We start from the raw sequence: 55954 nt of genomic DNA on the forward strand, positions 1-55954 counted from the left end.
CTTTCGCTTTGCAGCTTTTGTCTTCGCTTTATAGAGGAAATGCACTAGCTTTACCTATTATATTAAAATACCTTGCTCATAGAAATTTATCCAAAGATTTTGATGAGATCAGTACAAAATTACAGGCCAAAATGGATCAAGATATACAAGAAGCGGAGCTACAAAACAATTCTAAAATTTCTAAAAAAATTGAGGTATGCAAACAAGACATTTTAAATGTTCTTAGTGACGGTAAATCAGTATTGAGTGATCAATTGAAGCAAAAATACTATTCTATACTAGAAAATGAGGTTGCAAAATTAAAGGCTGAGATTTCAAAAGAACTAGAAGACTATACTAACAACACTAACATTCACGAAATATATCAAAGCCTTAACAGTAAAATAAAGAAAATAAAGCATTATAATAAAATAGTAGAGCATGCACTTTGTACTTCTGCTGTTTTCGCAACGTCTTTATTGAGTGCTCCATTGATAGCATTGTTTGTAATTGAAGGTGGAGTTGGTAGTTATTTAGAGGCTCTTATGTATACAAGCTCCATTTTTGGTTGTTGCAACGTTAGCACTTATAATAGCAGGTGTAGCTTACTTAATAGAGAGGCACTATGAGCAAAGTTTTGCAAAAGAAATGCAAGACTTTATAGAAGGACCAAAATATGTAGATAAAGCAACTAATACTGAAGATGTGAAGAAATTAGAACAAGAAGAAACAGAAGTAGGCGGTTTAATAAATCTTTCTGGCAATTGTGAGATGAATTATAAGGGAGAACCTTCGGCACCACCATGGCAAGAACCTAAGCAGCCAGGATTGTATCTAGATCTTTCAGAAGAACTTTTAGCATTACCAAGCAGTAATTTTAATTCTGCTCTACCTCCATCTAATACAGCAAGGGGTGTAATTCAGAGCTAGAGGTTATGATTGTAACAAAGACATAAAAAAAACGGACAAGTCAAGCAAAGTTACAAACGTAATTTTGCTTGACTATCCATTTATCACCACCTAAAGCAGCTAACAAAGCCATCTCATATGACATTTTGTCTATACCTAATTAAGCATATCAATAAGTAAGTAAATTTTAATATAATCTTATTATACTTATAAATATGCTGTATATAGCTAACCTAAGTAAGGTTTTCCCGAGTGCTAAAATCAATAGCCGAATTGATATCGGGCCAAAAGCTTGGCAGCGCTTTTTTTTTATGGCATGCTTGATGGCAAACCAGAACTTCTCAATTGGATTTAAATCAGGCGAGTATGGCGGCAAAAATAAAACTTTACATCCAACACTTTCTATTAATTTTCTCGTTCTTTCAGACTGACCTTACCCAGAAAAAGTGGAGAGAAAGTTAAGACGTTTTTGTCATGAGAATGATGCATCAAATTGTGCAGGAATGCAATAATTAATAGTAGAATGCCTACGTTGTTTGTTATAAAAGATTTCTATGTATTCAAATATGGCAGTTCTGGTTTGTTGAGCGAGAAGTATCAATAAGCAGCTCCCTTTTGAGTGAACTTTTCTGCAACAGAGTTATCGTAACAACATCCCTTATGGCTCATGCTGGAAATGATGTTTTTTGTATTCAATAGAAATTGGTAATTTTGAGAGGTATACTGTGAACCTTGATCGCTATGTAACAGCAGATTTTTATCGGGTTTGCGCTTATTAACGGCCATCAATAAAGAGTCAATAACCAATTGTTTATTTATTGAGCTACTCATTGACCAGCCAACTACCATACGTGAATATAGGTCAATTATTGCTGCCAACAACCTTCCTTAGTTTTTATATAAGTAATATCGTTTACCCAAACTTTATTTGGCTGATCAGTGGTGAATTTTTGATCCAATGTGTTCGGAGCCACAACTCGGTTGCTTATTTGCTGTTTTTTATTTTTGAACCTTCGTCTAAGTTTGGCTTTAATGCCATTTTCTTGCATAACACTTTGTACTGTTTTGATGTTATAATTTTTGCCTAAAGCTTTTAATTCAGCGTGAATTTTAGGGATCTGCATTTGGATGCTTTTTTTGAACATCTGCTTTTATTTGCTGATTCTCTACTGCTTATTTTCCTTGTAGTCCACTTATAGTGGCAACTAGCAGATACATTCAAAACCCTACATAGTTCCTGTATTTTATAGCAATTTCTATATAAAAGAATACTTTACTCTTTTTGTTTGGTCAGGGCTTTTTTTTTAATGTCTCTTTCTCTTGTTACTCTTGCTAGTTCTTTTTTTAGATCAAATCTTTCTTTGTCATAAGGAGCCTTTGTCTGGAAATGCGTATGCTTCTGACATTTTTCCATCATATTTTCTTACCCATTTACTTAACATACTGCCATCTATGCCTAGATCTTTTGCTATTTTTGTACTTCTGTTTCTTTAACCAGCTTAACAGCTTCTAATTTGAATCCTGCTGTATATTCCCTTCTATTTGCCATATTTTGAAAAAACGTTTTATTTTACTCCAAAAACATCTTAACTTTCTCTCTACTTTTTCTGGGTAAGGTCACTAGACACTTATGCAGCTGTGCATAGAATTACAGAAGAGACTTGCGTTAGATATTGTTTATTTACTTTCGATCTTTTCTATCAATTTTTTAACTAAGCCTCTTAGCTTTTTACTGGATTCATCAAGCTCTTGAATCTGCGAGCTATGCTCTTTCATTAGTTCCTTATAGTTACCTCTTATGTAGTCAATCATTTCCTTCATCTGAGCAATCATCTTGTTAACATCCATACTACCCAAATCAGGTACCATGCCAGGCATAGCCCCTTCTAACATACCGCCAGCCATAAGCTGCTGGGACATTTGCATAAATGGTTTTAAAGTCTGATTAAGCAATTCAGGATCCTTGGCTAATTTTTCTATTTGTTCTTTGCAAGTATCCATATACTGCTTCATAAATTCATCTTCTTGTCCTTTGTCTATCATAATATGTCTACCTAAAAACACGTATTCTTTATTATATATCGTTTTTAAATTAAAAACAATACAAAATACCTATCACAATTGCATTAATACTTTTTAAACAATAAAAAATGCTCCTTTGCTTACAAATGGTCACATACCTTCTTTAACCATTCCTTATCTTTTACGCTATTTTCTAAGTTTTCATAGACAAATTGATGATAGCTATTTATCCATTCAATTTCATCTTTAGTAAGCATTTGCACATCTATTAGCCTTCTATCATATGAAATTAAGGTCAGTTGTTTGAAATGTAAAAAGCTATTTTCTTGTCTGTCGACATACATCAGATTTTCAATTCTTATTCCATACTCTCCCAGAATGTAATAACCAGGTTCGTTGGAAAGTATCATTCCTGGCGTGAGTTTCACTTTATTGCCCTTTGATATTGCTTGTGGTCCTTCATGTACTGATAGGTAACTTCCTACTCCATGCCCTGTACCATGCATATACTCCATTCCAAATTTCCATAAATGCGTACGTGCCAATATATCCAATTCTCCACCAGTAGTGCCAGAAGGAAAGATGACACTTGCTACAGCAATGTGAGCTTTCAATACTATTGTATAGTGGGTTATTTGCTCACTAGTCGGATTACCAACCACTACAGTTCTTGTCACATCAGTTGTGCCATTAAGGTATTGGCCACCAGAGTCAATCAAATATAGTCCACTTTTCTGAATTACCTTATTCGTCTTACTGCTTGCACGATAGTGAATTATTGCACCATTTTCATTAAATGCGGAAATTGTTGGAAAACTTGGTTGCTTAAACAAATTCTGTTCTTTTCTGTATTCTAAAATCTTTTCTTCAGCTTCAAGTTCTGTACCAACATTACTTTCAAGCCAATGTAGAAAGTTTGTAACTGCCACTCCATCTCTGATATGTGCATTTATAGCCCCAGCTATTTCAGTTTGGTTTTTTACTGCTTTATAAATTAGACAAGGATCTTCTCTTTCAGCTACATGTTTATCTTTTATTACAGCCATGATACTCATTGGAGTTGTGTTTGGATCTATAACTATTGAATTTAGCTTGTGCAGCGAATTTTCTAGCTCACTAATATCAAAAATATTTATATGATTGCCTAAATTTGCTTCTATAGTTGAATGTTCTTTATCTTGAATAAACAAATCAACATTACCGCTTTTATACAATATAGCACGGCCCAATATACATGGAGTATATTTGGCATTTTCATTTCTTAAATTTAATAGCCATGAAATTGAATTTGGATCAGTTAAAAGCACTGCTTCAGCTTCTTTATCTATGCTTTTAGCGACTTTTTCACATTTATTCTTGCTACTTTCACCAGCATATTTAATAGAATGTAAAACCACTGCTTGTTTTCGATAGTCACTTTTTTTTCCAGCTAAACAGGGTATTAATTTACAGATATTCTCATACTTTCTTATATCTTCTATGGTAAAATATTGCAAATAGTAACCTAGTGAGGTGGTCAATGTTAAGTTTGCTTTTACCCATTCGCGTGGATCCTCTTCTTGTATATTATATACTTGAAAATTGCCCCGATCGAGCTGATTGCGAGCTTGTGTGATATAGCGTCCATCCGTAAAAAATGGGCACTTGTTGTCTTTTGTAACGATAAGTAGCCCATTTGTTCCTGTAAAGCCACACAGCTTTGTTAGCTCCTCTGAATACTCATTTAAATATTCATCTTTAGTATGCAACATAAATGCGTCAACATTTGTTTCACACATAAAAGAACGAAATTCTTCGATTTTTGACATATACCTCACGCAAAACTAGCAGCTACTTTCGTTTTCTTATTCCTAAGGTACACTAATATGCTCACTATCGCTGCGGGAGTGATGCCTTGTATTTGCTTTGCAATGCCAATCGTCGCTGGTTTTATCGTCTCCAACTTTTCTATTACTTCACTTGACAGGCCTTTAACTTGTGAATAGTTAAAATCAATTGGAATTTGAGTGTTAATTTCCTCTCGTAAAAACTTCATATCTGCTTCTTGTCTTATTAGATAAGGTTTGTATTTTGCTTCAATTTCAACTGCTTCGCATATTTCATTCTTAGTTATGCTACCCATTGCAGCGTCATTCCAGCGCGTAACGCTGCTTTTTTCCTGGATCCTAGTGTCAGCTACTCGGATAATATGAGAGTGTCCTGAGATGACGGAAGAGGATCCAGTATCCGTTGTGCAGCGCGTGATGCTGCTTAACTCCGGCCATATTTCTTGTAATTTATTCCAGTCGATGTTTGGATAGCTGAGTAAATCTAGTGCCGTTTTTCTTATCCCATCATAAGATATTTTAATACCATAAGACCTAAGCTGCTTAGGAGTAATCGTCAGACTCCCTAACTTCTCTTCAAGCTGCTTAATGGATTTAAGTTTATTCTGTAAAACAGAGTATCTCTCATGCGAAACAAGGGAAATATCATAACCTTTTTGTGTTAATCTTCTATCCGCATTGTCTGACCTGATAGCTAGCCTATATTCTGCACGTGAGGTAAATAATCTATAAGGCTCGATCACCCCTTTGGTGACCAAATCATCTATCATTACACCGATATATGAATCTGTGCGGTGAAGAACAAAGCTTTCTTTTTTTTCAGATGCAGAGAGTGCTGCATTAATTCCGGCGATAATTCCTTGCCCTGCTGCTTCTTCATATCCAGTGGTGCCATTAATTTGGCCAGCAAAATATAGACCTTTAATTTTTTTAGTTTCAAGAGTATGGCTTAGTTCTCGTGGATCAATATAGTCATACTCAACTGCATATCCAGACCTCAATATTTCTGCGTTTTCAAGTCCTTTGATACTCTTTATCATTTCATTTTGCACTTCAACAGGCAATGAATTTGAAATTCCGTTTGGGTATACAGTATCATCATCCAGCCCTTCTGGTTCTAAAAATATTTGGTGACTACTTTTTTCTGCAAATTTATTAACTTTAACTTCAATGGATGGGCAGTATCTTGGTGCAACAATGTCATCCAAATACGAAGAAGCTGACCTATGAAGATTTTCTCTAATTATTTTATGCGTATTTTCATTAGTATGGGTAATAAAGCATGATACCTGAGGTTGGTTAATTTTTTCTGTGAGATAAGAAAACGGCACAGGTGGGTTATCACCCACTTGTTCTTGCAATATTGACCAGTTTATAGTATTACGATCAAGTCTTGGTGGAGTTCCGGTACGCAGTCTACCTAATCTAAAATCATACTTCTTCAACGTATTTGCAAGTTCTACTGCAGACTTATCTCCCATTCTTCCTGAAGGAGTTGTTTGCTCTCCTATATGAATCACACCCCGCAGAAAAGTCCCTGTAGTTAGAACGACTTTACTTGTTGGTATACGTTCACCTGAGCTTATCATTACAGCTTTAATGCACGGTTCTCCATTGCCATTACTTTCTATAAGAAAATTGTCAACTGACTCTTCTTTTACCGTCAAATTGTTATAATTTAGAATAATTTCCTGTATTGCCTGCTTATATAATTTTCGGTCTGCCTGTGCACGTGGTCCCCATACTGCTGCACCTCTGCTGCTATTTAAAATGACTGAGTGTATGCTTGCTTGATCGATTGCTCTTCCCATTATTCCATCAAGAGCGTCAACTTCCCTGACTACAACACCCTTTGCAACTCCTCCAATTGCTGGATTGCAGGACATTTCTCCTATAGTTGAAATTTTATGAGTTATAAGCAGCGTGTTTGCACCAAGGCGAGCTGCCGCAGCAGCAGCTTCGCACCCTGCATGACCACCACCTACTACTACTACGTCATATTTATGCATGCTTCTTTGAGTAATTCTACTCTCTAATATTCCGATTATCAACGGTTAATGTCAAATCTTGTTATTCCAATGTTACACACTGGAATAACAGAAACCTTACTTGATTAGCTTAAACTTTCTTCCTTCCCTTTTGAAGAAAAGTGCTCAACTATAGGAGAGATAATATAATCGTTCACTTTGTCAGCTACAAAGTACCCTGCAATTGGCGCTATTACTGCTATTGCTCCTATTGTTGCACCTGCTAAAACTGCAGATCCGGCTCCAAGCATTATACCAGGAGAAATAGCAGTTGCAGCTGCAGCAAGACCAACTCCAATTGCAGCGCTTATGGGTGCTGCAATACTGAAAACTGTACAACCTTTTTTAGAATCTATTCCATCAGATTTGCACAGCAAACATCCTGCAAAAAAAAATATAGCCGCTGCTGGAATTATAGAACCAACAATTCCACCTATGGCTAAAGGTGAAAAAGCTGTGACACTTAATCCCAAACCTGTAAGTGCCCCTATTGCAGTGCCTATTAATGATACTCCAATCACCAATATTAAAGTCTTTTTGTCCATCAAAAGGGAGCTGCTTATTGATACTTCTCGCTCAACAAACCAGAACTGCCATATTTGAATACATAGAAATCTTTTATAACAAACAACGTAGGCATTCTACTATTAATTATTGCATTCCTGCACAATTTGATGCATCATTCTCATGACAAAAACGTCTTAACTTTCTCTCTACTTTTTCTGGGTAAGGTCATTTACATCCGCTCCCTTTTCTATCAAGTGCCTTACTACCTCAGGCTCACGTTCTATAACAGCGCAAAATAAGGAAGTACAACCATGACTATCTTTTGAATCAACATCATATCCCATTTCTTCTATATAATATTTAACTATATTTAGTAAACCTTCTCTAGCGGCAATATGTAAACCTATCTTTTTTCCGTTAGCTTCATTCATAGTCATACCTAAAAACTATTACATACAGAAATTATAGAAGATATTCTATAAACACAAAATGTATTTCTATACAGCCCTACTTCCTTTCTTTATTGAAAAGTTTAGAAAAATGTTGTATAATTATTACAGTAGTAGATTTTGGTAAAACATATGGCAAACGCTAACATAGCTCTCAGTAAAGAAATTTTGCAGAATCTTACTAAGTTATCTGAACTTACTAAGCAGCCTGCTCAAGAATTAGCAGAGGAACTACTCGGAGAAGCAATTGAACTTGAAATGGACGACTTTTTATTATCTGTGGTTGCTGATCAATATGATATTGAAAGTGCAGAAACGGTTGATTACGAAGACGTTAAGTGGAGATGTTGATCATAAAGACGCCAAGTGGAAATAAAGCATTACAAAATTAAATTTTTAAAGAATGTTACTGAAAAAGATCTTCCAGCTTTACCGGTAACAATAGAGTCAAGAGTAAATAAAGCAATACAGGAACGGCTTACGGTCGATCCAGTGAATCTTGGTGAGCCTTTACACTATAGCTTTAAAGGGTTTAGAAGACTAAGAGTTCCGTATTATATATCATGTAAACACTGTGAAATATGAAGTAACTATCGTTGCAATAGGACATAGAGACACCATTTACGAGAAGGCTTTGAAGATAATCAATAAATATATTTTTCAATAAATTTTACCCTCCTTTTTTATCAAGTTACATAAGTAAATTATACAGAAAATCATAAAGATTATATATATTATACAGCCCTCCTTCCTGATCCATTCTCTACCTTAGGTGGCTTTGCTCAGCTCAAAAAAAGCTCATTTTTTTGGTTACCCCCCTATAAATTATATATTATATGTATAATATAATATATAATTAGGGGAGAGGCGACGAAAACAAGATTTAGAGTTTGAGGAGCCTCCGGTTTAAGGTAGAGAATGGATCAGGAAGGAGGGCTCAGGGTCGATGGACATTATCGCCAGAGAGATCAACTATGTTTTTGTAGGAAGTTCAGCAAGCCTTGTGCGAAACCCTGTTTTCAAACCATAGTGTTCGTGCAAGTGTTGCCATCTTTAACCTTTTCTTGCATATTGAAACTATAAAATTCAATTTATGTACTTACGCTCTATAACCCCAGTTTTAGAAGGATTTTCTAACTGCTTTGGGCATTACAAAGTCTGGTAAAACAACTATTGCAAAAACGTGTACGTATCTTTAGAAAATATTGACACTCGTTTTCAAGCGCAACTAGGCTCTGTGGACAAAAAATATGAAAAGAGAGAAAAAGATGGTAGTTTAGCCTAATAGGTAAAAAATGGAGAAACTACCATATGCAATATTACATCAAAGAGGAAAATTGGAAACAAATTTTAGAGTTCATAAAAAGCGTAAAAGGAATGCACAGCAAAGATGAAAAACGTTTAAGAATATTCATAGAGGCAGTGTGGTACATAGTGCGAAGTGGTTGCCAATGGAGACTTTTACCAAAAACTTATGGTAATTACAGGAGTATACATAAGCGATTTAAAAGATGGTGTGAAAGAGATGTCTGGAAAAAATTGCTTGAATATACTAAACAAGAGCCTGATTTAGAAGTTGCTATAATCGACGATACGATCATCCGAGCCCATCCATGTTCATCTGGATATACAAAAAACTCCAAGGATCAAGAAGCTTTAGGGAGGAGCAAAGGTGGCTTTACAACTAAAATACATGCGCTTGTCGATGCACTTGGAAATCCACTTAAATTTACTCTGACTCCTGGTCAAAGAAATGAAATTACGCAGGCACAAGTGTTAACCGAAAGTATCTATAACTCTACTGTAGTAGCTGACAAGGGCTACGATAGCAATGCCTTTGTTATAAGTCTTGAAGACAAGGGATGTACAGTAGTTATTCCGCCAAAACGGAATCGAAAAGTGCAAAGGTATTACGATGAGCATATCTACAAAGAACGTCATTTGATTGAGTATTTTTTTGGTAAAATTAAAAATTTTAGGCGCATTTTTTCCAGATTTGATAAAACTGCTGAGGTTTTTATGGGTTTTCTCAATTTTGTTGGAGCTCTTGTATGGCTTCTCTAAAATTTTGTCCACAGAGCCTAGAAGCTGAGGAAATAGAGAAGAAGTTAAAAGCAATGAGAAACCAGAAGGAAGAGGTGGTTGATGAAAAGGAACTACAGAGGGAAATAGATTTTATCATAAGTAGTATAAAAGGTTTTGCCTCTGTGGTTGAATCAGAACTTGGTCAAGCAGATTGGGAGGCTAAGCTTAATATAATTAGAGCATTAATCAAACGCGTTGAAATTGATCACGATAATATACATATAGTGTTTCGATTTCAAGAACTTGCCCTGGCGGAAATGCAGAAAAAAAATGTTCAACATTATATCAGGAGTCCAGTATTACGTAATTGGCGTCTTATTTTTAATTTTTTGTACTATGCGCACCTTATGTCTTCACAACATTTCTAGCTATATAAGCTGAAACGCGCTTATATAGCGTTTAAGACAGTATAGAACGCCAATTTGCAGGATTAGAGAGTGACAACTAGCTAACACGGGATTTCTTTTGCCTTTTTTTCTGCTTAGTAAATTTCTTAAACATTTAAACTAAGGTGAGTTGCATTTAAAAGCAGCTGAGTCGCGGTTATTAGACGTTTAAAACATAAAAAAACGCCAATGTTTTTAAATAGATATTAACCGGGGTTTCTTTTGCCTTTCTTTTCATTTGGTAAATTTCTTAAATATTTATGGTTAAAAGAGCCCAAGAGAGGTGTCATCCAAGTAGCTGACACTGGAATCTAGTCTTTATTATGCAGCCACTTATTTAAAGTTAAGTTTTCTGGATCCAAGTAGTCAGGGCACTGGGATGACATCCTGCTTAGCAAAGATTTCTCTTAAATCACACCTTTTGCATATATGAACTTACGTGTTCAACTTTATTTTTTTCCATTTCTCTATAGCTTGGTAATGTAGAATTTTTTATATGCAATCCGGTACATACTGCAACCAAAGCAGCTACAATACCGCAAATTGCTGCACCAGCCGCAAATGGAACCATTACAGCAGCAGCAATGAATAATCCTGTAATAACAACTCCAACAGCATCTTTCGTTAATGAGGTGTAAAAATTTTTCTTATATTTAGTTTCTTTTTCATTTGGCACAGAAAATTGAGCATCTACGAAGCCGTTAGCTTTATTATCATTATTTGGTGTGGCAGTTTGGTCAGTCCTTGTTGATACAGGTGTTTTATTTTCGTTATTATGATTTAGCTGGCCATTTGGTGTATTTACAGGTCTACTACCAATGTTCCCATTACTGCTGCAAGGTTTTGCTCTGTTTTTTTCTACATTAGGTGTTTCTGGTACAATAAAGTTTAAAAGCACCTGAGAAATTTCTTCTTGTCTATTATTTATAGCCAACTCTAAAGCTGCTTGTCTGCTTTCATCATTTACATAACCTAAAAATACCCCAACTTCTTGGACATTACCTTGAACAATAGCAGAACACAAAGCGTTAAATTTTTTCGTTTCATCAAACTTATCACTACCCAAAAGTACCTTAACAACGTCAGCTTGTTTTGTTATTGCAGCTATGCCCAATATAGTTCTGGAAGCAGTATCTTTAAAATCGATTCCAATGTTTAAATTTGTGAACAACTCAACAACCTTTAGAAATATACTGCGATCGTCGGTAATACTAGGCCCTTCTGAACGAACAGCATAATAAAGCAAAGTCCAACCATTTTGATCTATTATTTCTTTATCTATTTTCTCCTTTTTGAGTTCCTTATCAAACTCCCCAGCAGTTATATCGGGGTTTTGAGTTATAATTTCCTTTATCTTTTTATATGACGTAGCAAGTTGAGCATCTCTGGAGTTACTAGAATCTACTTCATTGCTGTCTGCTTTATTTTCTCCTATATCAGGTGTGTTTTGCCCCTCTTCTTCCTTGTTTATTGCTGCGGTTATTTGCTCTTGTTGAAGGGGTTTACACCCATTTTGGAGGAGAAAATCCTTAACGCGTGTGTTGTTATTTTCGGTTGCATGTTTTAGAAGTAAGTCTCCTAATGAATTGTCTCCTTCACATTTATCTTGGAAATTAACTTCTTTCCACTTTGGTTCCTTTTGCAAATCTTTAAGACTAGCAATTCCCTTATCATCATATTTTACAATTGTAGCTACCTTTCGATACAACTCTCTAATATCATCATTACTATATACCATAACTAAACCTACTACTATATGTTAGTTTATTATAGCAACTTTCCCACAACCAGTCAAGACATATTGCAGTTTCAAGCAGCATGATATATATTGAATGCTTTATTTATAGTTCTTAAAGCAAATGATGGAAGATTTAGCCTATGAATTAGTTAAAGTGACCGAAGCTGCAGCACTTGCTGCATGTAAACTAGCAGGCTTCGGTGACGAAAAAAAGGCTGATCAGGTTGCAGTTGATGCAATGCGTACAGTATTAAATTCAATGGAAATAAATGGTACTATCGTAATTGGTGAAGGTGAGAGAGATTCAGCACCAATGCTATATATTGGCGAGAAGGTTGGCACTGGAAATGGTCCTGAAATCGACATTGCCGTTGACCCACTTGAGGGTACCACAATTTGCGCTCACTACAAACAGGGGGCAATGTCCGTTCTTGCTGCAACGAAAAAAGGTGATTTTTTACACGCACCTGATGTTTATATGGAAAAGATAGCAGTAGGAAAAAATCTCCCAGAGGGTGTAGTCTCACTAAAAAATAGCATTGAAAAGAATCTAGACAATTTAGCCAAGGCAAAAGGATGTAAAGTAAATGATCTTACAGTAACTATACTTAATCGTGAAAGGCATGATAAATTAATAGTGAAAATCAGGAAGTTAGGAGCAAGAGTTAAACTAATAGATGATGGTGATGTTGCGGCCGTAGTTTCACTAGTAAATGGCAATCACGATATGTATATCGGAATAGGAGGGGCACCAGAAGGGGTGCTTGCGGCTACAGCGCTGAGTTCAATCGATGGACAGATGGAGGGAAGATTAATATTTGACACAGATCAGTTAAGAGAAAGAGCAAAAAATTTAAATATTGATGACCCAGAAAAAATCTACACCATAAAAGATATGGCAAGAGGTGAATCAGTGTTTATTGCAACTGGAGTAACAAGCGGAGAACTTGTGGATGGAGTTGAATTTAGTCATAACGTCTGTTCAACTAGTTCTTTAATAATTCTACCTAACAAGCTGATAAAGCTGCAAGTTATAAGTTAGATTAATTATTTTTCAATATATTATGTAAGAGTTAAAAGGAGTGTTAAAATGTTAGATTCATTTTCTCAAGAAAAACTAATTGTACAAGAAGTTCCTCAAGACCAACATAAAAAGAAGGCTGAACCCTTTTTAAAACCTTCTATCTATTGTTTCTTAAACCACTCTGCTGAACGGAGACAGTTTAGGCTGTTATGCCTGGCGGCTTTGTTGGAATAAGTTTTTCAACATTGCTAACAATAAAATTGATTGTATCGTCAGCTACCTTATCGAATTTATCATTTATCTCTTTTCCTATTTTTTCATTTTTAACATATTCGTGTAGAGCTAAAGCAGTTATAGCTGCACATGCTGCAATTAAGCCAGTTTTTGCTATAATGAGCATTGATAATCCTCCTGCAAATATAAATGTTAATCCAATAGCTAGGTTTATAATTTTACTTTGTGTTGTTTGTTGTGCTGCCTGATTCTGATCTACTTTTTCTTTTTCAAGAGCGTTTGATATTGTTTTTGAGAAAATTTTTACCGCGATTGTTGCAATTGCGACCATAGCTAATCCTATGGCTATTTTTGCTAAGAGAAAAAATGATGGGAACACCATCGCAAAGAATAGTAAGCCAGCTCCTACAATTGGTAACTTATTTTTAGGTTGGATTTCATTTGACATAATAAACCTCCATTTCATAACTGCCGGAGTATATCTAATATAAAATACGGAGATAGTCAACATATTTTATGAAAGGGCACGTTAAAAGTTTTTTTCATGTTGTTCTTCGCCGCCTCGTGGTTAAATTTGGAATTTTAGAGAGAGGGTTTAGCTTTACGAGATGTTTTTGAATATCTAGTGATTATCGTAAGATTCTTACAACCATTTTAGTGGGAAGAATTCGTAAAATATGAAAAAATAACTGCCAAAAAATTGGAGACGCTATAACTTTCTTTCCTTTAAATACACTTTTTAAAATATATGCTGCAGCCTTTTGTGGTTCCCATGTAAAGGGAAGCAGTTTATTAGATTTAAGCATATCGGTTTTTACTGGTCCTGGCATTACGGTAATAAATTTTGTAGCGCTATTAGCATATTGAATTTTTAGTGATTCAAAGCAGCTTCTTAGTGCTGCTTTGCTTGCACAATATGCAGAAACATGTGGCGTTGCATGCACAGCAACAAGAGAGGATATTGTCACAAAAGTTGCTGAATGGTTGTAACTAAGCCATTCTTCAATCCAGTTAATAACCCCAAAATAATTAGTTTCAAATGTTTTTCTATGAGTGTCGGTATGAAATTCATTTTCTATCTCACCACATCCTGTATTAAGGAAAAAGAGATTTGGTGTAATATTTTGCCTTTTTAAAAAATCAGACGAATTTCTAATATTTTCGCAATTACCTACATCACACATTACAGGTAAAAAATTACTACCTAATTCTTCTTTTAATTTTTCCAGTTTTTCAGTGTGCCTTGCAATGCCAACCACAAACCATCCATCTTTAATGAGTAATTGTACTAAACTTTTTCCAATGCCAGACGATATTCCTGTAATGAGACAAACCTTTCTATCCATGTAGATTTACCTAACATGAGACATGAACTATAACAGCTATTGCCTATTTACACAAGTTAAACTTGCTATAATATTGGCTAAATAATAAAAAAGGAAAGCTATTTATAATTTTGAATTTTTTTAATTATATAAATTAAAGAAAACTTTAGTATTTGCTTACTTGTGATTTAAAATTCTTATATAATACTTTAAATGAGTTAAGTAAGAGAGAGTTAAGTGCAGGACGCAGTTTTAATTTTACAAGATAGTAAATGCTTTTGGGGAAAATCAGTAGGTAAAAAAGGCAAGTGCATAGGTGAGGTCTGTTTTACCACTGGTATGACCGGTTATCAGCATACTATAACTGATCCTTCTTTTGCTGATCAAATTATAACGTTCACTTTTCCTCATATTGGTAACATTGGAATAAACCATAAAGATAATGAAGGAGAGAAAATTTTTGCAAGTGGTGTGGTTATGCGTGAACTTTCTTCTATGTCCCACCCTTCTTCATATATCAGTTTAAATGATTGGTTAGAGAAAAATAACGTGATTGGGATATCAGGAATTGATACTAGAGCTTTAACGAGACATTTGAGAAAACATGGATCTCAAAGTGGAATGATATGCCCGTCAAGCGAGACGCATGTGTTGGACAAATTGAAGGAATACAAATCTGTAAATGGGATAGAAATAACCAATAAAGTAAGCTTGCATAGTAATTTTAAAAGTGACCTTAATGCAAAATATAGGGTTGTAATCGTTGATTTTGGCGTAAAAATCAGTATAGTTTCACGCTTAATAGAACTTGGTTGTACAGTTGAATTAATCAGACCAAGCACAGGTTTTGCTCAAAAAGTGTTGAGTATGAATCCAGATGGTATAGTGCTTTCAAATGGTCCTGGTGATCCGCAAGAAATAGGAGAAAGTGTAGTTTCAGAGATAGACATTATTATAAAATCTAAAATACCAATTTTTGGCATATGCATGGGTCATCAATTACTTGCGATTACTTTGGGAGCAAAGACCATCAAGATGGATATTGGTCACCGAGGGAGTAACCATCCAGTTTATGATGTAATTAGTGGAAAAGTTGAGATCACTAGCCAAAATCATGGTTTTGTTGTTGATTCAGCTTCTCTTCCAAGTAATGTTGAAATTACTCACATTTCTCTATTTGATAATAGTGTAGAGGGGATAATGATGAAGGATTACTTAGTCTTTTCTGTGCAATATCATCCAGAAGAAGCGCCAGGTACGCATGATTCGCATTATTTATTTAGACGTTTTATTGGCAATATTGTGTTGTATAAAATGAAATCTGTATGATTTTAATCAGGGTAGGTTTTATTGCTTGATTTTTTAATTTTAGGCGTTTAGTATTAAATACAATAAAAGCTTGAGTTAAGGTACTAAAATAGCGTTCTCTTAACAAATTTTTGTGGAGGAGTGACCGAGTGGTTAAAGGTAACAGACTGTAAATCTGTCCGCATTGCGTACGTAGGTTCGAATCCTACCTCCTCCATTGTGCGGGTATAGCTCAATGGTAGAGCTCTAGCCTTCCAAGCTAGTGACGTGGGTTCGATTCCCACTATCCGCTCTTTTTTTTTGTTGTATTTTTATAAAATCAACATATTATTTGTTGATGTATTTGTATTTTAGGTAGAAAAGTTTAAATTATGACAGCAGTAGTGGAAGCATTTGGAAAGCCGCATGTAAATGTGGGAACAATAGGACATGTGGATCATGGGAAGACAACGTTAACAGCGGCGATAACAAAGCATTATGGAAATTTTGTAGCGTACGATCAGATAGATAAGGCGCCAGAAGAAAGGAAAAGGGGGATAACGATAGCAACAGCGCATGTTGAGTATCAGACGGAAAAAAGGCATTATGCACACGTTGATTGTCCTGGACATGCTGACTATGTAAAGAACATGATAGTAGGTGCAGCACAGATGGATGCGGCGATATTGGTAGTGTCGGGGGTTGATGGGCCAATGCCACAAACGAGAGAGCATATATTGCTAGCGAAGCAGGTAGGTGTTGGATATATCGTGGTGTATATAAATAAAGCTGATGTTGCTGATGCTGATATGATAGATTTGGTAGAAATGGAAGTGAGGGAATTGCTGAATAAATATGGATTTCCAGGGGATGAAGTGCCTGTGGTAGTGGGGTCTGCATTGAAAGCGCTGGAGGATGACAGTAGCGAATATGGAAAGAAATCAATAGATAAATTGATGGAAAAGTTAGATGAGTATGTGGCGGTTCCACCAAGGCCTGTGGATTTACCATTTTTATTGCCAATCGAGGATGTATTTTCGATATCGGGGCGAGGAACGGTGGTAACAGGAAGGATAGAGAAGGGAGAGATAAAGACGGGAGAAGAGATAGAGATAATAGGTCTGAAAGCGACGCAAAAGACGATATGCACAGGTGTAGAAATGTTTAAGAAGTTGCTGGATAAGGGGAGTGCAGGACTCAATGTAGGAATATTGTTAAGAGGAACAAAAAGAGAAGAAGTGGAGAGAGGGCAAGTATTAGCAAAACCGGGGACGATAACGCCGCATAGAAAGTTTAGGGCGGAGGTTTATATATTAAAGAAAGAGGAAGGAGGAAGGCATACACCATTTTTTGCGAATTACCAGCCACAGTTTTATTTAAGGACAACGGATGTAACTGGGAGCATAAAATTGCTAGATGGGAAGGAGATGGTAATGCCAGGAGATAATGTGAGTGTAGAAGTAGAATTGCAAGTACCGATAGCAATGGATAAGGGATTGCGTTTTGCGATAAGAGAAGGCGGTAGAACTGTTGGTTCTGGTGTTGTTTCTGAAATTTTGGAGTGAGTGTAGTAACTAAGATGAAGCAAGATATATATATTAACATTAAGGCTTTCGATTGTTCTTTATTGGAGGAGTGTGTTCGAAAATTTGTTGATGAATTAAAGAGGTCCAATGCAAAATTATCTGGTCCGATTGCGTTGCCAAGAAAAGATTCTAAATTTATTGTTAATAGATCTCCTCACGTTGATAAAAAATCTCGTGAACAGTTTGAAATGAGAACTTCTAGGCGTTTGATTGTTTTACATGATCTTACTCCTACTATGATGCAGATGCTTACAGGTTTATCTTTTTCTGCTGGCGTAGAAGTGGATTTAAAAGTCAAGGAAGTTAAGGTTTAGGAGAAGGAAATGAAGAGAATAAATTCACTGAGGAGAATTGGTTTATTAATGACGAATATTGGTCATACTGCTATATACTCTAACAATAGTCGCATGGCTGTAACTTTATTACATCTCAGCGAAACTCATATTGTTGATATAAAAGGACAAGATAAATGTGGCTATAATTCAGTCATTTTAGGCACAGGAGATTTTAAAAATATAGCAAAACCTCAGTTGGAATATTTAAAGAAAAGGGGTATAAATAATAAATGTAAGTTATACGAAAGTAGATTAAATGACCTGTCGGGAATAGAATGTGGTAAAAAAGTGGGAATCAATCATTTTGTGGTTGGTCAATATCTTGATATTACGGGTTATTCTATAGGTAAAGGATTTGCTGGTGTGATGAAGCGGCATAACTTCAGTGGGCTTAGGGCATCTCATGGTGTTTCTATTGCTCACAGATCACAAGGTTCCACTGGTCAATGTCAGGATCCTGGTAGAGTATTCAAAGGAAAGAAAATGGCTGGTCATTTAGGTAACAGCAGGATAACTGCACAAAATATGAAGATATTATCCATTGATCATGAAAATAGTATAATTGCTGTGAAGGGTAATAATGTTCCTGGGTTTAAAAATTCCTATGTTTTTGTAAGAGATGCAGTTAAAAAATCTTTACATAAAGATGTTCCTTTTCCGGTAGGTTTACTGTTAGATGTAAATGATAATGCTAGTAATTTGGTAAGTTAGTTATGGAATGTAATTTAGTTAATCTATCTAATAATAATGTAGGTACTGCTCAGCTCAATCCTTTGATATTTTCTGCTAAGCAAAAATTGAGTATTTTGCATGATATAGTGAGATGGCAATTAGCGAAGAGAAGAGCTGGTACTCATAAAACAAAAGGTATCAGTGATGTCTCTGGTACAACAGCTAAACCTTATGGTCAAAAACGTACCGGTAGGGCAAGACAAGGGAGCTTGCGATCTCCTCAATTTAGAGGTGGTGGGATTATTTTCGGCCCTGTTGTGAGGAGTCATACTTATTCTCTTAATAAGAAGGTACGCAAATTTGGTTTAAAAATTGCTTTATCTCTAAAGTATTTAAACAATCAAGTGATTATTCTGGATAATTTAAATATTGATGTGAAGAAAACGTCTGAAATGTGTAAATGTATTAAAAATTTTAAATTTTCTTCCTTTTTGATAGTTGGTGATTATGGAGATGATTTGTTGTGTTCTGTTAGAAACTTGCATTATGTAGACTTAATCAAACCTATTGGGTTAAATGTCTTTGATATATTGAATCACGAATGCGTGATGTTGACAAAGGATACTTTAAAGCATCTTGAAGGTAGATTGTTATGATCAAATATAATAATATAATAAAATCTCCTATAATTACAGAAAAGGCCTCTTTTTTGAGGGAGAAGTTTAATAAATATTCTTTGTATGTTTTTGTAAATGTAAATAAGCGTCAAATAAAGTTGGCAATAGAGTCTCTATTTGATGTTAAAATTTCTTCTATAAATGTTGTTAGAATTAAGCCTAAATATAGGCGTTTCAGGGGTGTGATTGGTTGTGAAAAACAGAAAAAGAAAGTTTATTTTTCTTTGATAGATGGTCAAAAATTAGATATAATGAGCGTTTAATATGGGTATGAAATTTTTTAATCCTGTTACTCCGTCTTCTCGTGGGACTGTGTTAGTAAGTAAAGTTGGTTTATCAAAAGATGAGCCAGAAAAGTCTCTTACATCCGGTAAAAAGTCCAGTGGTGGAAGAAATAATTATGGTAGAATTACAACTCGTCATAGGGGTGGTGGTCACAAAAAGAAGTATAGAGTTATAGATTTTAAGCGTAATAGAAGTGGTCAGGGTATAGTTGAAAAAATAGAGTATGATCCAAATAGAAGTGGGTTTTTAGCGTTAATATCATATAAGGAAGATGATATTAAGTCTTATATATTAGCTCCTCAAGGTATGAAGTCTGGTGATATTGTTACAGCTGGAAATGATGCTGATATTTTGCCAGGTAATTGTTTGCTACTCAAGTATATACCTGTTGGTTCTTTCGTTCATAATGTTGAGCTGAAGCCAGGTAATGGTGCTGCGATTGCTAGAGCTGCTGGTTGTTATGCGCAAATCGTTGGTCGTGATGGCCAATATGTTTTATTACGACTCAGGTCTGGTCAAATTAGGTTGATTTTATCTTCTTGCAAGGCTACTATTGGTGTAGTATCTAACCCTGACCATAAGAATAGAAAGCTGGGTAAAGCTGGAAGAAGTAGGTGGCTTGGAATTAGACCTACTGTGCGTGGGGTTGCAATGAATCCGGTTGACCATCCTCATGGAGGTGGGGAAGGAAAAACCTCTGGTGGTCGTCATCCTGTTACTTCTTGGGGTGTTGCAACAAAAGGAAAGAAAACTCGGAGGAAAAATAAATCTAGTGATAAGTATATAAAACAATTGAAAGGTTAGTTTATGAGTAGATCTGCGTGGAAGCCTCCTTTTTGTCATCCTTCTATATTAAAGTCGGTGAATAATGCTTTAAACAAGGGGTTTGTTAACATGGCTATAAAAGTTCATTCCAGGGCTTCTGTAGTTCTTCCTAATTGTTTAGGTTTAAAGTTTGCTGTTTATAATGGTAAGGATTACATTCCTGTTAATGTTAATGATCAGAATATGATAGGTCATAAGTTTGGTGAATTTTCGCCCACTCGTAAATTTACTGGGCATAGTGGTGATAAAAAGGCGACAAGGAGGTAATTGATATGAAAAACAGAGATGTAATAGTTAAAGCTGGTTCTAGGGTTTTAAAATCAACTCCTCGTAAATTGAATTTGGTTGCTGGTTTAGTACGTAATAAAAAAGTTTCTTTTGCCACTGTGCAATTAAGATTTTGTGAAAAGAAAGCTGCGGGTCTTATGAGGAAAGTATTAAATTCTGCGATTGCTAATGCTCAATATAATTATGGATTGGATATCGATAATTTATATATAAAAGAAATTTCAATAGGTAGGTCTCTTACTTTGCGTAGGGTATGTCCAAAAGCTATGGGTAGAGCTAATAGAGTTAGTAAACGTTATAGTAATATAACTGTAAAATTGGGAGAAATTATATGATTCATAAAAATAGAAAATTAATAAGGAAAGTGCAAAAGTATGGGAAACGTTAATCCTAAAGGATTTAGGTTAAAAATAATTAATACTTGGTTGTCTGTTTGGTATGCTGAGAAGGGTTATAAACAAGGGTTGCATCAAGATTTATCTATTCGCAGTTATATAAATGAATCTTTTAAGCATGCTGGTGTTTCTAAAGTAATTATAGAGCGTACAATCGATTTGGTGTCTGTAATAATACATTCTTCTAGACCTGGAGTGATAATAGGTAAGAAAGGCTCAGATATTGAGAAGATAAAGCAAAAAATAGCTGAAAAAGTAAAAAATAATGTGGAAGTGAATGTAGTAGGGGTTAAAAGGTCTGAAATAGATGCAACTTTAATATCAAACAGCATTGCGCAACAGTTAGAAAAAAGGGTTTCATTTAGAAGAGCGATGAAAAAAGCTATTCAAAGTTGTTTGAGGATGGGTGCTAGAGGTATTAAAGTAAGTTGTTCTGGGCGCCTTGGCGGAGCTGAGATAGCTCGTACTGAATGGTATAAAGAAGGTCGTTTGCCTTTACACACTTTACGTGCTAATATAGATTATGCTTTTTGTGAAGCAAAAACTATATATGGTATTATAGGAGTTAAGGTTTGGGTTTATATTGGTAATTAAGGTATATTGAGATGTTTGTTCCCAAAAAAAGTAAATATAAAAAAGTATTTAAAGGACGAATTAAGGGTAACACGAAAGGTGGTAGTACGCTATCTTTTGGAGATTATGGTCTAAAGGCTATGGAAGCTGGTAGGATTCAATCTAAACATATTGAAACCGCAAGGCGTGTAATATCTAGAACATTAAAACGCTCTGGTAAAGTGTGGATAAGAATTTTTCCTGATACCCCTGTTAGTAAAAAGCCGGCAGATGTACGTATGGGTAAGGGAAAAGGTAGTGTTGAATTTTGGGTGTTTAAAGCTAAGCCCGGTAGAATGTTGTTTGAAATTAGCAGTGATGTTTCCATGCATTTAGCAAGATTGGCGCTTGAAAAGGCAACCGCTAAGCTTCCTATGAAGTGTAAATTTGTATCTAATCATAATTAAATGGAGTTGCAATGGATATAGCTGATATTAGGTCAAAATCTTCGCAGGAATTACATGAGATTCTCGTCAATTTGAGAAAGGAGTTTGTTAATTTGGTTTTTCAAAAAAAATTAGGGCAGTGCAACAATATTTCGCGTTTTGGTTTGATAAAAAAGAGCATAGCTCGTATTCTAACTGCATTAAATGAAAGAAAAGGAGAGGAAAAGAATGCCTAAAAAGGTTTTTTGTGGTACTGTAACTAAGGCTAAGTGTGATAAGACTGTAAAGGTTTCGGTATTACAAGTGTATAAGGATGAGCTGTATAAAAAGGTTGTAAAAAAATACAAGAAGTATACAGCACATGATGAGAATAATAGTTGTAAAGAAGGGGACAAGGTTTTAATACAAGAACACAAGCCTATTTCTACTACTAAAAAATGGGTTGTTGTTAATAGCTCACATTGAATAGGATATTTATATGATTCAAAAAAATACATTGTTGGAAGTAGCTGATAATTCTGGTGCGCGTGCAGTGCTTTGTATTGGTTTATTGGGTGGTAGAAAGTCTGCATCTATAGGTGACACAGTTATTGTATCTACTAAATCTATTACTCCAAGAGGGAAGGTTGAGAAGGGAAAAGTATATAGAGCAGTTGTGGTGAGGGTGAAAAGCCCTATTAGAAAATCTGATGGTTCTGTAATTCGTTTTTCTAGCAATGCTGTAGTTTTGATTAACGATCAAGGTGAACCACTTGGCACTCGGGTATTTGGTCCGGTAAAAAAGTTATCATCTGGTTCTTTTATGAAGATAATGTCATTAGCTGTTGAGGTTTTATAATGAGTGCTAAAATAAAAAGTGGTGACGACGTTATAGTTTTAACTGGTAGAGATAAGGGAAAAATTGGTAAAGTGATTAAAGTTGTGGCATGTGATGCTAAAAAGAAAGTAATTGTTTTTGGGGTAAATGTACATAAGAGACACACTAAACCAAAAGCTGGTAGTAGTGGTGGTATATTAAATAAAGAGTTAGCTATTGATATATCCAACGTTGCAACATTGGACCCTAAATATAAAACTCCAACTAGAGTGGGGTTTAAGGTTATAGACGGTAGAAAAGTGCGTTTTGCAAAAGTTTCTGGAGAAGTGATAGATTAGGTTGATATGTTTAAAGAATTGTATAAAGATAGCATAGTAAAGTCCTTAAAGGATAAGTTTAATTACGGCAATATCATGCAAGTGCCTAAACTTGTCAAGGTGTGTATCAATATGGGCGTTGGAGATGCTGCTACAGATAGTAAAGCAATAAATGAACCACTTGATAGCCTATATTTGATTGCTGGGCAGAAGCCTTTATCAACTTTTGCAAAAAAATCTATTTCTGGCTTCAAGATCAGAAAAGGTGCTACAGTAGGTTGCAAAGTAACTTTGCGTAGAGATAAAATGTATGAGTTTTTAGAAAGATTGATATATATTGCTTTGCCAAGGGAAAAAGATTTTAGAGGATTTAGTGTGAAGCAATTTGACGGTAATGGTAATTTTTCCTTTGGTATAAAGGAACATATCTCGTTTTTAGAAATAGACTATGATAAAATAAGTAAAATTAGAGGTATGGATATTAATATTATAACAAGTGCAGTTAGTAATAAGGAAGCAAAGGAATTATTACTGGCTCTTAAATTTCCTTTTTTTGATTAATTGAGAGGAGAAATATATGGCAAAAAAATCTATGATAGAAAGAAATCTTCGCAGAATAAAGCTGTGCGATCAATATAAAGAAAAAAGAGAGAAATTGAAATCTATAATAAATAATAAGAATTTGTCTATTGTAGAAAGGTTTACAGCTCAAAATAAATTAATTAAAAAATTGCCTGGAAATTCTTCTAAAACCAAAATTAGAAATAGGTGTGCTTTAACTGGGAGGCCAAGAGGAGTATATAGAAAATTTGGTTTATGTAGAATTGTTTTGCGTGATTTATGTTCTTTTGGGCAAGTTCCAGGAGTTACAAAGTCTAGTTGGTAAATATAATATAAGGAGTATATTGTGGCGTTATCTGATAGTATTGGTGATTTTTTAACAAGGATACGTAATGCTCAATTGGCAATGCATAGAACAACAAGAGTGTTGTTTTCTAAAGTGAATTCTTCTATACTGAAGATTTTAAAAGATGAAGGGTATATCCTTGATTATGAAAAGCAAGTTGTAGATAATTTACCTTCTTTCATTGTAAAATTGAAGTATTATGAGAAGTCACCTGTAATTAGTGACATAGTTAGGGTGTCAAAGCCTGGTTGTCGTTGTTATTCTAAGTATAAGGACATTTCTAAAGCATATAATGGTCTTGGTATTTTTATTATATCGACACCCAAAGGAGTGATGACTGATTATAATGCACATAAGTTAAAGGTTGGTGGAGAAGTTTTGTGTCGTGTATTTTAAATAATAGGAGAAATTCATGTCTCGTATAGGTGCTGCTCCTATCAATATTCCTGCTGGTATTTCAGTTGAATATAATAATGGTAGGATGTTAATAAAGAGTGCTAAGGCTGAAAAAGAGCTTAGCTTAATCAGTGATGTTGTGTGCCGGATTGTTGATAATCAGCTACTCCTTTCTGTGGATCAAGATAAAGATGATTATGATGAAATAAAGCCTATGTGGGGCACTTATAGGAGTAATATTAATAATATTATTAACGGCATGGTTGATGGTTTTTCTGTTAATCTTGAGATTAATGGTGTTGGATATAAGGCAGAGTGTGATGGTAAGTATTTGACTTTGTATCTTGGTTATAGCCATAATGTTAAATATAAAGTGCCTAAAGATGTTGAGATTAAGTGCATAAAGCCAACTCACTTAGTAGTTAGTGGTATGGATAAGCAAAAAGTCTATATGGTGGCATCTGATATATGCAGGATTAGGAAGTACGATCCTTATAAAGGTAAGGGTATTGTAATAAAGGGTAAATTTATGTTGCGTAAAGTTGTAAGTAAAAAGAAGTAATTAAGATGAGAAGGTTATATAATTTTTTAAGTAACTATGAAAAAAGGAAGTTGCGTAATAGAGCGAAGCTTGACAAGAGCGCTGAACGTTTGCGTATATCCATATTTAAATCTAATAGGCATTTTTATGTCCAGTTAATTAATGATGTAAAAGGAGTAACTCTCACTTCAGCTTCTACTTTGGATGCTAAAATTAAGGATGTATGTAAAGGAAAAGTCAATGCTGAAACTATAAAACAGGTTTCTTCTTTAATGATTGAGCGCTTATCTGGTCTGAAATTAGAACAAAAGCTAGTATTCGATCGTGGAGCGTATAAATATACAGGATTAGTTTCTCAATTTGCTGAGGCTTTAAGAAGTTCTGGATTTGAGTTTTAGAAGGTTTTGAATATGGCTATAAAGAATTTACAAAATAATAATGATTTATCAGAGCTTTTAGTTTCGGTACGAAGAGTAACAACGGTTACCAAAGGTGGCAGAAGATTTTCATTTTCAATTTTGGTTGTTGTTGGCGATGGGAAGGGTAGGGTAGGATGTGGAATAGGTAAGCACGCAGAAGTTGCTGAAGCAAGAGTCAAAGCTGTAAATGCTGCAAAGAAATCGATGATTAGAGTGTACTTGCGTGAAGGTAGAACTTTGCATCATGATATTAAAGCTAAATTTTGTTCTGGTGAGATAGTTTTAAGAACCGCAAGAGCCGGAACAGGTATTATTGCTGGTGGAGCGATTAGATCAGTTTTTGAGGTGTTAGGTATAAAGGATGTGGTAGCTAAATCCACTAGATCAAATAATCCTCATAATGTTATATGTGCGGTATTTAAGGCTTTTGATAGTATGTTATCTCCTCGTCAGGTAGCAAGCAAAAGAGGCAAAAAGGTTAGCGAGATAGTTGGAAACAGGTAAAGTATGAATAATGCTGTAAAATTAAACTCTATATTTACTAAGTTATCTAAGAAAAAGAAGCCTAAGTTGCTGGGTAGAGGTATCGGTTGTGGTAAAGGTAAAACATCCGGTAGAGGGCATAAAGGGCAAAAGGCTAGAAGTGGAGTTTCCATAAATGGTTTTGAGGGTGGACAACAGTCTATATATACTCGTTTGCCTAAAAGAGGTTTTAAGCCTATACGTAGGAACATATATTCTATAATTAATGTTGGCGATATACAACGCTTAATGGAAGCTAAAAAAATAGTGAAAGACTCTGTTATAGATAAGGAGAGGCTGTATAGATTAGGTTTTATAAAGTCTATTAAGGATAAAATTAAACTTCTTAATAAAGGTAAGTTGAGCGAAAAATTTGTGTTTCATGTTGATTTTGCGTCAGAAGCTGCAAAAAAATCTGTAGCTTCAGTTGGTGGTAGTGTGGAAATACTATCGTAAATCATGGGCAATAAATCCGCATTTAATAGCTTGGATCCTACGTTGTTATATAAAGGCGATTTATTAAAACGTATATTTTTTACGCTAATAGCTTTAATTTGCTATCGCTTGGGTACTTATGTGCCTATTCCTGGAATTAATCTTGATGTAATTAATGATATATTTCCCAAAGAGGGCTCAGGTGTTTTTGGAGTATTTAATTTATTTTCTGGTGGTGCATTGGCTAGAATGACAATTCTAGCATTGAACGTTATGCCATATATAATGGCTTCTATCATTATTCAGTTGCTTTCTTCTGCGATTAAAGGAATGAAGGAAGTTAAGAATGATGGAGAGTCAGGCCGTAGAAAGATGAATTCTTATATACGCTACCTGACCATAGTAATTTGTGTATTTCAATCAATTCCAATTTTGGTTGGATTGGAAGGGATGAATAGGGAAGGGGTATTGGTTGTAATCGAACCTGGTGTTATGTTTCATACAATAGGTGTTTTCAGCCTTTTAGGTGGAACTATGCTTTTAATATGGCTTGGTGAACGAATCAGTGCTAGAGGTATAGGCAATGGTATCTCATTAATCATTTTCACGGGCATAATATCAGAGTTACACAGCGCTTTGTCATCTCTGTTAACGTTAAATAAAAACGGTAGCGTATCGTTATTTATTATCCTTTTTGTTTTGGTATTGTTTTTTTTGCTGCTAGTCTTAGTCATTTTTGTAGAGTCTTCTTATAGAAAAGTTATTGTTCAACATCCTAAAAAGCAATTTAAAAGATTACATAATGACGATTTTACTTATATTCCATTGAAGATTAATTTATCTGGTGTAGTACCAACCATTTTTGCTAATGCAATTTTATTGACACCTATTTCAATTGCAAATTTCTATAAGGGGCACGCTTTTTCTGATTTTATTTTAAATTACTTTATGGCAAATAAAGTAGTATATATTGTAGCCTATTTGGTGCTGATAGTATTTTTTAATTTTTTCTATACCAATTTTATATTTAATCCAGAGGAAAACGCAGATTTTCTTAAAAAAAATGGTGGTTTTATACCTGGTAGAAGGCCTGGGAAACATACTTCTGATTACCTTCAAGATATAGTTTTTAAGTTGACATTCATTGGCTCTGCGTATTTGGTAGTCATATGTACTGTACCTGAAGTTATGAGATATTATTATGATATACCATTTATTTTTGGTGGGACGAGTTTACTGATTATAGTGAACGTTATTACTGATACTATTATGCAAATACAATCTTATATTTTTTCGAATAGGTACGATAGCTGGATAAAGAAATATGAGTCTAAAACGAGGAAAGTAAGATGATCATTACGATTTTTGGTCCTCCAGGTTCTGGTAAAGGTACTCAGTCAAGCTTGTTAATAGCAAAATATAATTTAAAATTAATTTCAGTGGGGGATTTATTAAGGGATATTATATCTGATGGCAGTGAGTTAGGTAAAAAAATAAAGGGTACCGTGGAATCTGGTAATTTAATTCAAGATGAAATTATATGTGGATTAATGCATGACCAGCTTGCATTAATGGATGATAATTGCTTATTAGATGGTTTTCCGAGAAATTTAAACCAGGCTCATTTTTTGACTCAAGTTTTGCAAGAAAAATATAATAGGGATGTTGATATTGTAATTGAACTGCAGCTTGACGATAATATTGCAATCGATAGATTAAAAAGTCGTCTCGCGTGTTTGGACTGTAAAAGCATATATAGTGTATCTTCTTTTAAGAGTACTACTTGTGCTAAATGTAAAAGTACGAGGTTAGAGAAAAGAATTGATGATGCTGATATGTCTGCAATTAATAAGAGAATAAGTGAATATCACCTTCAAATGAAAGGTTTATGCGAGTATTATAAAGGCAAATTATTAACAATTGACGCTAATTTGAGTGTTGATGAGGTAACGCAAGAGATTGAAAGTAAAATTTCTTGTAATTTGGTTTGACTCTGAGTTGTTTTATGGTATAAATTAAGAGTTGTTATTAATAAAGTATCGAGGTACCAGTGGCACGTATTGCAGGCATAAATATTCCAGTGAGGAAATGTGTTCCTTTTGCATTAACTTATATATATGGTGTAGGTATTGCTACTGCGAATGTAATTTGTCACGCTTGTGAAGTTGATAAGCGCAAACGTGTTTCAGAATTACGAGATGAAGATATAGAAAAGATCAGCAGTTTCATTAGACAAAATTATGTTATAGAAGGTGAGCTCAGAAAAGAAGTGGCTATGAACATAAAATCTTTAGTGGAAATGGGATGCTATAGAGGAGTGAGACATAGAAAAGGTTTACCTGTGAGAGGGCAAAGGACTCATACTAATGCTAAGACTCGTAAAGGTAGATCTCGGTTGCCTATTGCTGGGAAAAAATAAAATTTATTATTTTTGTGAGTTTTAATGAAAAAAGTCAAAACGGTTGGTAAGAGTACAAAGGAGTTTATTACTGGTGTTGTTCATATTTGTGCAACTTTTAATAATACTTTTGTAAATGTAACTGATGTTCATGGTAATACGCTATGTCAAACTTCTGTGGGTGCATGTGGTTTTTCAGGTTCGAGAAAATCCACACCTTATGCTGCAGGTAAGGCTGCGGAGGCTGCTGCGAAGAATGCAATTGAGAGATTTGGTATGAAGGTTGTCTCTGTAATAATTCGTGGTCCTGGCTTTGGTACCGAAGCTGCGGTTAAAGCACTTCAGAGCTGTGGGTTGACTGTGACTTCAATTGCAGATAAAACCGCAATTCCTCATAATGGGTGCAGGTTAAGAAAAAAAAGAAGAGTATAGGATATTTGAAAAGGTTGTTTTATGTATTATAATAATAATGTTTCTCTCTGTAGCAATTTAGATAAATTGATTAAACCTAGTTCAGTTAAGGTAATATCAGGTGATTCAAGTGAAAAAGGTGATATAGTCCTAGAACCGTTGGAAAGTGGTTTTGCTTTAACATTAGGTAATGCATTAAGACGTGTAATGTTATCTTCTCTTAAAGGTAGTGCTGTTTATGGAATAAAAATTGAAGGTGTAACTCATGAGTTTACTTCAATTCAAGGGGTAAGAGAAGACGTAACTGATATAGTATTAAATATGGGCATGTTGAGGTGTAAATTAAATGGTGCTTCTAATAAATGCTTAAATTTAAACGCTAAAGGGCCTTGCCAGGTATTAGCTGGGATGATAGAAACTGATGATCAATGCTTTATTGTTAATAAAGATTTGTTAATATGTACGCTGGGGCAAAATGTAGAGCTTAACATGACCATATATGTGGCTAGCGGAAAAGGTTATCTTCCTGTAACTAAGTATAAAGAAAATGAACTTTTGAAGCTTATGAGTGAACAGGATTTAATTGGTTTTATTCCAGTTAATGCTTTGTATAGCCCTGTCAACAGGGTTTCGTACAGGGTAGAGAATAGTCGTGTTGGCCAAGTGACTGATAAGGATAAGCTGATATTGTCAATTGAAACTGATGGTACAATCTCTCCAAGTCAAGCTGTTGACTCTGCTGCAAGAATATTACAGGAGCAACTTCAGCCCTTTATTAGTTCTGATGTAAGTTATAAAAAATCGCAGGTTTCTTCGTCTAGTGGTGCTAAAGATTTGGGTTATGACCCTGTCTTATTGCGTAAGGTAGATGAAATGGAATTATCTGTCAGGTCTCATAACTGTCTGAAAAACGAAAACATCACTTATATAGGTGATCTTGTGCAAAAGACAGAAGGTGAAATGTTAAGAACTGCTAATTTTGGCAGGAAGTCTTTGAATGAGATTAAGGCAGTTTTGGCTAATTTTGGCTTGTCTTTGGGTATGAATGTGCTAAACTGGCCGCCTAAGGATATAGATGAGTTGGCTAAACAACATACTGATGAAGATTAGGTGATATATGAAACATGGAATAAAAAAACGTAAACTATCTCGTTGCACTGAACATAGATTATCGACGTTAAAGAATCTATCTATCTCATTAATTAACCATGAGCAGATTGTAACTACTTTACCAAAAGCTAAGGAACTTCGTCCATATGTCGAAAAGTTTATTACAATTGCTAAGAATAAGAATACTTTACATGGTAGAAGACTTTTGCTTTCACGCCTTCATAATAGTAAGTTAGCAGTTGATAAGTTATTAAACGTCTTAGCCAGTCGTTATCAAGATCGTAAAGGTGGGTATTCTAGAATAATAAAATTTAGCACTCGAAAGGGTGATTGCGCTTCAATGGCAGTGATAGAACTGGTTAATAGGGATATTGCAGCAAGAGGTAAGGTTTATAGTAAAAATAGAGAAGGAGGCAAAGTAGTTACACAAAGTTAATTGTTATCATAATTGTTCTTCTTATGGTAAGTAGGTTACGCTACTTTGTAGGTTACTTTGGCGAATTGTTGGTTTTGGCATATTTAAAGCTGAAATGGTATAATGTTATAAAACGCCGTTACCGTTGTAAGTTCGGTGAAATTGACTTAATTGTATCTAAAAAAAAGGAGCTGATTTTTATAGAAGTTAAAACAAGTTTACTTGGAAAAGAAATACCGATATCTCATCTCAATGTCAGTCTATTATAAATTCTTCTAAGTATTTCTTAAGTACAAACCTTAGTTTTTTAGATTATTCAGTCAGATATGATTTATGTTTTCTTTCCTTAAAGAGAGGACCTGTTTATATAAAAAATGCTTGGATTGAAGAATGGAAGGTTTGTAGCTGAATTAATTTAGATTTACTGGATTTAATATGAAAGAGACCCAATACAATAATTTAGTTTCATCTTACGCTAGAGTGCTGTTTCATGTCTCAGGAAGCAGGTTAGGTATTATAAGGAAAGAAGTAGAATTTTTATTGGCTTTTTTTAAGGATCAACGTGATGTTTTTGTGTACCTATCTCATCCTATGATTTCTTTTGCACACAAAAAAGAAGTGATGCTTTCTATAAATGAGCACTTGAGTGAAAATTTAGTAAAATTTATTATGGTTATATTTGCAAACAAACGCTCTAGTTTATTGATCCTTATATTAGAAAAATTCTTAAGTCTTGCAAAAGAAAATGAAAATGAATTCGAAATTACTATAAAGTCAGCAGAAGCTTTAAAGGAATCTAATATAAAAATAATTACTGAATCTTTGAGCTTTCTTGGTAAAATAATAAAAGTAAGCAATGTGGTTGACCCTTCTATACTAGGTGGCTTCGTAGTTAGGTATGGTTTTAATTTGATCGATGCTTCGCTAAAAAGTTACTTAGATAGGTTAGTTGACTTAAGTAAAATGGAAATATTAAAAGTAAGGAATTTTGTATGAAGAACAGTATGAATGTTTCTGAGATAGCAAGTGTAATAAGGGAAAAAGTTGAGACGTTTGATAATCCTATAAAGCGGGAAAATATAGGTGAAGTAATTTCAGTAACAGATGGTATCGCATTGGTTTATGGGCTGGAAAAAGCAAAATTCGGTGAAAAGGTATTTTTTGCAAGCGGTGTAGAAGGAATAGTTCTTGATTTAGATCATGATACGGCTGGAATAGTTGTGCTTGGTAATGACCGTGATGTGAAAGAAGGGGACGTTGTAAAATGTAGTGGTGATGTTGTGCAGGTGCCTATAGGGCATGAATTGTTAGGGAGAGTTGTAAATGCGTTGGGCCATCCTATAGACGACGGTGGGGAAATTAGAGCCAAAAACAGAATGGATATAGAATCTAAAGCGCCAGGCATTATTGATCGTAAGTCTGTGCATGAGCCACTGCAAACAGGAATTAAAATTATAGATTTGCTAATTCCAATAGGTAGAGGGCAGCGTGAATTAATTATTGGCGATAGACAAATTGGTAAAACTACTATTGCGCTTGATACTATTATCAATCAGAAGAAGATTAACGATGAGGTAAACGAAAATCAAAAAATTTACTGTGTTTATGTTGCTATTGGACAAAAAATTTCAACAGTAGCAAAAGTGGTAAATAAGCTGAAAGAAAGCGGAGCATTAGAGTATACAACTGTAGTTGTGGCTAGTGCATCTGACTGCGCGCCTATGCAATTTTTAGCACCTTATTCTGGTTGCACTATTGGGGAATTTTTCCGTGACAATGGAATGCATTGTTTGATTATATATGATGATTTATCTAAGCATGCTGTGGCATATAGGCAGATGTCTTTATTGCTCAGACGTCCTCCTGGTCGTGAAGCTTACCCTGGAGATATATTCTATGTACATTCTCGCTTGCTTGAAAGAGCTGCTAAAATGTCTGATAAAAAAGGGCAGGGGTCTTTAACTGCTTTGCCGATTGTCGAAACTCAAGCTGGTGATGTATCTGCATATGTGCCAACAAATGTTATTTCAATTACCGATGGGCAGATCTTTCTTGAGTCTGAATTATTTTATAAAGGATTTCGACCTGCAGTAAATATAGGTTTGTCAGTTTCACGGGTTGGTTCTTCTGCACAACTAAAGTCTGTGAAGAAAGTTGCTAGTTCTATAAAGCTAAGCTTAGCTCAGTATAGAGAATTAGAAGATTTTGCAAAATTTGGTTCTGATCTTGATGCTAGTGTTCAATTATCCTTGAATAAGGGTAAATATCTTGTCGAGTTATTAAAGCAAAAACAACATTTACCTGTGTCAATAGAAGAGCAAGTAGTGCTGATGTATATTTTTTCTAACCTATATAATCAGTTAAGTAAAATACAAATAAGTTACATTAATAAATTTGAACATGATCTTATTAATTATTTTCATACTGTACACCCTGGGGTTTTAAAAAAGTTGTCAAATGACATGAGTGATGATATAAAAGGTGATATTTTTAACATTGTGAGTAATTTCGTTACTCAATTTAATTGCGTTTAGGTGGTGATTATGGCTTCATCTATTATTAATAAATTTCCTATGACGAGGGAAGGTTTTGAGAATATGCAAGCCGAACTTGAAAAATTAAAGGAAGAAAAACCTTCTGTGATACAGGCTATTTCTGATGCTCGTGATCAAGGTGATTTGTCTGAAAATGCAGAGTATCATGCAGCACGGGAAAGGTTAGGTTTTATTGAAGGCCGTATAATGGAGATAGAAAGTAAGCTCTCACATGCGGAAGTAATAGAAGTAAAAAATTTGTCTGGTGATTCAGTAATGTTTGGTGCAACTGTGACATTAAGCATGTTAAGTGATAATAACGGTGAAGTGGAATATGTTTATAAGGTTGTAGGCGAATATGAAGCTGATGTTTCAAAGCAGTTAATATCTACTAGTTCACCACTCGGGAGTGCCTTAATCGGCAAAAAAGTCGGTGAGTATGTGGAAGTGACAGTGCCAAATGGAGAGAAATTGTATAAAATAGTTAAGATTGAATTTAAGTAAATTATTATGGTACAGGCCACTTATGCTTCAATGATTCTACCCGGTATTTCTTCTGTGGAAGATGTATTAGAGGATGCTCGTTCCGGTAAATTATTCATTTTAGTTGATGATGAAAGTAGAGAGAATGAAGGTGATTTGGTTGTCTTAGCTGAAAAAGTAAAACCAGAACATATGGCTTTTATGGTTAGGTACGGTACTGGTATTGTATTTCTAGCTATGACTGAGCTTCATATGAGTAAACTAGATCTTGAGTTTATGAAGAGAAGTAATGTAGATGAAAAGCTTACTCCTCATACTGCATTTACTACATCAATTGATGCGCGTTATGGCATTACAACAGGTGTTTCTGCTCATGATAGAACACATACGATACTTACCGCCATTGATGAAAGCAGTACTAAGGACGATATTATTACTCCAGGACATGTTTTTCCTATTATTGCAAATGAAGGCGGGGTTTTAGCACGTAATGGTCATACTGAAGCAAGTGTTGAAATAGCAAAGTTAGTTGGCTTTAATCATGCAGCTGTAGGGTGTGAATTAGTGAATGATGATGGCTCTATGATGCGCTTACCTCAGTTACTTAAATTTGCTGAACAACATAAAATTAAGTTAACTACCATCGACAAACTTATCAGTTACGTTAAAAAATTAAACTAGCGTTCATAAATTTGTATAATTTAAGTGTTAAAATATAGAATTCCTATAAATTATACAAGCACAGAATTTCCATGTTTAGAATTGCTAAGTTTTTGACCTTATTGTTCTTTTTTGCATATTATAATAATGCTTACTCTATTAACATTATTAGAGATAGTGAAGTGGAAGCAATAGTGAAAGAGCTAGCGCAACCTTTATTTTTCGCTGCAAACATTGATAGTGACCGAATGAAAGTTTTTATAATTAATGATAATTCGATTAATGCTTTTGTAATTAACAACAACAGTATCTTCATTCATTTAGGACTTTTACAATACTCGGCTAAACCTTATGTCCTGCTTGGTATATTAGCACATGAGATTGCTCACATATCTGCTGGTCATATATTGCAAATGAGTAGTGCTATGGGTTATTTTCAATCGATAGCAATGATTAGTTATATGGTAGGATTAGTTTCTAGTATTATCATTAACCCTCAGGTTGCTGGTGCAATTTTGCTTAGTGGTGTAGCACTCAGTTCAGGGCTATTTTTTAACTATTCTCAAGAGCAAGAAAGTGTAGCAGATAGCTATGCTTTAAGGTACCTTGATGAATCTGGCTATGATAATTCAGGTATGAAAGAGATTTTTGATTATTTTAAAAGTATTGAGCATGAGAACACCGAGGAATATTTCCGCACTCACCCACTTAGTGAGAAACGCATATTTGCTGTACAAAATTATAAGGTCAAAAACAACGTAAAACCAATTTTTGCGGATAAGTTACTAAAGTTTGAGCGTGTGGTTGCAAAGCTAGACTCTTTCTTTGCTCCTATTCATGTGTTATCTAATAAATATGAAAGTAATTCTGAGTATGTAAATGCTATAGTTTGCTATAGGCAAGGAAAGATAGAAGAGGCTATTGCTAAAGTTAATTCATTGATTCAAGAGTCACGCAATGACCCATACCTATATGAATTAAAAGCAGAAATGCTATACAAGGCCGGAAATTTAAGTGAAGCAATAAAAATGTATGAGGAATCGTTTAGGTATTTATCTGAGAAAAACAGTTATTTAGTGAAACTTGCATTATCTCATACTTTATTATTACATGGTGATGCAAAAAAGGCGATTTTTTACCTGGAGCAGATTTTGAATGTAGAACCAAATAACGCTTTTGTCTGGAAATATTTAAGCATTGCATATAAATGTGAAGCTGATACGGCAATGCATTATTTTGCCTTGACAAAAAAGGCTTGTATTGAAGGTGATTTAAAGCAATTTACAAAATATGCTGAGCTAGCTGTTAAAACTCTACCAAAAGATAGTCCTTATTTGTTGCAAGTTGAAGATATGAAGCAATTTAATGGATAACAAAAAAGCATTTCTGCACTTTTATGGGTTATTTTCCACACTTTTCCAACATAGCTTTTGTCTTATTATTTATGTTGGGCATAATTTTCGTTATGATAGTTTTAGCGCCAAAAAATACACCACAGAACATGCCTAGAGCAAAGAGGGCTGGCCAAGGCATCCTGCCAAATATTGCAAGCAAAGCTGCACCAATTATTACTACCGTCATAAGTGGACCGCCTATTCCCCAAACGTAACCAATAATATTGCATATTACTTTAGTTGTGTCATCCATATCAGGATCAGGATCAGTGGTAGTTGCATAACCTGAGAAAGAGAAAAGCAATACTACACAAAAAACACTAAAAAATCTTTTTATTATAGAGCTCATTTTCTTGCCTTTAAATAATAAATTAATGCAAACCTACACATATTCTTATTTTAAAGTAAAAATTATAATTTGTCTATGCATAAGTGTTGCTACATAAATAACCCACCATTAATGTTAAGCACATGCCCTGTTATATATTTTGCTTCATCACTTGCTAAAAATAAGACCCCTGCTGCTATTTCTTCCCCTGTTCCCATTCTTTTCATTGGAATATTATCTAATATTTTTCCCTTTTGTCCTTCATTTAAAACTTCAGTCATTTTAGTATCTATAAACCCAGGAGCAATACAATTTACTGTTATATTACGACTTGCAACTTCTTTTGCTATAGATTTGCTCATAGCTATTATTCCAGCTTTAGACGCTGCATAATTTGCTTGCCCGGCATTTCCTGTCAGCCCTATTATTGAGGAAATATTTATAATTCTTCCCCAATTATTCTTAATTAGTCTCTTACATGCTTCTCTACTCAGCTTAAATGTAGAGCTCAAGTTAATATCAATTACTTTTTGCCATGCTTCATCTGTCATTCTCAATAATAAACTGTCTCGCGTAATGCCCGCATTGCATATAAGTCCGTCAAAGCCTTCCATCAACTCACTTGCTCTATTTACTAGTTGATTTACTTCATCAGCATTTGATAAGTCACAAGGGAGTATGTGCATATTTTTTTCATATTGTTTAGCAACTTCTTCGAGCACTTCTTTTTTTGTGCCAGAAATACATAAAGTTGCTCCGGCTTTGTGCATAATTTTTACAATTGCTTGCCCTATTCCGCCTGATGCGCCAGTGATCAGGAACTTTCTACTTTCCAACCTAAACATAATAACTTTATATTATCTTAATTCCTAACAAAATATCGACTGGTTGGCAATAGATTTCTTACATAATATAAGTAACTCAGATATTCACAAAATAAAGGAAAAGTTATAATAAAGTTAAACGTCAAAAAATTTTAAAAACATAGTTGATGCAGGAATTGTTACTAAATAGTTTATTCTGGTGCTCTGCAGTCTAAATGGAATGCCTAAATTATAGATTCTTTGTTTTTGTGTGTTATCTTGAGTTAACACAAATTCACAGTAGTATTATGATAAGTAAGTTAAAAAAGCTTAGCGCTGGATTTTCTTTGACAGGCCTGATTGGCCATAGTGATAATATAAATATGCAAGGAGCAAAAAATAAAAAGAAGAAGTACCCAAAATTTTTGGATAAGACGTTTGCATTGATTGATGCAGTGATAAATTTTATTTTAAAACGCGAAAGTAATAACGTAAATGAAGTTCTGAGAGTAACATGGGGACCACTATTTTTTGGTCTGGTAGTAATACTCATCTTTTTTGGGATAGGTGGTATTTGGTCGGCTATAGCTCCAATTAACGGTGCGGTGCATGCAAGTGGAGAAGTTATTGTATCTTCAAATAGGAAAATAGTTCAACACTTGGGCGGAGGAATAATAAGCAAAATTTTAATCAAAGAGAGCCAAGCAGTTAAAAAAGATGAGCCTCTAGTTTTGTTGAGTGATGTTAACGAGAAGGCGAATTTAAGTATTATCAAAGAAAAGCTCTTATCATTTTTAGCAACAGAAGCAAGGCTTATTGCAATCAGAGGAGATTTAGACACGCTCGAGTTTCCTGATGAGGTTAAAAAATTATCTCTCGATGAACTTGTAAATAAAGCGATAAAGAATCAAGTAAAGTTGTTCAACTCTCAGAGAAAGAGCATATTGGGAAAAACAGACATACTGCAACAACGTATAAAGCAGTTAAATGATGAATTAGCTGGGCTAAACTTTCAACTAAATGCAGCTCATAAGCAATATGACTTGATAACTGAGGAGTTGGAAACAAAAAGACAATTACTTGATAGTGGCCATATAAGCAAACCACACATTTTAGCTTTAGAAAAACAGTTTGCTGAAATTGAAGGCAGAGTTGGACATTACCGTTCTGCAATATCTCAAGTGCAGCAAAAAATTGGAGAGAATGAATTAGAAATTATAAACGTGAGAAATGATTCTCAAGAAAGAGCAAACGCTGAACTTAAGGAAGTTAGTACGTCTATTGCAGACTTGAAAGAGAGGCTGATGGTTGCTGAAGATTCATTAGCACGTACAATAATTAAATCCCCTCAAGATGGGATAGTCACAGATATAAGATACCATACTGAAGGTGGTGTTATACAATCTGGAGTTCCAATCATGAGCGTAGTGCCATCGGATGATGACCTAATAATAGATGCTAAAATTCAGACCAGAAACATAGAAGAGGTACTGTCAGCACAAAAGAAAGATAGCAACATAGTCTCTATTGATGGGCTAGAAGGGCTAAAGGTTAAAGTCCGGCTGAGTGCTTACAGTGCACGTCGTTTAAGTTTAATTAGTGGTATAGTAAGCCATATTTCTCCTGATGCTCTTGATGATCCAAGACTAGGGCGTTATTATTCAGTGCGCGTGGTGATACCAAAGCCAGAGCTTGCTCAGTTTAAAAACGTATACCTATACCCTGGTATGCCAGCAGAAGTGTACATAGTTACTCAATCCCGTACTCTTTTATCATTCTTGTTTACACCTATAATTGCAACAGTCGATAGGTCTTTTATAGAAAGGTAGCTCTATTTGGCTTCTCTAAAGATTTCGTTTACAGAATCTAGTAACTCAGCTATGCAGAATGAAAAAAGTTTGTATGGTATACAAATATAGTGTGTTTTTTTGTAATTATTTTCTATAATGCGTAAATCTTTGGTCCAAGCTGTAATGCTACCAAGGCATTAAAAGTTAATTAACAAACTGCAATGTATAATAAAATAAAGAAACTTGTAAGATTTTGATCTTACAGATTATAAACTTATTATAGAATTTACTTAAAGTAAATACTTAATTTAAAATATTATAATATTTTTCCTTACAATAGATTTATGTAAATGCTTTTTTACTCAAATTAGTATTGTACTATTATACTTGTTGAATGCTAAAAAATTATTAACCATCACTAATCTCTATTTGCATAGTAAGTTTATATATACTATTATACAGTATATCATTTAGTTTTATAGCAAACAAAAGATATGGTGAAGTTATTTGCACTATTGATAATATTTTACTCAAATATATCTGTTGCCTCTGCTCCTACTTCCTGGCAATTTGGATTTCCTGCTCCTGCAACTGAAGTAATGGAGGCTGTAGTTAGGTCACATTCGTTTGTAATGGTTGTGATGGTTGCAATAATGCTTTTTGTGTGGGCGCTGCTTGCTTATGTAGTATTTCGCTTTCGTAAAAGCAAAGTGGCAAACGTAAGCCAAACTAACCACAATGTCCTTTTAGAAATTGTTTGGTTTGTTATACCAACGATTATTGTTGGTATATTAGCCTTTGAAAACGCTAAATTACTGAAGCTACAGGAAGAAATACCGAAAGCTGATATAACACTGAAAGTTATTGGCCATCAATGGTATTGGAGTTACCAATATCCAGAATATCAAGGTGTGTCATTTGATAGTTATATTAAGGGAAAAGAAGACTTTATCGAAGGAGATTTAAAGCTATTCTCTGTTGATAACAACATCGTTTTACCCATTAATACTAACGTTCGTTTACAAGTTACAGCAGGAGATGTGATACACAGCTGGGGAGTACCAGCTTTCGGTGTAAAAATTGATGCGATACCAGGTAGGCTGAATGAGGCGTGGTTTAATATCAAAAAGTCTGGTGTTTATTACGGGCAGTGCTATGAATTGTGTGGTCAAGGCCATGGATTTATGCCAATTGTTGTTGAAGCAGTAAGCAAAGAAGATTTTAATAAGTGGATTGAAAATAGAAAATTAGTGAGTTAAATTTGGAGTATAGGTATGAATGACGTACCAAAGGGCATAAAGCGTTGGTTGTTTTCCACTAATCATAAAGACATAGGGACACTGTACATTATTTTTTCCATATTAGCTGGAATTATTGGTGGATTATTATCGGTGATTATTCGCACTCAGCTAATGCACATTAATATACTTAACAATAATTATCAATTATATAACGTAATGGTTACAGGGCATGCGTTGATAATGGTGTTTTTTATGATAATGCCAGCCCTCATGGGAGGGTTTGGTAACTGGTTTGTACCTCTCATGATTGGCGCACCAGATATGGCATTTCCTCGTATGAATAATTTAAGTTTTTGGTTATTAGTGTCATCTTTTATTTTGCTCATTCTCTCAGTGTTTATTGGTGAAGGTCCAGGTACAGGTTGGACTTTATATCCACCTTTATCACAGGTAATGTCCCATCCAAGTGCAGGAGTTGACATTGCTATACTTGCACTTCATGTTGCTGGTATGTCGTCAATTGTTGGGGCGATCAACTTTATAGTTACTATATTTAACATGCGCACAAAAGGAATGTCATTAACTAAGATGCCACTGTTTGTTTGGTCTGTCTTGCTAACAGCATTTATGTTGATTGTTGCCTTACCAGTGCTTGCCGGTGCTATAACTATGCTTCTTACTGATCGCAATGTTGGTACTTCCTTTTTTGATCCTGCCGGTGGCGGAGATCCTGTGTTATTTCAACATCTATTTTGGTTTTTTGGTCATCCAGAAGTTTACGTAATTATTTTTCCTGCATTTGGCATCATAAGTCAGGTTGTATCAACTTTTTCTCACAGACCTGTATTTGGTTACATAGGGATGGTTTATGCTATGATAGGTATAGCAGTATTTGGCTTTATGGTGTGGGCTCATCATATGTTCACTGTTGGGCTTAGTGCTGACGCTGCTGCATTTTTTAGCACTACCACAATTTTTATCGGTGTTATAACTGGTGTAAAAGTCTTTAGCTGGATTGCAACTATGTGGGGTGGAGCAATTGAGTTTAAGACCCCTATGCTATTTGCGCTAGGTTTTATTTTCATGTTTGTTGGCGGTGGAATAACGGGAATAATTCTTTCTCATGGTGGAATAGATAAGCTTCTGCATGATACCTACTATGTTGTTGCTCACTTCCATTATGTCATGTCACTTGCTGCATTATTTGGAGCTTTTGCTGGCTTTTATTATTGGATTGGTAAAATGTCGGGTAAACAATATAATGAGCGCTTAGGTCAAATCCACTTTTGGCTTACTTTTATTAGTACCAATATCACTTTTTTACCTCAACATTTCTTAGGATTAGCTGGCATGCCAAGGCGTATACCTGATTATCCTGATGCGTTTATCCCTTGGAATTATATATCCTCAATTGGCTCATATATGTCCTTTGTTTCAGTTATGTTTTTTGTGTTTATAGTTATACATCTCTTTAAATGGGGCAAAAAAGCTGGGGATAATCCTTGGGAAGGTGACACCTTGGAATGGACAGTATCTTCACCACCGCCTTTTCATACTTTCGAAAAGCCACCAGTGGTAAAATAGAATGTACACAAGTGTTTTGCTAAATGTTGAATCAACAATACTGGATTTTTGGCGTTTGCTGAAGCCAAGGATAATGTATCTTGTGGTATTTACTGCAGTTGCTGGTATGGTTACTGCACCAGGTAGTATGCACCCTTTTCTAGCACTAATATCTCTTATATGTGTTGCTCTTGGCTCAGGATCTGCAGGTGCTATAAATATGTGGTATGACAGAGACATAGATCTGCTCATGGAAAGGACAAAAAACCGCCCTATACCCTCAGGAAGAATTCTTGCAGAAAGTGCGCTTGAATTTGGTATAACTCTTGGAATATTGTCAGTATTTATCATGGCAATAGCAGTAAACTATATTTCTGCTGCTTTGCTTGCAGTTAGCATATTATTTTACGTTTTCGTATATACAATTTGGCTAAAAAGGCGTACTTCACAGAATATCGTTATCGGTGGTGCAGCAGGTGCTTTTCCTCCAATGATTGGCTGGGCAGCTGTGACTAATTCTGTCAGCTGGGAAAGTTTCATTTTATTTTTAGTAATTTTTATGTGGACTCCACCACACTTTTGGGCCTTATCTTTAAATAAGTCTGAAGACTATGCAAGAGCATCGATTCCTATGTTCAATATTGTTTATGGTCCGGAAAAAACAAGAAAATATATATTAATTTATAGTGTGTTGCTGGTATTAACCAGCTTGCTTCCAGCTCTATTTTTGAAAAAGGCTTTACTTTATCTAAGCATGGCAATTTTTGCAGGTTGCATCTTTATTTGGTACGCTATATCAATTCTCAGATTCAAGAACCACAACTCACAGAAACAAATGTTTTCTTATTCAATTTCTTATCTATTTTCCCTATTCGCCAGTATTATTTTTTGTTCTATTGATTTATTTTAGTTATGAAAGAACGGCAGAAGCATAAAAACTATTTTTTACTTTTCCTTTTGGTAATGCTCGTTGTCACACTTTTTTTTGTTTCTATAATAAAATTTAAAGGTGCAGCTTAAACTACCTTTAGAAATTGTGCTTTCATAAAAGCAACTGTATACTTTGTTAGCCGATATAAACAAAGATGAGTAAGAAAGAAGTGACAATATACACGGATGGGGCGTGTTCTGGTAATCCTGGAGCGGGAGGATGGGCAGCTATCATATTATTTCAAGATTATAGAAAAGACATTTATGGTAGAGAAGAAAATACCACAAACAATAAAATGGAGTTAACAGCGGTGATCAATGGGCTAAAAGTATTGAAATTTTCTTGTAATATTAATTTATATACGGATAGTCTTTATATTAAGCATGGCATAACAGAGTGGATAAATAAGTGGAAAATGAATGGCTGGAAAACAAGTAATAAAAAATCAGTAAAAAATATGGAATTGTGGAAAGAGCTAGACAACGTTGCTTCACAACACGAAATTGATTGGAAGTGGGTTAAAGCACACAGTGGCAATAAATATAATGAGGAGGCTGATATTTTAGCAAGAAAAGCAATAATTGATGCTTAAAAAAATTACTATATTATTTTCCGTAGCTTTATTGTTCATATTGTGCTTCTTTATTTTTTTAAAGCCTTTAGAAATCAATATTAATTATATTAATTTTTATGTTAAACATAAAATATCAAAAATATTTGTTGGCTCAAGCGTTAATATGGAGAATACCTCAGTTGTTTGGCAGAAAGATGGCAAAGATCGGTATTTAGTCATTACAGATTTGGCAATAGCAAACCCTAATTTTACTATAAAAGTTCCTGAGCTTTTTGTACATTTTAAGTTAAGTTCCTTATTTAAAGCTAGCACAAATCTCTCTCAGGTTTCAGCTGATAATGTGCATGTATGTATCAAGAGAGAAGAAACTAATGTTAATCCGCAAAACTCATTAGACCTTTTGGATAATCATTATTTAAATAGTAACCGCCTTCCTTCGGTGTCATTCCAGCGCGTGACGCTGGAATCTAGAAAAAAAGAAACAAGTAGTCAAGCTACTTGGATGACAAGGACGAGTGCTGGAATGACAGGGAAGAATTTCAAGATGACAGAAAGCAGTGCAAAAAATCTATTAAAAACAATAAGGGGATTTTTTTTTGACTTAAATGCGGATTCAAAAATTGAATTTACTAACATCGCTATTGATAAAAGCACAGAAGATGAATTTTTTATTGATAAATTATATATAGGGAAGGGGGAAGATTTTAATGTTTTAGATATTCATGTGAATACAAAAGATGGAAAGGGATTTTTGGATGATTTATCAATTACAATAAAAAATCGCAACAATTTGCTAAATGTATACGGGACATTTTATAATCTAAAATTGGGACTATTGAGCGAGTTTTCTACATTAGTTAAAAGCTACAATTTGGACAAAAATATAGGATTCAAAGGAAGCTTCTCAGTGAAAATTGATAAAAAGGATGAAATTGTAGATGGAAATATATACGTATTGAATACAGAAAATTATTTGAACAAAAATTTGGCCTTAACTAATGTAAATATAAATTTAACATATAGTGATGGAATTATTAGTGTAAAAAACTTCCATTTTAAGTTAAATGACACGTATCTCTCTTTAATAGGCAAGATGAACTTTAGTACAAGTCATGCTTTGCTTAGAATTAATATTAGCAAGTTTGCTGCAAAGGATTTATGTACTTATGTACCAGATGGTGTAGTGAATAGTAAATTTAGAAGCTGGTATTGTGATAATATTAATGGGGATGTTTTAAATACCATTGTAAGTTTCAATGGCAAAATTAACAATTTGGTTGATGGCGATCTGTCAGACATTGTAATTGTTGCTGATATAGAAAATGGTAGCGTAAAATTTGATGAAGATTTTGAGCAAGTAAAGGAATTAAAGGGTGATTTGATCATCAAGAATAACGATCTCAAAATTACTGCAAATAGCGCTAAGTTTCAGAATTTCGCTATTAATGGTGGTGATATTGAAATGAAATCTCTCAATAAGGAAAATTCAGTTCTAACCATTAATGGCCAAGCTGTAAGTGATGCGTATGGTTTTTATGAGCCTATAAGATTTAAGCTGGATGATGTGGTGAAGGTTGAAAGGGATAAAGTAAGTGGAATGGCAAAATCTGTATTTAATTTTCGCATTTTTAATCTAAATGCTGATGACAAAAAAGTAGACTTCTCAGCAAATTTTCATTCTGAAATTAACAATTTGGCCGTCTATAATGCAAGTCTTGGTAAATATGACATTAAGCTTAGTTTTGGCAGTGACTTTATAGATTTAAATGGTAGTGGTATGGTGAATAACACACAGCTATTATTTGACCTGAAAAGTAGCAATAGGAATGAAAGTTTTGCCTGGAATTTGACCGGAGATTTACCCGCTCAAATACTTGATTTTGATGAAAATATAGGTGGCTATGTCAATACAAATATAGAATCGGTGATAAATCAAGATAAGACGGGACATGTTAATGGTAATATGGATTTATCAGAGCTTGAATCACGTTCAAGTTATTTTGGGTGGAAAAATCGTTTTGAAGATCACAATAAAGTTTTGTTCTCTGTAAAATTAAAAGGTGCCGATGAATTGTTAATAGACAAATTAGATGTTATAGGAAATGACCTAGATATAAAATTCAGCGGAAGAGTAGGAAATGGAAATTTATATTTAAATTCTAGTAGTTTTAAATTGCCTGATAATGATTTTAGTATAGAAATTGAATCAGGTAAGGAAAAAAATGCCATAACTATTTATGGTGAGAAAATCAATTTGAGTGATATTTTAGGCTTGCTTGGCAAAAACAATAATGGATTAAACAAAGATATAGAAATTAGTATGAATGTTGACAATGTAATTATGAAAGAAGGCGTCGTTATCAAAAATGCTAAGCTGAATGTAACCTGTACTAAAGGTAATTGCAATGGAAGTCAATTTACAGGACAGTTTCTAGAAGATAGCAGCAACATACTAGCGGAATACAGTGGAATAGGGCTCGAAATATATGCGGATAATGCAGGTATACTTTCGCGTTCCTTAGGCATTAGTAAATCAGTCAAAAATGGTAAACTTTCTCTTTATCTATCTCCTCAAAGAGAAAATGAAGAACATTATGGCATGTTATCTATTAGTAATTTTTATATCAAAGATGCTCCACTACTCACTACTTTATTATCGATGTCTTCGCTTCCTGGTATTGTAAATGCTATAAAGGATGAAGGTGTATACTTTTATAAATGTAATGTACCTTTCTCATACAAAGATGGCTCTGTCGAAATTGAAGAATCTTGGCTTGAAGGGTCGGAATTAGGCATTAGCACTAGCGGTAAGCTCGACATTAGAAATTATAAATTCCAAGTTGAAGGACAGGTAATACCAGCATATTCAATTAATAAATCTTTGTTAAAAATTCCTATAATTGGGAAACTTCTTACTGGCGGGAAAAGTAGGGGAATCGTTTCAATAGACTATAAAGCAAGTGGTGATGACAAAAACAATAACGTATCTGTTGATCTTATCTCTTCGCTAACTCCAAACCTATTAAAGAGGTTATTGGGAGTATTTGATCGCATTATGACAAAAACTAACGAAGCTGTCATCGGTGGCTTAAAAGGTGGTGTGAAAAAGAAATTTGGTTCGACATGACCAAAAGGGAAGTTGTTTAACAAAATTATGGACAAAAATGCAAGAATTTCGGAATGATCCACCTGATTTTTTATCTAATTATTTAAGCAATACCACTCTCTTTCTGGAAACTTGATTATGATAAAGTAAAAGTTATTTCTTTACAAAATTATAGACAAAAAATGCAAGAATTTCGGAATGATCCACCTAGTTTTTTTATCTAGTTGTTTAAGTGCCCTTTATCGCCTCCCATATCTGCAAAGTTATAAATACAACTAGAAGGGTAGGGGATAAAAGTTCGTTATTTTACTATATTAGGTCATCATGTTGGTGATAATCATGATTACATAGTGAGTAATTGCCTACGTAGTTTTCGTCAGCATCTTGATTAACATCAGGTTTAAGCAAAGAAAGATTGTCATCGGATTGTTCTTCTGATAAGTTAAGCAAAGAAAGGTTGTTATCAAATTGTTCTTCCTCTTTAGACCCAAATAACCATGAAAAGAATGATGAGATAGAATCAATAACGGATTTAATTGCTGAAAAAATATTGGATAAGAAATTACTGGGTTGCTCTATTTCATCCACATCCACTTCAGGTTTACTTCTGCTTATAAGTGTCTTATCTAACCATTCAGATATATTCTTGTCTGGATTATGAAAATACATTTTCTCTATGTCCTTATGTTCATCAACATCAATATAAACTTTTAAAGTTGCGCTCTCGCCCCCTAATTTGTAACACTCGCTAATGAGTAATTCATGAGAGTTCTTTATATCTTGAATCAATCGAAGGTTTTCTTCTTCTACCAAAAGAAAACCTTTGTGTTCTGCTCTATAAGTTGTACCTTCGTATTTAAAACTAAACATCCATCCACGATCTTCATATTCATCTAGTCCAGAATTCTTGACACGTTGTATAATTTGAAATTTTTCTTCTTCTGAAAGGTCCTTGCGGTATATACTACCAGTTGTACCTTTGTATTTAAAACTAAACATCGATCCATGGTCTTTATATTCATCTACACCCATCTGCTTGCAAATAGCTTTATAATTTTTTTCTTCTACTTCTCGTCCAACAACATTTGCTATGAGTTCAGTATCCAGAATACTCAAAGCTTTGACTGTTGCCGATGGTGAAAAACACAATTGAAATATGTGGCCTAGCTCATGACCTAGAATAAAATCCATGGCACTTTGCTTATATGTCAGAATATTCTGATAATCTGTTACTCCTCGTGTAATATATCCTGGACCACCATCTTTATCTAAGCCGAGAAGATTGTTATACTTTGTATAATCGCTTCTATTATTAAAAATGTGAACCGTTATATTGTAACTTGCATTACTATTTTTCAAGCAAAACTTTTCTTTAAATGCCTCATAGGCAGTTTTAATGTCTTTTTCTATTTGGTTTTGTTCCTGCTCAGATAAGTTGTCATATTTTATAGTACAATTTATATACTTGTATTTAACGGTAAAGCTGTTAGACAAAACATCATGTATATTTGTGGAAAAATAATTGAACTGCTTTGACTCAGCTTCCTTATACAATTGATGCCCATATTTATCCCTAGAATACTTTGGTAGTTTAGGTACTTTGGCAATTAAGTTTTTGTTACTATCAAAAAAAGAAATGTCAGAATTACCAATCCTAAAATCCGTTATAGATTGCCCGCAAGTGCCATCATTTGCACAATCGTGATTATCTTTAGTGTATTTTCCCATTTTGATACCTCACTACCAAACCTTACTATATTATTATCTTGGTAAAAATCATAATAATTCGTTAACTTGTATTTTAAATCTGTATATCAAATGTACTTTTCTCGTAAGGTGCCAATTGTGAAGCTAATGAATTTTATTTGTTTAAAATTTTGCTGAAATAGCTCTTTTTATACTATGTTTTATAGTTTGCTATATTATGTGATTTTATTTTTAGCGTTGCTTCTTATGTTATGTAATTTTATTTTCCATAATGTATATTATGTAATTTTCAATGCTAATAAAACTACTTCCCAACCTTTTAAACAGCAACTTGTCGAACCTCCAGATTAGTACTTAAGAGAAAGTATTAAAGTATCTCTTTAAGTATTATATATTAGTATCTAGAGTGAGCAGCACTCGCTTGCTCTTTGTTTAAGTTTAGTTCATCTAGTTTATTACTAGGTTTTGATATTGCATATGTAATACCACCAGCAACAAGTCCAACTGCCAGCGCAGCAGCTACATCTATACCAACTATAGCTAATACTGATAATTGAACGCCGGCAACACCACACCCAACACCGACTGCCAATGCAGCTATAACACCACAAATGATACCAATTTCTAAAGACTTACGTGCTTCTTTATCATGATCTCTTTTTACAGCAGCTTGAAAATTTCCATCATCCTTCAAAGTGTCTGTTACTGCAGTTCTTAAATCTTGATTACCTACTACAGCTTCTTGTAACCCTTCATTACCTGCAACCTCAGTTACTAGTGTATCTTTCTTTGCACCAGTAAGTAACTAAGCAGCTACATCCTCATCTGATGGACTTTCTCCATCTTTATCAGGCTCTCCAAGTTTACAATCATCTTCAGCCATAGTTTGGATTGCTGCTTTTCTCAAGTTTTTTATATCTTCATTACTTAAATATTCAGCGATTTTTAAATTGAATGGACCCTCTTTCCGCATAAAACCATCAAAATGTCTAGTAACTATCTCGCCTACATTTAAAGCATCCAGTCTCTGATTTCCTATTTTGAATTGACGTTCTAGATCGTTAGCATATATAGGAAATTTACTTTTATAGTCATCTTCCAATGCTTTGCCTTTCGTACGTGAGATGCTAATTCATCATTCTTGCCTGTCAAAATATCATAGAATGTAACATTATTACCAATCTTTTCTTTTTTCATTTTTTCTACTTCATCTAGATACCTATCCCAATATTCCGGCTCTTCTTTTAAACAAAAACTGAGTTCTTCATCAGAAAAAAAGCTTTCATAATTGTATTGTATAAAAATTTTTGGCTTCTCTGCTCGGGAACCTTTTAAATATATATGTACCTCGTAATTCTTCCTTTATTTTATCGATTACATTATGCTCACTTAAGCTATTGTCAATTTCTATCGCATTAAATATTCTTTAGTAATTATCACACACATTTAAACAAAAAAAAGGTGCTCGTGCTCGAAAAAGAACGTTACAAATGCATATTTATTCAAACCTTTGCCTTCTTCTCAATATACCTACATATTAAAATGGACAATTCATATAGAATCAGCATTGGTATTGCAAGCCCTACTTGGCTTAATACATCAGGTGGAGTTAAGATTGCAGCGATAATAAAAATTACCACTATCGCGATTCTGCGTTTATTTGACAAACTTTGTGTAGTGAGTAACCCTACTCTCACCATCAATGTGAGTATTACTGGAATTTGAAATGCAGTGCCAAATGCAAACATAAATTGGAGAACGAGGTCTAAATATTCGCTAACTGATGGCATAAACTCTATCGGTATATCGAAGGATTTACCACTGTGTTCGAAATTGATAAAAAACTTCCAGGCTAAAGGAAATATATAGTAATAGACTACAGTAGCTCCCGTTACAAATAAAACCGGGGTTGCAATTAAGTATGGCAACAACACTGCCCTTTCACTTTTATATAACCCAGGTGCTAAGAACATATAGAATTGCCATGCAAACACAGGAAAAGAAAACAAAAGTGCGCTCATTATTGCGACTCTAAGATACACAAAAAATGCCTCTGTTAAGTCTGTGTAAATTAAAGAAAAACCTTCGCTATCTTTTGTTGCTTCTATTAAAGGTGCAAGTAAAAAACGGTATATATTTTCCTTAAAGTAGTAACAAAAACCAAAAGTAACGCAAAAAAATAGAAAGCAAAAGATAACTCTTTTTCTGAGTTCCGCAAAGTGCTCACAAAATGAAGCATATTTGTTTGGGTTTCCATTCATACTTTACTATGGCTCAATAATGCTATGTCTAACATTCTCAGCGAAAAAGCCCACTCATTGTCATACCACGCCGCAACTCTACAGATGTCGCCTGTAACATATGTACCAGTTGAATCCACAATTGCGCTATAAGGGTTATGCACAAAGTCTATTGAAACTAAAGGTTCCGTGCATACAGAAAGCACATTGCTTGCTGCATCCTTAAACATTTCATTTATTTCTTTAACGGTCGCTTTCTTATCAGTCGTAAATTTAAAATCAACCATAGAAACATTGCTAACTGGAACTCTGACGGCAGTGCCATCTAGCTTTCCCTTTAATTCAGGAATTATAGAACCAATTGTTTTTGCTGCCCCGGTTGTAGTTGGCACCATAGATAATCCGCAAGCCCTTGCTCTGCATAAGTCTCTATGATTGCCATCAAGAACATTTTGATCATTCGTATAGGCGTGTATAGTAGTCATAAAGCCACTTTTTATACCTAGATTAGAGTGTAGGACTTTCACAATCGGAGCAAGGCAATTTGTAGTGCAAGAACCTGCTGATATTACTTTATGCTCTTTTTTGAGCATATCATTATTCACACCATAAACTATAGTTACATCAGCATCTGGAACTGGAGCAGAGACAATCACTTTCTCTGCATTGTGCCTTATTGCTTCTTCACGCTTGTTAAATGCACCAGTACATTCAAGTATTACATCAACATTCCAAGGAATATTTTCAGGGCTCCGTTCTCTATATAAAGAAAATTTTCTGCCATTTATAGATAGCCAATTTTGAGACTCATTAAAGTCAATATCACCACTGAATTTGCCATGAACAGAATCATATTTAATCAAATGTGCATGCTGCTTTGCACTGAGCGATCCATTGACAGCTACAACTTCTATTTGTTTGCTATATTCTTCTATTTCGAAAATAGCACGCAATACGCCTCTGCCTATTCTACCCAGACCATTAATTCCTACACGAATCGTCATCTCTTCATTCAAAAAATTTAATTATAGAGGATATCACTTGATATTTCATTCTATTCTTTTGCTTTTCTATCGATATGAACATTATAGCAAGGAGACAGGGCTAAAAAATTGCTTGACAAACTCCGTCGGCCCCCTTATTGTAGTATTAAGGGTGTTTATGACTCAAAACTTGTTTTTGATCTGCGCAGGTTCAACAACAAAAATTCAGTAAAAAACTTAGGGTATTTTTTGGCGGATTACATAAAATTATAGCGGCTGCATGTCTTTTAAAATTTTTCTACATTCAGCCAAATCGCGCTTATTTTAAGCGTTAGCACATTATTACAGCGCCACTTACAGTAATATAGAGTCAAAACTCGCACCACGGGGCTTCTTTTGCCTTTTTTTCCACTTGGTAAATTTCTTAATGTTTGTAGCTAAAGCAATTTAAGAGACCGAAAATGGTCAGTGCTCCTTTTTTTGTCATCCCAGTGCCCCTATGATATCATTCCAGTCTGGAATCTAGTCTTTATTATGCAGCCACTTATTTAGAGTTAAGTTTTCTGGATCCAAGTAGTCAAGCTACTCGGATGACAGCTACCCTGACAACCGTCATCACGCTGCTTGTTAGCGGGATCTAGAGATACCGCGGCGGTATGACGGTTCGCGGTGGCATGACGTAGAAGCTATACTTTTATAACCCAGTGTCCAATCTGGATTCCAGTTAGCGTTTTTAGTAACTAAGAAAAGTGCTCCCCCCTTTTAGAGCGCTGCATATAATAGAATTATATCGCAGTGCATTGCGAAATAAAATTCCCAATACTACAGGAGGCTTTATGAATAAGAAATTTCTCTATTCACCATTGTCAATAAAAAGCATAGGAGAAAACGGTGTATTTTCTGGTTATGCTAGCGTTTTTAATATAGTTGATAAACAAAATGACCTGATCTTACCCGGAGCATTTAAGGAAAATTTAAACAGAAATAAAATAAAACTCCTTTGGCAGCACAATCCAGGTGAACCTATAGGTAATATTATAGATATTTGCGAAAATGATGTTGGCCTGTATATAACCGCACACTTACTTTTGGGCATCCAAAAAGCAAAGGAAGCGTACTTAATGCTCAAAACTGGAGTAATCAATGGACTTTCCATCGGCTATATACCTATATAGTATGATGTTGATCATAAAAGCGGAGCTAGAGTGTTAAAACAAGTGGAATTATGGGAAGTCAGTTTGGTCACTTTTCCTGCAAACTTAGCTGCTCAGGTAATCAATGTGAAAAATCAGAACAATGAACAGGAAATGTTAGCAAGAGCGATAGAAAAAGTAAATGCTGTACTTATAGACATGTACATTTCTGCTTAAAGTGTATTAGGCTGGCAAAGACTTTACCATAATTTGATACTTGCGTTAGTATTTATTTAACATTTATACTAATATATAACTTTACTACTGTTAAAATTTTCTGTAAATCGAAGTTAGAGAATAAGGTAATTTTATGCTAAATACTAACAATACGGTTAATTATGAAATTAATGTTAAACGAAAGGAAAAAAAATACAGTTGGTCTATTGTATTTGCTTGGTTGTACTTAAAAACGATTGGACGAATACTACCAAAGAAATGGAACAAATGGGCGGAAAATATTCTATCTAATAAAGTAACATTTCAAGATACGATAATGCAGACCGAATGTGTTGAAACAACGGGTAGAAATATTGGAGCTGACTTAAAACCTGAAGTGGCAGAAAAAGGGAGCCAGAGTGAAATAATGAGTGAAGATGAAGGAATTTACTCTGAAGTAAGTAGTGGATCTACTGATGAGAGTTTTGATGCTAAATTAAATGATGAATTCATTGATGAAGACTACAATGATATGGAAGAAGTATGCACAGAAGATGATAAAGAATTGAATGCACAACTGGAGGGTGTAAATCAGGAACTAGAACTTGAACGTTTACAAAATGCCTTCTTAAAAAAGGAAAATGAGGATTTGGAATCTAAACTTGCAGAATGCAAAAAAGATTATGAAGATCTCCAAGCAGAATCAGAGGAAAAATCTCAGTTGATATTTGAACGAATCGATATGAAAATAAATAGTTTAATGCGGTTAAATGAAGGATTAGATGAAGATTTACAAGGAAAAAATCAAAAACCTGCAGAACAAGAGAAGTTGATTGAGCAGCTAAAAACGGAACAGAAGCAAGTAGAAGATCAATTGAAAGCTGATATTAAGAAACTACAGGGAGAAAAAGAAAACATGGAAGAACAATTAAAAATAATGCAACAACAACTGTTAAATAATCAAGAACAACAAAAGTTGGAAGAAAAGTTAAAGGATGTTGATAAAAGGTTAGAAGATATTGATGGAGAAACTCAAAAATCACAAGGACAAACAAAAACTAAAGCGTCAGATACAGTGAGTTTGGTAAGCACAGTATCTACTGCAAAATCAACTACTGGTTCTATGAAATCAACTCAGTCAAACGGTTCAAAGGTTTTCTCTAAGCTTTTTGGGGATAAGAATCTCAATAACTTTTTATCTAGGAAAAACGAGGAGTTAAAAAAAGGTTTTCCTGAATTTAAAGAAAAGCACTTTTGCCATAACGTGCTTAATGAAACTATAAAGTCTCTATTAAATCAAGATGATGGCAAATTTGAAAGCAGTAAGCTGCTTGAATTATTAGAAAGTAATTTGAAACAATCCGCAAGGGAGATCATAGAAGCCAAGGTTAAAGAAGTTGTCAACGAACATTGTCACATTGGAAAAAATGTAGGTAAAGAACTATGAGATGGCACGTTAAAAGCCAAGTTGTCATCTTCTGTTAGAAAATGCGTAAAAAAATTAGAATTTAACAAACAAGAAGAAGGGGTAAATAAGATTGTAGACTCTATCTTGCACAGCTTTAATAGCAAAAATAATAATAATAACGACTCAGGAGAATTACTTAAAGAAATTGTTGTGAAAGAGCTAGTAGAAGCTAGAATGAGATTTTTTTCAGATAAGATTCAAGAGTTACAGCTGACATCAAGCATAAGAGATAAATTTTTATCTCCAGATCAGAAAATGTGTAATCAAACTCAAGGAGGAGTAAACGAATACCAATTAACAGAAAAAGCTAAAAAAGAATACACACCTAATTCCTCGATGAGTCACACTAATATTGCAAGCATACATTCATTGAACAGTCGGAAAGCAGTTAGAGTAGGCTCTTAGCATAAAGCACCAGCTCCTCTTTTGTTAAAGTGTAGGAGCTGTCTTCCCAATGTTGTTTTAGCAACTCCAAGCTCCTACCTAAACTTTTTCCTGGCTGGTGACCTATACTTATTAAATCATCGCCAGATAAAGGAAATTTTGGAATATTGAATGTATTAGCAAACGAAATGTATTTATCAACATTTTCTCCAGACTCAACACCACAAATTTTTACTAAATCACAATATAATTCTCTACCAAATAAAGATATGTATTTTTTTTGCTCTTTTTCTGAGAGTTCTGTTTTGATATCGTTGGATAATAAAAATAACAGCTTTTTCTTTTGCTTGTTTGAAAGACGTAGAAACTTACTTACATATTCTCCAAGACTTAGCCTGTCATTTTTGGTGGTCCTAAGGAGTAACGCTAATTTTACTAGTGCATCAGTGCCGAAAAGAAGTGACGAAGACAGAATTTTGCATTTTACTTCTTTTGGGATAATCTTTTGCAAAACATCAGATTCTTGCATGCTCTTAAGTGTTGGAAAAGGATCATTGCACTCCAGCAATTTAAGTATTTCATCTCTTATTCTCTCTCCAGAGAGGTTTTGGATCATATGCGAATGCTTTTTGCATACGCTTAGTATTTCATCACTCAAATCTCCGACACATATTTTTGCATGAAAACGAAATGCTCTTAAAATACGTAGATAGTCTTCTTCAATTCTATCTTCAGCGTTGCCTATAAAGTTTAACCTTCGCGCCTTTAAGTCCTCTATACCACCAAAGTAATCATATATATGGCCATGCTTATCTGCATATAGAGCGTTAAATGTAAAGTCACGCCTTGAAGCATCAGCTTGCCAATTATTAGTAAATTCTACTTTCGCATGCCTGCCGTCACATTTCACATCATGCCTTAGTGTTGTGATCTCAAAAGATCTTTGATTTAGAACCGCAGTTATAGTCCCATGTTTTAAGCCAGTTGGAATAGTTTTTATATTACGGAGTTTTAGCGCTTTCATCACCTGATCAGGAAGCAAATTGGTAGCGAGATCAATATCATGGACATCACGCTGCAAAATTGAGTCTCTCACACACCCGCCGACAAGCCTAGCCTCACCACCAAATTTCTCTATAGCATCAATGATTAAACTAGTTTCATGGTCAACTTGCATTTAGGTTAGTACGTACTGCAAGTTCATATTATATGAAATGCTTGCAAAAGCCCTATATAAAAATATACAGGGCTATGAAGATTTACTTTACAAGTATTGGTTGCTGCTGATGAAATGGTTGTTCTGCCATCGATTCCGTACCACATCTTGAACTTAGTAAACTTGAAGGGTTTTGCTCTTCAGAGCGCTCTATGCGCTGCTTTATATCACTAACGCACTGCTCTACAACATCACAAATTTTTCCATTAGCATTTTCTGCCAATAACTCATCAAATCTCTTTTCAACCTCTGCTCTTTTAGGGTTGTCTTTTGAAACGTTACAATATTCTAAGATCTCATCTAGCTGCAGTTTTTTTGCTAATAGAAAGTCTTCTTGCTCTTGCTGCTGTCTTATTAATTCTTGAGTTACAATTTCAGCTCTAGAGTAATGATTCCCTCCAAGATATATTGTTTCTCGCTCTTTACTACCCCATAACTCGTCATTTAATTTATAACTCTCACGATTAAATACCTGATTTAACTGATCATCATTATTTATCATTTGTGGATCTGGCTCAAACTTTTGTTGCTTCTCTCTACCGCTAACTTCACAATGGACATTAATTTCAATATTAGCTAAAGAAGCTAATATCTGAACTTCTTCAATGAAAGGAAAATACCTTTTATTTTCTATTGCTCCTAGATAGGCTTGA

At 34.5% G+C, this 55954-nt stretch carries 65 protein-coding genes, 2 tRNA genes and 5 pseudogenes (2 of these 72 only partly in view); 53 read left to right on the forward strand and 19 right to left on the reverse strand.

Translation table 11 applies throughout. The annotated features are described in order from the left end of the window. Positions 1 to 608: the 3' portion of a hypothetical protein gene (locus OM966_RS05110; protein WP_264329083.1), read on the forward strand. Its footprint begins 190 nt before the window's first position; the window shows 608 of its 798 coding nt (coding positions 191-798); the start codon falls outside the window, past its left edge; the stop codon is at positions 606 to 608. A gap of 19 nt (positions 609 to 627) precedes the next feature. Continuing rightward, the gene (locus tag OM966_RS05115; protein ID WP_264329084.1) at positions 628 to 909 is read left to right on the forward strand and encodes a hypothetical protein; all 282 of its coding nucleotides are present in this window, start codon (positions 628 to 630) and stop codon (positions 907 to 909) included. Positions 910 to 1075: 166 nt separating this feature from the next. Here OM966_RS05115 and OM966_RS05120 read toward each other — a convergent pair. The 6 genes and pseudogenes from OM966_RS05120 to OM966_RS05155 form a co-directional block, all read right to left on the reverse strand. Continuing rightward, positions 1076 to 1318, reverse strand: a pseudogene (locus OM966_RS05120) (transposase); the annotation flags it as partial. Between the two features lie 42 nt (positions 1319 to 1360). Continuing rightward, positions 1361 to 2437: pseudogene (locus tag OM966_RS07580) on the reverse strand (IS3 family transposase). Positions 2438 to 2565: 128 nt separating this feature from the next. Then, entirely contained in the window at positions 2566 to 2931 is a 366-nt protein-coding gene (locus tag OM966_RS05140; RefSeq protein ID WP_096641498.1) for a hypothetical protein, read from the reverse strand. A 119-nt stretch (positions 2932 to 3050) separates the two neighbouring features. Continuing rightward, on the reverse strand, positions 3051 to 4718 hold the full coding sequence (locus OM966_RS05145) for an aminopeptidase P family protein (protein ID WP_264329085.1): 1668 nt from the start codon (positions 4716 to 4718) through the stop codon (positions 3051 to 3053). Positions 4719 to 4723: 5 nt separating this feature from the next. Continuing rightward, positions 4724 to 6745, reverse strand: a complete 2022-nt coding sequence (gene mnmG / locus OM966_RS05150) for a tRNA uridine-5-carboxymethylaminomethyl(34) synthesis enzyme MnmG (protein ID WP_264329385.1) — start codon at positions 6743 to 6745, stop codon at positions 4724 to 4726. Between the two features lie 104 nt (positions 6746 to 6849). Next, a complete protein-coding gene (locus OM966_RS05155) occupies positions 6850 to 7308 on the reverse strand; it encodes a hypothetical protein (protein ID WP_264329386.1) in 459 nt (152 codons plus the stop codon). Positions 7309 to 7340: 32 nt separating this feature from the next. Between OM966_RS05155 and OM966_RS07385 the strand changes: the two are divergent. Continuing rightward, a pseudogene (locus tag OM966_RS07385) lies at positions 7341 to 7454 on the forward strand (IS3 family transposase); the annotation flags it as partial. 22 nt (positions 7455 to 7476) lie between these two features. Here OM966_RS07385 and OM966_RS05160 read toward each other — a convergent pair. Next, positions 7477 to 7701: an ankyrin repeat domain-containing protein gene (locus OM966_RS05160; protein ID WP_264329086.1), complete on the reverse strand. Its 225-nt coding sequence runs from the start codon at positions 7699 to 7701 to the stop codon at positions 7477 to 7479. 150 nt (positions 7702 to 7851) lie between these two features. On the opposite strand from OM966_RS05160, the gene OM966_RS05165 reads away from it, so the two are divergent. The 4 genes from OM966_RS05165 (at position 7852) to OM966_RS05180 (ending at position 10172) form a co-directional block, all read left to right on the forward strand. After that, on the forward strand, positions 7852 to 8070 hold the full coding sequence (locus OM966_RS05165) for a hypothetical protein (RefSeq protein WP_264329087.1): 219 nt from the start codon (positions 7852 to 7854) through the stop codon (positions 8068 to 8070). A 15-nt stretch (positions 8071 to 8085) separates the two neighbouring features. Continuing rightward, positions 8086 to 8304, forward strand: coding sequence for a type II toxin-antitoxin system RelE family toxin (locus OM966_RS05170; protein WP_253309132.1), 219 nt, complete (start codon positions 8086 to 8088; stop codon positions 8302 to 8304). Positions 8305 to 9030: 726 nt separating this feature from the next. Next, positions 9031 to 9783, forward strand: coding sequence for an IS5 family transposase (locus OM966_RS05175; protein ID WP_264329088.1), 753 nt, complete (start codon positions 9031 to 9033; stop codon positions 9781 to 9783). Next, positions 9771 to 10172: a hypothetical protein gene (locus tag OM966_RS05180; protein ID WP_264329089.1), complete on the forward strand. Its 402-nt coding sequence runs from the start codon at positions 9771 to 9773 to the stop codon at positions 10170 to 10172. Before OM966_RS05175 ends, OM966_RS05180 begins: the two co-directional genes overlap by 13 nt. 430 nt (positions 10173 to 10602) lie before the next feature. On the opposite strand, the gene OM966_RS05185 is transcribed toward OM966_RS05180, so the two are convergent. Further along, a complete protein-coding gene (locus tag OM966_RS05185; RefSeq protein WP_264329090.1) occupies positions 10603 to 11928 on the reverse strand; it encodes an ankyrin repeat domain-containing protein in 1326 nt (441 codons plus the stop codon). 124 nt (positions 11929 to 12052) lie between these two features. Here OM966_RS05185 and glpX point away from each other — a divergent pair, with 124 nt between their 5' ends. Beyond that, positions 12053 to 12970, forward strand: a complete 918-nt coding sequence (gene glpX, locus OM966_RS05190; protein WP_264329387.1) for a class II fructose-bisphosphatase — start codon at positions 12053 to 12055, stop codon at positions 12968 to 12970. A 181-nt stretch (positions 12971 to 13151) separates the two neighbouring features. Here the strand turns inward: glpX and OM966_RS05195 are convergent, their stop codons facing one another. Both OM966_RS05195 and OM966_RS05200 read right to left on the reverse strand, forming a co-directional pair. Continuing rightward, entirely contained in the window at positions 13152 to 13634 is a 483-nt protein-coding gene (locus OM966_RS05195; protein WP_264329091.1) for a hypothetical protein, read from the reverse strand. 181 nt (positions 13635 to 13815) lie between these two features. Further along, positions 13816 to 14532, reverse strand: a complete 717-nt coding sequence (locus OM966_RS05200) for an SDR family NAD(P)-dependent oxidoreductase (RefSeq protein ID WP_264329092.1) — start codon at positions 14530 to 14532, stop codon at positions 13816 to 13818. 216 nt (positions 14533 to 14748) lie between these two features. Here OM966_RS05200 and carA point away from each other — a divergent pair, with 216 nt between their 5' ends. The 36 genes and pseudogenes from carA to OM966_RS05380 all read left to right on the forward strand — a co-directional run bounded on the left by carA (position 14749) and on the right by OM966_RS05380 (position 35597). Continuing rightward, complete coding sequence (gene carA / locus OM966_RS05205; RefSeq protein WP_264329093.1) at positions 14749 to 15840, forward strand: glutamine-hydrolyzing carbamoyl-phosphate synthase small subunit; 1092 nt, start codon at positions 14749 to 14751, stop codon at positions 15838 to 15840. 114 nt (positions 15841 to 15954) lie between these two features. Then, positions 15955 to 16036: transfer RNA gene (locus OM966_RS05210), tRNA-Tyr, on the forward strand. Positions 16037 to 16040: 4 nt separating this feature from the next. Continuing rightward, positions 16041 to 16111: transfer RNA gene (locus OM966_RS05215), tRNA-Gly, on the forward strand. A gap of 79 nt (positions 16112 to 16190) precedes the next feature. After that, positions 16191 to 17363, forward strand: coding sequence for an elongation factor Tu (tuf, locus tag OM966_RS05220; RefSeq protein WP_264329094.1), 1173 nt, complete (start codon positions 16191 to 16193; stop codon positions 17361 to 17363). Positions 17364 to 17377: 14 nt separating this feature from the next. Next, entirely contained in the window at positions 17378 to 17698 is a 321-nt protein-coding gene (rpsJ, locus tag OM966_RS05225; RefSeq protein ID WP_096616846.1) for a 30S ribosomal protein S10, read from the forward strand. A gap of 9 nt (positions 17699 to 17707) precedes the next feature. Further along, positions 17708 to 18430: a 50S ribosomal protein L3 gene (gene rplC / locus OM966_RS05230; protein ID WP_264329095.1), complete on the forward strand. Its 723-nt coding sequence runs from the start codon at positions 17708 to 17710 to the stop codon at positions 18428 to 18430. Between the two features lie 2 nt (positions 18431 to 18432). Further along, positions 18433 to 19047 carry a 50S ribosomal protein L4 gene (gene rplD, locus OM966_RS05235; protein ID WP_264329096.1) on the forward strand — a complete coding sequence of 205 codons (615 nt, stop codon included), beginning with the start codon at positions 18433 to 18435 and terminating at the stop codon, positions 19045 to 19047. Beyond that, entirely contained in the window at positions 19044 to 19331 is a 288-nt protein-coding gene (locus OM966_RS05240; protein WP_064124642.1) for a 50S ribosomal protein L23, read from the forward strand. Before rplD ends, OM966_RS05240 begins: the two co-directional genes overlap by 4 nt. Position 19332: 1 nt before the next feature. After that, positions 19333 to 20157 (forward strand): 50S ribosomal protein L2, encoded by an 825-nt coding sequence (gene rplB / locus OM966_RS05245; protein ID WP_264329097.1) that lies wholly within the window; start codon positions 19333 to 19335, stop codon positions 20155 to 20157. A gap of 3 nt (positions 20158 to 20160) precedes the next feature. Continuing rightward, on the forward strand, positions 20161 to 20445 hold the full coding sequence (gene rpsS / locus OM966_RS05250) for a 30S ribosomal protein S19 (RefSeq protein WP_264329098.1): 285 nt from the start codon (positions 20161 to 20163) through the stop codon (positions 20443 to 20445). 5 nt (positions 20446 to 20450) lie between these two features. Next, on the forward strand, positions 20451 to 20801 hold the full coding sequence (rplV, locus tag OM966_RS05255; RefSeq protein WP_264329099.1) for a 50S ribosomal protein L22: 351 nt from the start codon (positions 20451 to 20453) through the stop codon (positions 20799 to 20801). Positions 20802 to 20840: 39 nt separating this feature from the next. Then, positions 20841 to 21455, forward strand: coding sequence for a 30S ribosomal protein S3 (gene rpsC / locus OM966_RS05260; protein WP_264329100.1), 615 nt, complete (start codon positions 20841 to 20843; stop codon positions 21453 to 21455). An 11-nt stretch (positions 21456 to 21466) separates the two neighbouring features. Next, complete coding sequence (rplP, locus tag OM966_RS05265; protein WP_264329101.1) at positions 21467 to 21880, forward strand: 50S ribosomal protein L16; 414 nt, start codon at positions 21467 to 21469, stop codon at positions 21878 to 21880. An 11-nt stretch (positions 21881 to 21891) separates the two neighbouring features. Further along, complete coding sequence (gene rpmC, locus OM966_RS05270; protein WP_264329102.1) at positions 21892 to 22095, forward strand: 50S ribosomal protein L29; 204 nt, start codon at positions 21892 to 21894, stop codon at positions 22093 to 22095. Beyond that, positions 22088 to 22324 (forward strand): 30S ribosomal protein S17, encoded by a 237-nt coding sequence (gene rpsQ, locus OM966_RS05275; protein ID WP_264329103.1) that lies wholly within the window; start codon positions 22088 to 22090, stop codon positions 22322 to 22324. Before rpmC ends, rpsQ begins: the two co-directional genes overlap by 8 nt. A gap of 13 nt (positions 22325 to 22337) precedes the next feature. After that, positions 22338 to 22697 (forward strand): 50S ribosomal protein L14, encoded by a 360-nt coding sequence (gene rplN, locus OM966_RS05280; protein WP_006279348.1) that lies wholly within the window; start codon positions 22338 to 22340, stop codon positions 22695 to 22697. Further along, on the forward strand, positions 22697 to 23014 hold the full coding sequence (gene rplX, locus OM966_RS05285) for a 50S ribosomal protein L24 (RefSeq protein WP_405197148.1): 318 nt from the start codon (positions 22697 to 22699) through the stop codon (positions 23012 to 23014). Before rplN ends, rplX begins: the two co-directional genes overlap by 1 nt. Before the next feature lie 6 nt (positions 23015 to 23020). Continuing rightward, a complete protein-coding gene (gene rplE, locus OM966_RS05290; protein WP_264329104.1) occupies positions 23021 to 23554 on the forward strand; it encodes a 50S ribosomal protein L5 in 534 nt (177 codons plus the stop codon). A 16-nt stretch (positions 23555 to 23570) separates the two neighbouring features. After that, a complete protein-coding gene (gene rpsN, locus OM966_RS05295; protein WP_264329105.1) occupies positions 23571 to 23879 on the forward strand; it encodes a 30S ribosomal protein S14 in 309 nt (102 codons plus the stop codon). A gap of 21 nt (positions 23880 to 23900) precedes the next feature. Further along, positions 23901 to 24296, forward strand: a complete 396-nt coding sequence (gene rpsH, locus OM966_RS05300) for a 30S ribosomal protein S8 (RefSeq protein WP_064124654.1) — start codon at positions 23901 to 23903, stop codon at positions 24294 to 24296. A 16-nt stretch (positions 24297 to 24312) separates the two neighbouring features. Continuing rightward, positions 24313 to 24858 carry a 50S ribosomal protein L6 gene (gene rplF / locus OM966_RS05305; protein ID WP_253309084.1) on the forward strand — a complete coding sequence of 182 codons (546 nt, stop codon included), beginning with the start codon at positions 24313 to 24315 and terminating at the stop codon, positions 24856 to 24858. A gap of 5 nt (positions 24859 to 24863) precedes the next feature. Continuing rightward, on the forward strand, positions 24864 to 25235 hold the full coding sequence (gene rplR / locus OM966_RS05310) for a 50S ribosomal protein L18 (RefSeq protein WP_250294835.1): 372 nt from the start codon (positions 24864 to 24866) through the stop codon (positions 25233 to 25235). Positions 25236 to 25247: 12 nt separating this feature from the next. Further along, a complete protein-coding gene (gene rpsE / locus OM966_RS05315) occupies positions 25248 to 25760 on the forward strand; it encodes a 30S ribosomal protein S5 (RefSeq protein WP_264329106.1) in 513 nt (170 codons plus the stop codon). A gap of 3 nt (positions 25761 to 25763) precedes the next feature. Next, positions 25764 to 26234 carry a 50S ribosomal protein L15 gene (rplO, locus tag OM966_RS05320; protein WP_096616812.1) on the forward strand — a complete coding sequence of 157 codons (471 nt, stop codon included), beginning with the start codon at positions 25764 to 25766 and terminating at the stop codon, positions 26232 to 26234. Positions 26235 to 26237: 3 nt separating this feature from the next. Then, a complete protein-coding gene (gene secY, locus OM966_RS05325; RefSeq protein ID WP_264329107.1) occupies positions 26238 to 27566 on the forward strand; it encodes a preprotein translocase subunit SecY in 1329 nt (442 codons plus the stop codon). Beyond that, on the forward strand, positions 27563 to 28204 hold the full coding sequence (locus OM966_RS05330) for an adenylate kinase family protein (protein WP_264329108.1): 642 nt from the start codon (positions 27563 to 27565) through the stop codon (positions 28202 to 28204). Before secY ends, OM966_RS05330 begins: the two co-directional genes overlap by 4 nt. A gap of 59 nt (positions 28205 to 28263) precedes the next feature. Further along, complete coding sequence (rpsM, locus tag OM966_RS05335) at positions 28264 to 28632, forward strand: 30S ribosomal protein S13 (protein ID WP_264329109.1); 369 nt, start codon at positions 28264 to 28266, stop codon at positions 28630 to 28632. Positions 28633 to 28656: 24 nt separating this feature from the next. Further along, positions 28657 to 29043, forward strand: coding sequence for a 30S ribosomal protein S11 (rpsK, locus tag OM966_RS05340; RefSeq protein ID WP_264329110.1), 387 nt, complete (start codon positions 28657 to 28659; stop codon positions 29041 to 29043). A 21-nt stretch (positions 29044 to 29064) separates the two neighbouring features. Further along, on the forward strand, positions 29065 to 30132 hold the full coding sequence (locus OM966_RS05345; protein ID WP_264329111.1) for a DNA-directed RNA polymerase subunit alpha: 1068 nt from the start codon (positions 29065 to 29067) through the stop codon (positions 30130 to 30132). Positions 30133 to 30139: 7 nt separating this feature from the next. Continuing rightward, a complete protein-coding gene (gene rplQ, locus OM966_RS05350; RefSeq protein WP_253309077.1) occupies positions 30140 to 30568 on the forward strand; it encodes a 50S ribosomal protein L17 in 429 nt (142 codons plus the stop codon). 23 nt (positions 30569 to 30591) lie between these two features. After that, a pseudogene (locus tag OM966_RS05355) lies at positions 30592 to 30956 on the forward strand (YraN family protein). Between the two features lie 26 nt (positions 30957 to 30982). Then, positions 30983 to 31543: an ATP synthase F1 subunit delta gene (gene atpH / locus OM966_RS05360; protein ID WP_264329112.1), complete on the forward strand. Its 561-nt coding sequence runs from the start codon at positions 30983 to 30985 to the stop codon at positions 31541 to 31543. Further along, the gene (gene atpA / locus OM966_RS05365; protein ID WP_264329113.1) at positions 31540 to 33081 is read left to right on the forward strand and encodes a F0F1 ATP synthase subunit alpha; all 1542 of its coding nucleotides are present in this window, start codon (positions 31540 to 31542) and stop codon (positions 33079 to 33081) included. Before atpH ends, atpA begins: the two co-directional genes overlap by 4 nt. A gap of 9 nt (positions 33082 to 33090) precedes the next feature. Continuing rightward, complete coding sequence (gene greA / locus OM966_RS05370) at positions 33091 to 33585, forward strand: transcription elongation factor GreA (RefSeq protein ID WP_007549342.1); 495 nt, start codon at positions 33091 to 33093, stop codon at positions 33583 to 33585. A 6-nt stretch (positions 33586 to 33591) separates the two neighbouring features. Further along, a complete protein-coding gene (ribB, locus tag OM966_RS05375) occupies positions 33592 to 34245 on the forward strand; it encodes a 3,4-dihydroxy-2-butanone-4-phosphate synthase (protein WP_264329114.1) in 654 nt (217 codons plus the stop codon). Between the two features lie 71 nt (positions 34246 to 34316). Further along, on the forward strand, positions 34317 to 35597 hold the full coding sequence (locus OM966_RS05380) for a M48 family metalloprotease (RefSeq protein WP_264329115.1): 1281 nt from the start codon (positions 34317 to 34319) through the stop codon (positions 35595 to 35597). Between the two features lie 28 nt (positions 35598 to 35625). Here the strand turns inward: OM966_RS05380 and OM966_RS05385 are convergent, their stop codons facing one another. Together OM966_RS05385 and fabG are read right to left on the reverse strand one after the other, a co-directional pair. Further along, positions 35626 to 35967: a TrbC/VirB2 family protein gene (locus OM966_RS05385; RefSeq protein WP_264329116.1), complete on the reverse strand. Its 342-nt coding sequence runs from the start codon at positions 35965 to 35967 to the stop codon at positions 35626 to 35628. Between the two features lie 89 nt (positions 35968 to 36056). Further along, a complete protein-coding gene (fabG, locus tag OM966_RS05390; RefSeq protein ID WP_264329117.1) occupies positions 36057 to 36791 on the reverse strand; it encodes a 3-oxoacyl-[acyl-carrier-protein] reductase in 735 nt (244 codons plus the stop codon). A gap of 266 nt (positions 36792 to 37057) precedes the next feature. Between fabG and OM966_RS05395 the strand changes: the two genes are divergently transcribed. The 6 genes from OM966_RS05395 (at position 37058) to OM966_RS05420 (ending at position 45975) form a co-directional block, all read left to right on the forward strand. Further along, the gene (locus tag OM966_RS05395; RefSeq protein WP_264329118.1) at positions 37058 to 38578 is read left to right on the forward strand and encodes an HlyD family type I secretion periplasmic adaptor subunit; all 1521 of its coding nucleotides are present in this window, start codon (positions 37058 to 37060) and stop codon (positions 38576 to 38578) included. 455 nt (positions 38579 to 39033) lie between these two features. Then, complete coding sequence (gene coxB / locus OM966_RS05400) at positions 39034 to 39798, forward strand: cytochrome c oxidase subunit II (protein ID WP_182182743.1); 765 nt, start codon at positions 39034 to 39036, stop codon at positions 39796 to 39798. 15 nt (positions 39799 to 39813) lie between these two features. Continuing rightward, on the forward strand, positions 39814 to 41364 hold the full coding sequence (gene ctaD / locus OM966_RS05405) for a cytochrome c oxidase subunit I (protein WP_264329119.1): 1551 nt from the start codon (positions 39814 to 39816) through the stop codon (positions 41362 to 41364). Position 41365: 1 nt separating this feature from the next. Beyond that, positions 41366 to 42253, forward strand: coding sequence for a heme o synthase (locus OM966_RS05410; protein WP_264329120.1), 888 nt, complete (start codon positions 41366 to 41368; stop codon positions 42251 to 42253). Between the two features lie 175 nt (positions 42254 to 42428). Beyond that, complete coding sequence (gene rnhA / locus OM966_RS05415) at positions 42429 to 42866, forward strand: ribonuclease HI (protein WP_253309066.1); 438 nt, start codon at positions 42429 to 42431, stop codon at positions 42864 to 42866. Beyond that, on the forward strand, positions 42859 to 45975 hold the full coding sequence (locus OM966_RS05420) for a YhdP family protein (protein ID WP_264329121.1): 3117 nt from the start codon (positions 42859 to 42861) through the stop codon (positions 45973 to 45975). Before rnhA ends, OM966_RS05420 begins: the two co-directional genes overlap by 8 nt. Positions 45976 to 46263: 288 nt before the next feature. On the opposite strand, the gene OM966_RS05425 is transcribed toward OM966_RS05420, so the two are convergent. The 5 genes from OM966_RS05425 to gap all read right to left on the reverse strand — a co-directional run bounded on the left by OM966_RS05425 (position 46264) and on the right by gap (position 50905). Beyond that, the gene (locus OM966_RS05425) at positions 46264 to 47682 is read right to left on the reverse strand and encodes a hypothetical protein (RefSeq protein WP_264329122.1); all 1419 of its coding nucleotides are present in this window, start codon (positions 47680 to 47682) and stop codon (positions 46264 to 46266) included. 373 nt (positions 47683 to 48055) lie between these two features. Next, a complete protein-coding gene (locus OM966_RS05430; protein ID WP_264329123.1) occupies positions 48056 to 48355 on the reverse strand; it encodes a hypothetical protein in 300 nt (99 codons plus the stop codon). A 111-nt stretch (positions 48356 to 48466) separates the two neighbouring features. Further along, positions 48467 to 48763 (reverse strand): hypothetical protein, encoded by a 297-nt coding sequence (locus OM966_RS05435; protein ID WP_264329124.1) that lies wholly within the window; start codon positions 48761 to 48763, stop codon positions 48467 to 48469. A 400-nt stretch (positions 48764 to 49163) separates the two neighbouring features. After that, positions 49164 to 49922 (reverse strand): twin-arginine translocase subunit TatC, encoded by a 759-nt coding sequence (tatC, locus tag OM966_RS05440; protein ID WP_253309061.1) that lies wholly within the window; start codon positions 49920 to 49922, stop codon positions 49164 to 49166. Next, positions 49919 to 50905, reverse strand: coding sequence for a type I glyceraldehyde-3-phosphate dehydrogenase (gene gap / locus OM966_RS05445; RefSeq protein WP_264329389.1), 987 nt, complete (start codon positions 50903 to 50905; stop codon positions 49919 to 49921). The genes tatC and gap overlap by 4 nt, the downstream gene beginning before the upstream one ends. Before the next feature lie 815 nt (positions 50906 to 51720). Here gap and OM966_RS05450 point away from each other — a divergent pair. The 3 genes and pseudogenes from OM966_RS05450 (at position 51721) to OM966_RS05460 (ending at position 54106) form a co-directional block, all read left to right on the forward strand. Further along, positions 51721 to 52254: pseudogene (locus OM966_RS05450) on the forward strand (HK97 family phage prohead protease). Positions 52255 to 52387: 133 nt separating this feature from the next. Beyond that, positions 52388 to 53680, forward strand: coding sequence for a hypothetical protein (locus OM966_RS05455; RefSeq protein WP_264329125.1), 1293 nt, complete (start codon positions 52388 to 52390; stop codon positions 53678 to 53680). 21 nt (positions 53681 to 53701) lie between these two features. Then, positions 53702 to 54106: a hypothetical protein gene (locus OM966_RS05460; RefSeq protein WP_264329126.1), complete on the forward strand. Its 405-nt coding sequence runs from the start codon at positions 53702 to 53704 to the stop codon at positions 54104 to 54106. On the opposite strand, the gene OM966_RS05465 is transcribed toward OM966_RS05460, so the two are convergent. Continuing rightward, positions 54090 to 55262, reverse strand: a complete 1173-nt coding sequence (locus OM966_RS05465) for a CCA tRNA nucleotidyltransferase (protein WP_264329127.1) — start codon at positions 55260 to 55262, stop codon at positions 54090 to 54092. The two genes, OM966_RS05460 and OM966_RS05465, sit on opposite strands and share 17 nt — an antisense overlap. A gap of 82 nt (positions 55263 to 55344) precedes the next feature. Further along, a protein-coding gene (locus OM966_RS05470; protein WP_264329128.1) for a hypothetical protein crosses the window boundary here: on the reverse strand, positions 55345 to 55954 show its 3' portion. Its footprint extends 503 nt past the window's final position; only the last 610 of its 1113 coding nucleotides appear in the window; the start codon falls outside the window, past its right edge — the gene reads right to left on this strand; its stop codon occupies positions 55345 to 55347.

Origin of the sequence: Wolbachia endosymbiont (group A) of Andrena hattorfiana, assembly GCF_947179565.1 — a bacterium.
GTDB lineage: Bacteria > Pseudomonadota > Alphaproteobacteria > Rickettsiales > Anaplasmataceae > Wolbachia.

What these genes read in the sequence shown, in the direction of transcription:
- OM966_RS05115 (WP_264329084.1), top strand. Translation starts at nt 628, where the DNA reads ATGCAAGACTTTATAGAAGGACCAAAATATGTAGATAAAGCAACTAAT.
- OM966_RS05140 (WP_096641498.1), bottom strand. Translation starts at nt 2,931, where the DNA reads ATGATAGACAAAGGACAAGAAGATGAATTTATGAAGCAGTATATGGAT.
- OM966_RS05145 (WP_264329085.1), bottom strand. Translation starts at nt 4,718, where the DNA reads ATGTCAAAAATCGAAGAATTTCGTTCTTTTATGTGTGAAACAAATGTT.
- mnmG (WP_264329385.1), bottom strand. Translation starts at nt 6,745, where the DNA reads ATGCATAAATATGACGTAGTAGTAGTAGGTGGTGGTCATGCAGGGTGC.
- OM966_RS05155 (WP_264329386.1), bottom strand. Translation starts at nt 7,308, where the DNA reads ATGGACAAAAAGACTTTAATATTGGTGATTGGAGTATCATTAATAGGC.
- OM966_RS05160 (WP_264329086.1), bottom strand. Translation starts at nt 7,701, where the DNA reads ATGAATGAAGCTAACGGAAAAAAGATAGGTTTACATATTGCCGCTAGA.
- OM966_RS05165 (WP_264329087.1), top strand. Translation starts at nt 7,852, where the DNA reads ATGGCAAACGCTAACATAGCTCTCAGTAAAGAAATTTTGCAGAATCTT.
- OM966_RS05175 (WP_264329088.1), top strand. Translation starts at nt 9,031, where the DNA reads ATGCAATATTACATCAAAGAGGAAAATTGGAAACAAATTTTAGAGTTC.
- OM966_RS05180 (WP_264329089.1), top strand. Translation starts at nt 9,771, where the DNA reads ATGGCTTCTCTAAAATTTTGTCCACAGAGCCTAGAAGCTGAGGAAATA.
- OM966_RS05185 (WP_264329090.1), bottom strand. Translation starts at nt 11,928, where the DNA reads ATGGTATATAGTAATGATGATATTAGAGAGTTGTATCGAAAGGTAGCT.
- glpX (WP_264329387.1), top strand. Translation starts at nt 12,053, where the DNA reads ATGGAAGATTTAGCCTATGAATTAGTTAAAGTGACCGAAGCTGCAGCA.
- OM966_RS05195 (WP_264329091.1), bottom strand. Translation starts at nt 13,634, where the DNA reads ATGTCAAATGAAATCCAACCTAAAAATAAGTTACCAATTGTAGGAGCT.
- OM966_RS05200 (WP_264329092.1), bottom strand. Translation starts at nt 14,532, where the DNA reads ATGGATAGAAAGGTTTGTCTCATTACAGGAATATCGTCTGGCATTGGA.
- tuf (WP_264329094.1), top strand. Translation starts at nt 16,191, where the DNA reads ATGACAGCAGTAGTGGAAGCATTTGGAAAGCCGCATGTAAATGTGGGA.
- rpsJ (WP_096616846.1), top strand. Translation starts at nt 17,378, where the DNA reads ATGAAGCAAGATATATATATTAACATTAAGGCTTTCGATTGTTCTTTA.
- rplC (WP_264329095.1), top strand. Translation starts at nt 17,708, where the DNA reads ATGAAGAGAATAAATTCACTGAGGAGAATTGGTTTATTAATGACGAAT.
- rplD (WP_264329096.1), top strand. Translation starts at nt 18,433, where the DNA reads ATGGAATGTAATTTAGTTAATCTATCTAATAATAATGTAGGTACTGCT.
- OM966_RS05240 (WP_064124642.1), top strand. Translation starts at nt 19,044, where the DNA reads ATGATCAAATATAATAATATAATAAAATCTCCTATAATTACAGAAAAG.
- rplB (WP_264329097.1), top strand. Translation starts at nt 19,333, where the DNA reads ATGGGTATGAAATTTTTTAATCCTGTTACTCCGTCTTCTCGTGGGACT.
- rpsS (WP_264329098.1), top strand. Translation starts at nt 20,161, where the DNA reads ATGAGTAGATCTGCGTGGAAGCCTCCTTTTTGTCATCCTTCTATATTA.
- rplV (WP_264329099.1), top strand. Translation starts at nt 20,451, where the DNA reads ATGAAAAACAGAGATGTAATAGTTAAAGCTGGTTCTAGGGTTTTAAAA.
- rpsC (WP_264329100.1), top strand. Translation starts at nt 20,841, where the DNA reads ATGGGAAACGTTAATCCTAAAGGATTTAGGTTAAAAATAATTAATACT.
- rplP (WP_264329101.1), top strand. Translation starts at nt 21,467, where the DNA reads ATGTTTGTTCCCAAAAAAAGTAAATATAAAAAAGTATTTAAAGGACGA.
- rpmC (WP_264329102.1), top strand. Translation starts at nt 21,892, where the DNA reads ATGGATATAGCTGATATTAGGTCAAAATCTTCGCAGGAATTACATGAG.
- rpsQ (WP_264329103.1), top strand. Translation starts at nt 22,088, where the DNA reads ATGCCTAAAAAGGTTTTTTGTGGTACTGTAACTAAGGCTAAGTGTGAT.
- rplN (WP_006279348.1), top strand. Translation starts at nt 22,338, where the DNA reads ATGATTCAAAAAAATACATTGTTGGAAGTAGCTGATAATTCTGGTGCG.
- rplX (WP_405197148.1), top strand. Translation starts at nt 22,697, where the DNA reads ATGAGTGCTAAAATAAAAAGTGGTGACGACGTTATAGTTTTAACTGGT.
- rplE (WP_264329104.1), top strand. Translation starts at nt 23,021, where the DNA reads ATGTTTAAAGAATTGTATAAAGATAGCATAGTAAAGTCCTTAAAGGAT.
- rpsN (WP_264329105.1), top strand. Translation starts at nt 23,571, where the DNA reads ATGGCAAAAAAATCTATGATAGAAAGAAATCTTCGCAGAATAAAGCTG.
- rplF (WP_253309084.1), top strand. Translation starts at nt 24,313, where the DNA reads ATGTCTCGTATAGGTGCTGCTCCTATCAATATTCCTGCTGGTATTTCA.
- rplR (WP_250294835.1), top strand. Translation starts at nt 24,864, where the DNA reads ATGAGAAGGTTATATAATTTTTTAAGTAACTATGAAAAAAGGAAGTTG.
- rpsE (WP_264329106.1), top strand. Translation starts at nt 25,248, where the DNA reads ATGGCTATAAAGAATTTACAAAATAATAATGATTTATCAGAGCTTTTA.
- rplO (WP_096616812.1), top strand. Translation starts at nt 25,764, where the DNA reads ATGAATAATGCTGTAAAATTAAACTCTATATTTACTAAGTTATCTAAG.
- secY (WP_264329107.1), top strand. Translation starts at nt 26,238, where the DNA reads ATGGGCAATAAATCCGCATTTAATAGCTTGGATCCTACGTTGTTATAT.
- OM966_RS05330 (WP_264329108.1), top strand. Translation starts at nt 27,563, where the DNA reads ATGATCATTACGATTTTTGGTCCTCCAGGTTCTGGTAAAGGTACTCAG.
- rpsK (WP_264329110.1), top strand. Translation starts at nt 28,657, where the DNA reads ATGAAAAAAGTCAAAACGGTTGGTAAGAGTACAAAGGAGTTTATTACT.
- OM966_RS05345 (WP_264329111.1), top strand. Translation starts at nt 29,065, where the DNA reads ATGTATTATAATAATAATGTTTCTCTCTGTAGCAATTTAGATAAATTG.
- rplQ (WP_253309077.1), top strand. Translation starts at nt 30,140, where the DNA reads ATGAAACATGGAATAAAAAAACGTAAACTATCTCGTTGCACTGAACAT.
- atpH (WP_264329112.1), top strand. Translation starts at nt 30,983, where the DNA reads ATGAAAGAGACCCAATACAATAATTTAGTTTCATCTTACGCTAGAGTG.
- atpA (WP_264329113.1), top strand. Translation starts at nt 31,540, where the DNA reads ATGAAGAACAGTATGAATGTTTCTGAGATAGCAAGTGTAATAAGGGAA.
- greA (WP_007549342.1), top strand. Translation starts at nt 33,091, where the DNA reads ATGGCTTCATCTATTATTAATAAATTTCCTATGACGAGGGAAGGTTTT.
- ribB (WP_264329114.1), top strand. Translation starts at nt 33,592, where the DNA reads ATGGTACAGGCCACTTATGCTTCAATGATTCTACCCGGTATTTCTTCT.
- OM966_RS05380 (WP_264329115.1), top strand. Translation starts at nt 34,317, where the DNA reads ATGTTTAGAATTGCTAAGTTTTTGACCTTATTGTTCTTTTTTGCATAT.
- OM966_RS05385 (WP_264329116.1), bottom strand. Translation starts at nt 35,967, where the DNA reads ATGAGCTCTATAATAAAAAGATTTTTTAGTGTTTTTTGTGTAGTATTG.
- fabG (WP_264329117.1), bottom strand. Translation starts at nt 36,791, where the DNA reads ATGTTTAGGTTGGAAAGTAGAAAGTTCCTGATCACTGGCGCATCAGGC.
- OM966_RS05395 (WP_264329118.1), top strand. Translation starts at nt 37,058, where the DNA reads ATGATAAGTAAGTTAAAAAAGCTTAGCGCTGGATTTTCTTTGACAGGC.
- coxB (WP_182182743.1), top strand. Translation starts at nt 39,034, where the DNA reads ATGGTGAAGTTATTTGCACTATTGATAATATTTTACTCAAATATATCT.
- ctaD (WP_264329119.1), top strand. Translation starts at nt 39,814, where the DNA reads ATGAATGACGTACCAAAGGGCATAAAGCGTTGGTTGTTTTCCACTAAT.
- OM966_RS05410 (WP_264329120.1), top strand. Translation starts at nt 41,366, where the DNA reads ATGTACACAAGTGTTTTGCTAAATGTTGAATCAACAATACTGGATTTT.
- rnhA (WP_253309066.1), top strand. Translation starts at nt 42,429, where the DNA reads ATGAGTAAGAAAGAAGTGACAATATACACGGATGGGGCGTGTTCTGGT.
- OM966_RS05420 (WP_264329121.1), top strand. Translation starts at nt 42,859, where the DNA reads ATGCTTAAAAAAATTACTATATTATTTTCCGTAGCTTTATTGTTCATA.
- OM966_RS05425 (WP_264329122.1), bottom strand. Translation starts at nt 47,682, where the DNA reads ATGGGAAAATACACTAAAGATAATCACGATTGTGCAAATGATGGCACT.
- tatC (WP_253309061.1), bottom strand. Translation starts at nt 49,922, where the DNA reads ATGAATGGAAACCCAAACAAATATGCTTCATTTTGTGAGCACTTTGCG.
- gap (WP_264329389.1), bottom strand. Translation starts at nt 50,905, where the DNA reads ATGACGATTCGTGTAGGAATTAATGGTCTGGGTAGAATAGGCAGAGGC.
- OM966_RS05455 (WP_264329125.1), top strand. Translation starts at nt 52,388, where the DNA reads ATGCTAAATACTAACAATACGGTTAATTATGAAATTAATGTTAAACGA.
- OM966_RS05465 (WP_264329127.1), bottom strand. Translation starts at nt 55,262, where the DNA reads ATGCAAGTTGACCATGAAACTAGTTTAATCATTGATGCTATAGAGAAA.